Origin of the sequence: Streptomyces lycii, from assembly GCF_009735685.1 — a bacterium.
GTDB lineage: Bacteria > Actinomycetota > Actinomycetes > Streptomycetales > Streptomycetaceae > Streptomyces > Streptomyces lycii.
In genome coordinates, this window is sequence record NZ_WHPN01000352.1 from 1 (window position 1) to 44980 (window position 44980).

37 protein-coding genes, 1 other RNA gene and 2 pseudogenes are annotated in these 44980 nt (G+C 74.6%); 22 read left to right on the top strand and 18 right to left on the bottom strand.

Translation table 11 applies throughout. The annotated features are described in order from the left end of the window. Window positions 1-27: 27 nt before the first annotated feature. A complete protein-coding gene (locus GCU69_RS23200; RefSeq protein ID WP_306474038.1) occupies window positions 28-648 on the bottom strand; it encodes a response regulator transcription factor in 621 nt (206 codons plus the stop codon). A gap of 125 nt (window positions 649-773) precedes the next feature. After that, complete coding sequence (locus GCU69_RS23205; protein ID WP_156207073.1) at window positions 774-1457, bottom strand: TetR family transcriptional regulator; 684 nt, start codon at window positions 1455-1457, stop codon at window positions 774-776. A gap of 171 nt (window positions 1458-1628) precedes the next feature. On the opposite strand from GCU69_RS23205, the gene GCU69_RS23210 reads away from it, so the two are divergent. The 3 genes from GCU69_RS23210 (at window position 1629) to GCU69_RS23220 (ending at window position 4946) form a co-directional block, all read left to right on the top strand. Continuing rightward, window positions 1629-2981 (top strand): glycosyltransferase family 4 protein, encoded by a 1353-nt coding sequence (locus GCU69_RS23210; RefSeq protein ID WP_156207074.1) that lies wholly within the window; start codon window positions 1629-1631, stop codon window positions 2979-2981. 97 nt (window positions 2982-3078) lie between these two features. Continuing rightward, entirely contained in the window at window positions 3079-3882 is an 804-nt protein-coding gene (locus GCU69_RS23215) for a class I SAM-dependent methyltransferase (protein ID WP_156207075.1), read from the top strand. After that, window positions 3879-4946 carry a prenyltransferase/squalene oxidase repeat-containing protein gene (locus GCU69_RS23220; RefSeq protein ID WP_156207076.1) on the top strand — a complete coding sequence of 356 codons (1068 nt, stop codon included), beginning with the start codon at window positions 3879-3881 and terminating at the stop codon, window positions 4944-4946. Before GCU69_RS23215 ends, GCU69_RS23220 begins: the two co-directional genes overlap by 4 nt. 152 nt (window positions 4947-5098) lie before the next feature. Here the strand turns inward: GCU69_RS23220 and GCU69_RS23225 are convergent, their stop codons facing one another. Further along, entirely contained in the window at window positions 5099-5386 is a 288-nt protein-coding gene (locus GCU69_RS23225) for a hypothetical protein (RefSeq protein WP_098751681.1), read from the bottom strand. A 231-nt stretch (window positions 5387-5617) separates the two neighbouring features. Here GCU69_RS23225 and GCU69_RS23230 point away from each other — a divergent pair, with 231 nt between their 5' ends. Then, window positions 5618-6121, top strand: a complete 504-nt coding sequence (locus tag GCU69_RS23230; RefSeq protein WP_156207091.1) for a hypothetical protein — start codon at window positions 5618-5620, stop codon at window positions 6119-6121. A gap of 39 nt (window positions 6122-6160) precedes the next feature. Further along, complete coding sequence (locus tag GCU69_RS23235) at window positions 6161-6955, top strand: maleylpyruvate isomerase family mycothiol-dependent enzyme (RefSeq protein ID WP_156207077.1); 795 nt, start codon at window positions 6161-6163, stop codon at window positions 6953-6955. Between the two features lie 435 nt (window positions 6956-7390). Here GCU69_RS23235 and GCU69_RS23240 read toward each other — a convergent pair whose 3' ends face one another. The 3 genes and pseudogenes from GCU69_RS23240 to GCU69_RS23250 form a co-directional block, all read right to left on the bottom strand. Continuing rightward, window positions 7391-8266 (bottom strand): hypothetical protein, encoded by an 876-nt coding sequence (locus tag GCU69_RS23240; RefSeq protein WP_098751677.1) that lies wholly within the window; start codon window positions 8264-8266, stop codon window positions 7391-7393. Window positions 8267-8532: 266 nt separating this feature from the next. Beyond that, window positions 8533-9480, bottom strand: a complete 948-nt coding sequence (locus GCU69_RS23245) for an N-acetylmuramoyl-L-alanine amidase (RefSeq protein WP_098751676.1) — start codon at window positions 9478-9480, stop codon at window positions 8533-8535. Between the two features lie 205 nt (window positions 9481-9685). Continuing rightward, a pseudogene (locus GCU69_RS23250) lies at window positions 9686-10339 on the bottom strand (class I SAM-dependent methyltransferase); the annotation flags it as partial. Between the two features lie 171 nt (window positions 10340-10510). On the opposite strand from GCU69_RS23250, the gene GCU69_RS23255 reads away from it, so the two are divergent. Beyond that, entirely contained in the window at window positions 10511-12010 is a 1500-nt protein-coding gene (locus GCU69_RS23255) for an MFS transporter (protein ID WP_408055840.1), read from the top strand. A 446-nt stretch (window positions 12011-12456) separates the two neighbouring features. Further along, window positions 12457-13299, top strand: coding sequence for an SDR family NAD(P)-dependent oxidoreductase (locus GCU69_RS23260; RefSeq protein WP_156207078.1), 843 nt, complete (start codon window positions 12457-12459; stop codon window positions 13297-13299). A 638-nt stretch (window positions 13300-13937) separates the two neighbouring features. Here the strand turns inward: GCU69_RS23260 and GCU69_RS34615 are convergent. Then, window positions 13938-15698, bottom strand: coding sequence for a hypothetical protein (locus GCU69_RS34615; protein WP_156207079.1), 1761 nt, complete (start codon window positions 15696-15698; stop codon window positions 13938-13940). A gap of 198 nt (window positions 15699-15896) precedes the next feature. Here GCU69_RS34615 and GCU69_RS23270 point away from each other — a divergent pair, with 198 nt between their 5' ends. Genes GCU69_RS23270 through GCU69_RS23280 form a run of 3 tightly spaced genes read left to right on the top strand, consistent with a single transcriptional unit; the run spans window position 15897 to window position 18785 of the window. Beyond that, window positions 15897-16811 carry a Nif3-like dinuclear metal center hexameric protein gene (locus GCU69_RS23270; protein WP_156207080.1) on the top strand — a complete coding sequence of 305 codons (915 nt, stop codon included), beginning with the start codon at window positions 15897-15899 and terminating at the stop codon, window positions 16809-16811. Continuing rightward, entirely contained in the window at window positions 16808-17551 is a 744-nt protein-coding gene (locus GCU69_RS23275) for a zinc ribbon domain-containing protein (protein WP_180268737.1), read from the top strand. The genes GCU69_RS23270 and GCU69_RS23275 overlap by 4 nt, the downstream gene beginning before the upstream one ends. Window positions 17552-17555: 4 nt before the next feature. Continuing rightward, window positions 17556-18785 carry a bifunctional RNase H/acid phosphatase gene (locus tag GCU69_RS23280; protein ID WP_098751671.1) on the top strand — a complete coding sequence of 410 codons (1230 nt, stop codon included), beginning with the start codon at window positions 17556-17558 and terminating at the stop codon, window positions 18783-18785. A 135-nt stretch (window positions 18786-18920) separates the two neighbouring features. On the opposite strand, the gene eda is transcribed toward GCU69_RS23280, so the two are convergent. The 5 genes from eda to GCU69_RS34830 form a co-directional block, all read right to left on the bottom strand. Then, window positions 18921-19538, bottom strand: coding sequence for a bifunctional 4-hydroxy-2-oxoglutarate aldolase/2-dehydro-3-deoxy-phosphogluconate aldolase (eda, locus tag GCU69_RS23285; protein WP_098751670.1), 618 nt, complete (start codon window positions 19536-19538; stop codon window positions 18921-18923). A gap of 680 nt (window positions 19539-20218) precedes the next feature. Continuing rightward, window positions 20219-21019 (bottom strand): peroxide stress protein YaaA, encoded by an 801-nt coding sequence (gene yaaA, locus GCU69_RS23290; RefSeq protein ID WP_156207081.1) that lies wholly within the window; start codon window positions 21017-21019, stop codon window positions 20219-20221. 260 nt (window positions 21020-21279) lie between these two features. Beyond that, window positions 21280-21549 (bottom strand): hypothetical protein, encoded by a 270-nt coding sequence (locus tag GCU69_RS23295; protein WP_098751281.1) that lies wholly within the window; start codon window positions 21547-21549, stop codon window positions 21280-21282. Window positions 21550-21619: 70 nt separating this feature from the next. Further along, a complete protein-coding gene (locus GCU69_RS23300) occupies window positions 21620-22504 on the bottom strand; it encodes a hypothetical protein (protein ID WP_156207082.1) in 885 nt (294 codons plus the stop codon). A gap of 532 nt (window positions 22505-23036) precedes the next feature. After that, window positions 23037-24038 (bottom strand): MerR family transcriptional regulator, encoded by a 1002-nt coding sequence (locus GCU69_RS34830; RefSeq protein WP_156207083.1) that lies wholly within the window; start codon window positions 24036-24038, stop codon window positions 23037-23039. A 650-nt stretch (window positions 24039-24688) separates the two neighbouring features. Between GCU69_RS34830 and GCU69_RS34005 the strand changes: the two are divergent. Then, window positions 24689-25015: pseudogene (locus GCU69_RS34005) on the top strand (STAS domain-containing protein); the annotation flags it as partial. Between the two features lie 27 nt (window positions 25016-25042). Here GCU69_RS34005 and GCU69_RS23315 read toward each other — a convergent pair. After that, complete coding sequence (locus tag GCU69_RS23315; RefSeq protein ID WP_098750395.1) at window positions 25043-26113, bottom strand: sigma-70 family RNA polymerase sigma factor; 1071 nt, start codon at window positions 26111-26113, stop codon at window positions 25043-25045. A 423-nt stretch (window positions 26114-26536) separates the two neighbouring features. Here GCU69_RS23315 and rnpB point away from each other — a divergent pair. Next, window positions 26537-26935: RNase P RNA component class A (rnpB, locus tag GCU69_RS23320), an RNA gene on the top strand. A gap of 86 nt (window positions 26936-27021) precedes the next feature. Here the strand turns inward: rnpB and GCU69_RS23325 are convergent. Then, window positions 27022-27696 (bottom strand): TetR/AcrR family transcriptional regulator, encoded by a 675-nt coding sequence (locus tag GCU69_RS23325; protein ID WP_098750396.1) that lies wholly within the window; start codon window positions 27694-27696, stop codon window positions 27022-27024. 127 nt (window positions 27697-27823) lie between these two features. On the opposite strand from GCU69_RS23325, the gene GCU69_RS23330 reads away from it, so the two are divergent. Next, complete coding sequence (locus tag GCU69_RS23330) at window positions 27824-28387, top strand: NAD(P)H-dependent oxidoreductase (RefSeq protein ID WP_098750397.1); 564 nt, start codon at window positions 27824-27826, stop codon at window positions 28385-28387. Window positions 28388-29202: 815 nt separating this feature from the next. Next, window positions 29203-30828 carry an alkaline phosphatase D family protein gene (locus GCU69_RS23335; protein ID WP_156207085.1) on the top strand — a complete coding sequence of 542 codons (1626 nt, stop codon included), beginning with the start codon at window positions 29203-29205 and terminating at the stop codon, window positions 30826-30828. An 88-nt stretch (window positions 30829-30916) separates the two neighbouring features. Here GCU69_RS23335 and GCU69_RS23340 read toward each other — a convergent pair whose 3' ends face one another. Beyond that, entirely contained in the window at window positions 30917-31900 is a 984-nt protein-coding gene (locus GCU69_RS23340; protein ID WP_156207086.1) for a Gfo/Idh/MocA family protein, read from the bottom strand. Window positions 31901-31979: 79 nt separating this feature from the next. Here GCU69_RS23340 and GCU69_RS23345 point away from each other — a divergent pair, with 79 nt between their 5' ends. The 3 genes from GCU69_RS23345 (at window position 31980) to GCU69_RS23355 (ending at window position 36224) form a co-directional block, all read left to right on the top strand. Beyond that, window positions 31980-33383, top strand: a complete 1404-nt coding sequence (locus GCU69_RS23345) for a multidrug effflux MFS transporter (protein WP_176604631.1) — start codon at window positions 31980-31982, stop codon at window positions 33381-33383. After that, window positions 33380-34567: a serine hydrolase domain-containing protein gene (locus GCU69_RS23350; RefSeq protein ID WP_235978656.1), complete on the top strand. Its 1188-nt coding sequence runs from the start codon at window positions 33380-33382 to the stop codon at window positions 34565-34567. The genes GCU69_RS23345 and GCU69_RS23350 overlap by 4 nt, the downstream gene beginning before the upstream one ends. Window positions 34568-35060: 493 nt before the next feature. Then, window positions 35061-36224, top strand: a complete 1164-nt coding sequence (locus GCU69_RS23355) for a small ribosomal subunit Rsm22 family protein (RefSeq protein ID WP_156207088.1) — start codon at window positions 35061-35063, stop codon at window positions 36222-36224. Between the two features lie 244 nt (window positions 36225-36468). On the opposite strand, the gene ddaH is transcribed toward GCU69_RS23355, so the two are convergent. After that, the gene (ddaH, locus tag GCU69_RS23360; RefSeq protein ID WP_408055839.1) at window positions 36469-37338 is read right to left on the bottom strand and encodes a dimethylargininase; all 870 of its coding nucleotides are present in this window, start codon (window positions 37336-37338) and stop codon (window positions 36469-36471) included. Between the two features lie 367 nt (window positions 37339-37705). On the opposite strand from ddaH, the gene GCU69_RS23365 reads away from it, so the two are divergent. Both GCU69_RS23365 and GCU69_RS23370 read left to right on the top strand, forming a co-directional pair. Beyond that, window positions 37706-38317: a TetR/AcrR family transcriptional regulator gene (locus tag GCU69_RS23365; RefSeq protein WP_098751657.1), complete on the top strand. Its 612-nt coding sequence runs from the start codon at window positions 37706-37708 to the stop codon at window positions 38315-38317. Window positions 38318-38503: 186 nt separating this feature from the next. Next, window positions 38504-39241: a bifunctional DNA primase/polymerase gene (locus GCU69_RS23370; RefSeq protein ID WP_098751656.1), complete on the top strand. Its 738-nt coding sequence runs from the start codon at window positions 38504-38506 to the stop codon at window positions 39239-39241. A 223-nt stretch (window positions 39242-39464) separates the two neighbouring features. Here GCU69_RS23370 and GCU69_RS23375 read toward each other — a convergent pair whose 3' ends face one another. Beyond that, window positions 39465-40421, bottom strand: coding sequence for a hypothetical protein (locus GCU69_RS23375; protein WP_235978651.1), 957 nt, complete (start codon window positions 40419-40421; stop codon window positions 39465-39467). A gap of 406 nt (window positions 40422-40827) precedes the next feature. On the opposite strand from GCU69_RS23375, the gene GCU69_RS23380 reads away from it, so the two are divergent. Further along, the gene (locus GCU69_RS23380) at window positions 40828-41553 is read left to right on the top strand and encodes a CDP-alcohol phosphatidyltransferase family protein (RefSeq protein ID WP_235978652.1); all 726 of its coding nucleotides are present in this window, start codon (window positions 40828-40830) and stop codon (window positions 41551-41553) included. On the opposite strand, the gene GCU69_RS23385 is transcribed toward GCU69_RS23380, so the two are convergent. Continuing rightward, the gene (locus GCU69_RS23385; protein WP_098751655.1) at window positions 41507-41977 is read right to left on the bottom strand and encodes an adenylyltransferase/cytidyltransferase family protein; all 471 of its coding nucleotides are present in this window, start codon (window positions 41975-41977) and stop codon (window positions 41507-41509) included. The genes GCU69_RS23380 and GCU69_RS23385 overlap by 47 nt on opposite strands. 179 nt (window positions 41978-42156) lie before the next feature. Here GCU69_RS23385 and GCU69_RS23390 point away from each other — a divergent pair, with 179 nt between their 5' ends. After that, window positions 42157-43431: a glycosyltransferase family 4 protein gene (locus GCU69_RS23390; RefSeq protein WP_156207089.1), complete on the top strand. Its 1275-nt coding sequence runs from the start codon at window positions 42157-42159 to the stop codon at window positions 43429-43431. Further along, the coding region (locus GCU69_RS23395; protein WP_156207090.1) for a lipopolysaccharide biosynthesis protein at window positions 43428-44980 on the top strand (1553 nt) is incomplete at its 3' end. The genes GCU69_RS23390 and GCU69_RS23395, both read left to right, overlap by 4 nt.

Below are 44980 nucleotides of genomic sequence, written 5' to 3' on the forward strand. Positions count from 1 at the left end.
TGCCCCTCCCCGAAGTCCTCGTCCCCCCTACACCCAGCCGGCCCCCTGGGAGATCCGGATGGCGTCGACCCGGTTGCGCGCTCCCGTCTTGCGGATCACCGCTGCCATGTAGTTCCGCACCGTCCCCTTGCACAGGTGCAGATTCTCCGCGATCTCGGAGATCGGCGCGCCGCCGGCGGCGAGCGAGAGAACGCTCAGCTCACGCGGCGTCAACGGCATCTTCGCGGCCTCGAGAAAACCGAAGGCGAGCGATTCGTCCACGAACCGCTCGCCCCGGGAGACCTTGCGCACGCCCTCGACTAATCGCTGCGGGGTCGAGTTCTTGTTGACGAAGCCCAGCGCCCCCGCGTCGAAGGCGCGACGGAGCCCCGGGCAGCCGGGGCTGACCAGGGCGAGCAGCGACGCGCCGCACGCGGCGTTCCGGACGGCTCCCTTCAGAGTGCCGACGCGCTCTTCGGCCGGCGGCGCGCCGCCCGGCGACGGATCGTCCGCGTCGACCACGAAGACTTCCGGCCGCAGGGACCGGGCCCACAGTGCGATCGTTTCCCAGGTGGCGGAAGCCACGTCGAAATCCCCCTCTTTACCCAGCAGCGCGGCCAGCGCGGATCTCAGCAGGCCGGTGTCGTGGACGAGAAGTACCCGGATCACTTTCTCCAATTCCTCCAAACGGATCCACACCGCTTGTTCGCAGAACTGTCGGACCTTCACATGAACGGGTGCCCGTCACAGGAGTAAGGGAACTGGTTCCTCACCGTCTTCGAAGCGCAACTGCGCTACGCCCGGCGCTGTAGTCGGCGCCGAGCGCCGTCCTCCGCGCCCGGCGCGCTCCCGGCGCGGTTGTCGGCGCGGCTCCCGGCGGGAACCGTACGGGCGATGAGCCGTCCCGCCGTCTCCAGGTCCGTGCGCACCCGGTCCTCGGAGACGCGGCCGGACAGCCGGCCGACGACGGTGGCGTGCCAGGTGTACTCGACCACCCGCACCGCGGAGAGCTGCTCGGCCGTGGGCGGCCCGTCGAGCCCGACCGCGTCCAGGATGATGGCGGTCGTCAGCCGGGACACCGCGTCGACCTCGTCCGTCACCGACCGGTCGGCGAAGGTGAGGGCCCGCATCATGGCGTCCGCGAGCCGCGGCTCGCGGCGCATGGCACCGAAGGCCCGCAGCAGCGTCCCCGTCACCCGGGCCGCCGGGTCGGGATCCTCCGGCGGGCGTTCGCGCAGCGTCTCGTGCAGCCGGCCCAGCTCGCCCCGCAGGGTCGCGACCAGCAGATGGATCTTGGAGGGGAAGTAGCGGTAGAGGGTGCCGAGCGCGACCCCGGACCGCTCGGCGACCTCACGCATCTGCACCGCGTCGAAGCCGCCGTCGCTGGCCAGCCGGACGGCGGCCTCCAGGATGCGCCGCCGCCGCTCCTCCTGCCGCGCGGTCAGCGGCGGGCCGCCAGGCTTCGCTTCCTCGCTCATGGGCCCCCGTCCCGGTCCGTGGCGCGAATCACCCGATCCCGATCTGCGCCCCTGGCTACCTGCCGGTAGATTCGAAGCTCGTCGGACGGTGAACGATCAAGTCTGAAACTTGTTCTAGATTAGCGCGAGCGATTACGCTCCCGCAGAACGCAAGCGAGAAGGGGGCCGCAAGTGTCCGCTGAGGCCGCACCGGCAGCCACGCCGAGCCCCTCCACCGGCCCGGCCGCGGCCGACGGCGACCGCCCGCTCCGGATCGCCCTGCTGACCTACAAAGGGAATCCTTTCTGCGGCGGCCAGGGCGTCTACGTACGGCACCTCTCCCGGGAGCTGGCGGCCCTCGGCCACTCCGTCGAGGTCATCGGCGCCCAGCCGTACCCGGTCCTCGACGGCGGCGTCACCCTCACCGAGCTGCCCAGCCTCGACCTCTACCGGCAGCCCGACCCCTTCCGCACCCCGAAGCGGGGGGAGTACCGCGACTGGGTCGACGCCCTGGAGGTCGCCACGATGTGGACCGGCGGCTTCCCCGAACCGCTCACCTTCAGCCTGCGCGCCCGCCGCCACCTCGCCGCCCGCCGCGGCGACTTCGACGTCGTCCACGACAACCAGACCCTGGGCTACGGGCTCCTCGGCGGCCCCGGCCGGATCGGCGCCCCGCTCGTCACCACCGTCCACCACCCCGTCACCGTCGACCGGCAGCTGGACCTCGCCGCCGCGGACAGCAGGCGCCGCCGCATGTCGGTGCGCCGCTGGTACGGCTTCACCCGCATGCAGAAGCGGGTCGCCCGGCGGCTGCCGACCGTGCTCACCGTCTCCGGTTCCTCCCGGCAGGAGATCGTCGACCACCTCGGCGTGCGCGAGGACCGGATCCACGTCGTCCCGATCGGCGCCGACACCCGGCTCTTCTCCCCGGACCCGGCCGTCCCCGAGATCCCCGGCCGGATCGTGACCACCTCCAGCGCGGACGTGCCGCTCAAGGGCCTGGTGCACCTGGTCGAGGCGCTCGCCAAGCTCCGTACCGAACGGCCCGACGCGCATCTCGTCGTCGTCGGCAAGCGCGCCGAGGACGGCCCCGTCGCCGCCGCCATCGAGCGCCACGGCCTCGGGGACGCCGTCGAGTTCGTCAAGGGCATCAGCGACACCGAGCTGGTACGTCTCGTGCGCGGCGCCCAGGTCGCCTGTGTGCCCTCGCTCTACGAGGGCTTCTCGCTGCCGGCGGCCGAGGCCATGGCCACCGGCACCCCGCTCGTCGCCACCACCGGCGGCGCCATCCCGGAGGTCGCCGGCCCCGACGGCGAGACCTGCCTCGCGGTGCCGCCCGGGGACGCGGGCGCGCTGTCCGCCGCCCTCGGCCGGCTCCTCGACCCGGTCGGCGGACCGGAGCTGCGCCGCCGGCTCGGCCGGTCCGGACGGGAGCGGGTGCTGAGCCGCTTCACCTGGGCCCAGGCCGCCCGCGGCACCGCCGACCGGTACCGCGAGGCCATAGCGCGGCAGGGCGCCGCCGCGGGCGCCCGGTCCCGGGCCTGACCGTCCGCGCCGGCCCGCGCCGGCGCGGCGGTGACCACCCCCGACCGCACCTTCGATCACGGCCTCTCCCGAACCACAGAAAGCAGGCAGACCCCGAGTGCTGACCGTCGACTTCTCCCGGTTCCCGCTCGCCGCAGGCGACCGCGTGCTCGATCTCGGCTGCGGCGGCGGCCGGCACGCCTTCGAGTGCTACCGCCGCGGCGCGCACGTCGTCGCGCTCGACCGCAACGCCGAGGAGATCCGCGAGGTCGCCGGCTGGTTCGCCGCCATGAAGGAGGCGGGCGAGGTCCCGGCCGGTGCCACCGCCACCGCCATGGAGGGGGACGCGCTGGCCCTGCCCTTCCCCGACGACAGCTTCGACGTCGTCATCATCTCCGAGGTCATGGAGCACATCCCCGACGACAAGGGTGTGCTCGCCGAGATGGTGCGGGTGCTGCGGCCCGGCGGCCGGATCGCGGTCACCGTGCCCCGCTACGGGCCGGAGAAGGTCTGCTGGGCGCTCTCGGACGCCTATCACGAGGTCGAGGGCGGCCACATCCGCATCTACCGCGCCGCCGAACTGCTCCGCAAGATGCGCGAGGCCGGGCTCCGGCCGTACGGCACGCACCACGCACACGGCCTGCACTCGCCCTACTGGTGGCTCAAGTGCGCCTTCGGCGTCGACAACGACAAGGCCCTGCCGGTGCGCGCTTACCACAAGCTGCTGGTCTGGGACATCATGAAGAAGCCCCTCGCGACCCGGCTCGCCGAGCGCGCCCTCGACCCGCTGATCGGCAAGAGCTTCGTCGCGTACGCCACCAAGCCGCACACCCCGTCGCTCGGCGCCCCGTTCGCCGACCGTGCCTCCGAGGCCGACGGCGCTTCCGCGGCCGACGGTGCCTCCGCCGGGGCCGGCGCGTGACGAGCCCCGGCCGTACCGAGCGGCTCGTCCTGCCCGGTGTCCTCACCGCCGAGGAGGCCGCCGTCACCGTCGCCGGGATCGCCGCCCTCCAGCGCGCGGACGGCGCCATCCCGTGGTTCACCGGACACCACCTCGACCCCTGGGACCACGTCGAGGCCGCCATGGCCCTCGACGCGGCCGGCGAACACGAGCGCGCCGAGGCCGCGTACCGCTGGCTCGCCGACCACCAACTGCCCGACGGTTCCTGGTACGCCGCCTACGCCGACGGCGACCCCCTCGCCCCGACCGACCGCGGCCGGGAGAGCAACTTCTGCGCCTACGTCGCCGTCGGGGTCTGGCACCACTACCTCGCCACCGGCGACGACACCTTCCTCGACCGGATGTGGCCCGTCGTCTTCGCCGCCGTCGAGTTCGTCCTCGCCCTCCAGCAGCCCGGCGGGCAGATCGGCTGGAAACGGGAGGACGACGGCACTCCCGTGCCCGACGCGCTGCTCACCGGCTCGTCCTCGATCCACCAGGCGCTGCGCTGCGCCCTGGCCGTCGCCGAGCACCGCGAGGAGCCGCAGCCGGACTGGGAGCTGGCCGCCGGCTGGCTGGCCCACGCGATCCGCCGGCACCCCGAACGGTTCCTCGACAAGGGCCGCTACTCCATGGACTGGTACTACCCGGTGCTCGGCGGCGCGCTGACCGGACAGGCCGCCCGGGAGCGGATCGACGAGGGCTGGGACCGGTTCGTCGTTCCCGGCCTCGGCGTGCGCTGCGTGCTGCCCAACCCGTGGGTGACCGGCGGCGAGAGCGCCGAACTGGCCCTGGCCCTCTGGGCGACGGGGGAGTCCGACCGTGCGCTGGACATCCTGAAGTGGATCGGGCACCTGCGCGCCGACAACGGCATGTACTGGACGGGCTACGTCTTCGAGGACGACGCCGTCTGGCCGGAGGAACAGACTGCCTGGACGGCCGGCTCGGTGCTGCTGGCCGTGGCCGCCCTCGGCGGGGACGAGGCGACCACGGCCGTCTTCGGCGGCGAGCGGCTGCCCGCCGGACTCGAACCGGACTGCTGCTGACGGCGGCCCGGCTCGTTTCCACCGGTCCTGCCGGTCCTGCCGGTCCTGCCGGCGCTGCCGGTCCTGACTGTGCTCGTCAGGCCCTCCGGGGCTCGTGAGGCCCTCCGGGGCTCGTCCAGGCCGACCGGTGCCTGTCAGGCCGCCGGTGCTTGTCAGGCCCGGCGGATCCGCAGTGCCAGGGCGTGCCCGATGAAGAGGTACACCACGGCGGGCAGCCCGTAGTTCAGCAGCACCCGCAGCCAGTCGGTGTCCATCGTGAACAGGTCGTACGACCAGCCCGCCAGCCAGCGGGCCGCGTCCTGGACGAAGCTCACCAGGTCGTTGGCCCGGTTGGCGTCGAGCCAGTACATCAGGATCCACAGGGCCAGAATCGCCGCGGCGACATCGGCCACCAGAGCGATGGCGGTGGCCGCGGCATTGCTTCCCGATCGTCTGCTCATGCCCCGCGTCTTGCCGCTTCCGCGGGGCGGAAACCCGGATGGACCGCCCCCGCTCGCGGCGCCCCGCCGCCCGGGGGAGGCTGCGCTCAACTGCCGTCCCGCCGCGGGCCCCGGCCCCCGGCCCTCCGGAGGTCCGCCGTGCCGACTCCCGCCCCCTTCCGTCCCGGCCCGTACGGTGCGCTCTTCCGCGTCCCCGCCGACCGCCGCGGCGGACCTCCGGGGGGCCGGCGGCTGCCGGCGGCGCTGCTCGCCTGTGCCCTGCTGGCCGGCACGGCTGCCTGCGGCGGTGACGAGTCCGGCGGCGGGTCCGCCGGCACCGGTGACGGGGGCAAGAAGGGGGACAAGGCGAAGTTCGCCGCCAACGCGGGACTCGCGGCGGGCGCCGCGCACCAGTGGATCGTCAAGCCGTTCCGCGAGGGCAAGTTCAAGAAGGGCGCCGACGGCCGTACCGGGGCGATGCTCAAGGCCGGTCTCGCCGGGGGCTTCACCTACAACCGGCTCCAGGCCGCGCTGAAGAACGCCCGCAACGACCCGGATCTGAAGAAGGCCGTCGAGCCGATCGACCAGAGCGTCAAGGACCTCAAGGGGCTGCCGCAGAAGCTCAAGGACGGCGACGTGAACAAGAGCGAGGTCGACACGGTCCAGAAGGTCGTCGACAACGTCAAGGAGGCGGGCAGGAAGGCCGGCGCCGAGGTGAAGGACAACGTCCCCTCGCTCTCCGAACTGCGCGGATAATCGATACCGCCGCGGTCGCGCGCTGCCTAGGGTTCGGCCATGACATCCCTTGCGCACGACCGGTTCTGCACGGAGATCGAACGGCAGACGAGCCGGCTGCTGACTGCGTGCGACGGCGCCGCGCTCGACACCCGGGTCCCGGCCTGCCCCGAATGGTCCCTGCGCGACCTGCTGGTGCACGTCGGCGGGGCACACCGCTGGTCCGAGACCCTGGTCCGCACCCGGGCGAAGGAGGACGTCCCGGAGAAGGACGTACCGGACATCGAACCGACCGGTGACACGGCCGGAGCGCTCGGCGCCTGGCTGGCCGACGGCGCGGCCCGGCTCGCCACGACCCTCCGCGAGGCCGGGCCGGACGCCCCCGTGTGGTCCTGGGCCCCCTGGGCGCAGCACGCCGGATTCTGGGCCCGGCGGATGGCCCACGAGACCCTGGTCCACCGCGCGGACGCCGCGATCGCCACCGGACAGCCGTATCCGGTCGACCCGGACCTCGCGGCCGACACCGTCGACGAATGGCTGGAGATCGTCGGCTCCCCGGCCGCCGCCGGGCACGACCCGGAGATCGCCGAACTGCGCGACGGCCCCGCCCGCAGCATCCACCTGCACGCCACCGACACCCCGGCCGGTCTCGGCGCCGAGTGGCTGATCCGCTTCGGCGGGCAGGACCTCAGCTGGCAGCGGGTCCACGGCCGGGCCGACACCGCGCTGCGCGGGCCGCTCACGGATCTCCTGCTGGTCTTCCAGCGCCGGCTGAGCCCGGACAGCGACCGCGTGGAACTGCTCGGCGACCGCGAGACGCTGGACTTCTGGCTGGAGCGGGCGAAGTTCGCCTGATACGGGGAGGCCGGGCGGGGCCCGCCGGACAGGGGGCGGACAGCCGGGAGACAGCGGGCAGACAACGGGGAGATTCCGGGCGGACAGCGGGGCGTAGCCGGGCGGACAGCGAGGAGGGGCCGGCACCGGGCGAACGCCTGAGCGGCAGGTCGGCACCGGGGCGGCACCGGGGAGACACCGCGGGAGGAACCGGGCGCGGCCCGGTGGGCGGGCGGCGGCACGGGAAGACGCCGGGCGTGGCCCTGGAGGACCCGGCGGCGGCACCGGAGGGACGCCGGGCGGCGCGGGAAGACACCGGACGGTGCCCGGAGGGGCCGGGATGGCACTCGGCACGGCCGGCCGGCACGCCCGCCCCGGCGGCCGGGACACGACGAGGCCCCCGCCCGTGACGGGCGGGGGCCGGATACGCCTGGGGCGCCCGAGCGGACCGTGCGGTCAGCCGCGCTGGATGCCCGAGGTGTCCTGGAGGACACCCCGGCGGCCGTCCTGGGTCTGGGCGACCAGCGCCTGGCCGCGCTGCTCGACCGCCAGGTACCAGGTGCCGGGGGCCAGCTCCGCGACCGGGTTCGGCGAACCGTCCTCCGCGAACAGCGGCCGGGCCACCGGAACCGCGAACCAGAACGGGGCGAACTCGCCGCCCGGCGCACCGGGCTGACCGCCCTGCGGGCCCGGAGCCGCCGTGGCACCGGCGGCCTGCGGCTGGCCCGGCTGGGCGCCGTACGGCTGCTGGCCGCCCGGCGCGGGCTGACCCTGCTGCGGGCCGCCCGGGTAGCCGTAGCCGGGCTGCTGCGCACCGGGGTAGCCGTAGCCCTGGCCCGGGCCGGCACCGTACGGCGACGGGGCGGGCGGCTTCGGGGCGCCCAGCAGCGGGGCCTTGAGAGCCGGCAGGGTCTGGCCGAGGACGGCACCCGCGGCCAGCGCCAGCGTCGCGAGGAACGCCAGGATCGGGGCGAGCCCCAGGCTCACCTGCTCGGCGCTCCGCAGCGGTCCGTCGAACAGCACCCACAGGGCCGACCAGGCGGAGAACACGGCCAGCGCGGTGCCCCACTGGTCGAGGGACAGGCCGACGAGCTTCCGGCCCGCGGGCAGGAAGCGCGAGGCGACGACCAGCGCGGCCGCGATGATGCCGGCGAGGAAGACCGACGGCAGCACCGGGAAGAGTTCACTCTCCCACGCGCTGGGAATGTCGTCGGAGTTGCAGAACTCGCCTTCGCAGTCGACGGAATAGAAATCCAGGAACGAGGCGATGAACAGCAACACCGCTGCTCCGATCACCACGCCGTCGCCTCGAGTGAGGGAGCGGATGTTCACGTAAGGTCCTTCGTCTCAGTCTCGTGGGTGTCGTTGCTGCCGCCGTGACGCGGGTGGCACTGGCGCGGGGGTGGCCACCCATCGTACGGATGAATCTATCGCCCGGTGGCCCGGGGTGTTCGCCGGGTCACAGTGACACCGTTTTCCCCGCTTTGCCGATACGGGCTGATGCTTTCTCCCCCTTCCCCCGTCGTCCCCGTGGTCCTTGCCGGCCCCGTGCTGCCCGTGCTCCGGTTCCCCCGCTCCTCCCCGGTGCCGGGCCGTTCTCAGAAGTCCTTGCCGGCGGCCGCGCCCAGATGGAGCGCGATGCCGTCCGCGATGCCCCGGGCCGCGCTCTGCCGCCACTCGGCGCTGGTCAGCCGCTCGGCGTCCTGCGGGTCCCGCATGTTGCCGCACTCGACGAACACCTTGGGAACCTCGGACAGGTTGAGCCCGCCGAGGTCGGAGCGTACATCCAAGCCGGTGCCCCCGCCGATGTAATTGGAGGGCTCGCTGCCGGTCTCGCGCACGAACCGTCCCGCGATGCGCTCGCCCAGCTCGCGCGAGGGTCCGACGATCGCGCGGGTGTCCGCGCCGCCCTCCTTGACGGCTCCGGGGAGGATCACGTGGAAGCCGCGGTTCCCCGCTCCCGAACCGTCCGCGTGGACGGACACGGCGGCGTCCGCGTCCGCCTTGTTGCCGATCGCCGCCCGCTCGTCCACACAGGGCCCGTACGGCCGGTCGTCGTCGTGCGTCAGCCGCACCTCGGCGCCCTGCTTCTCCAGGATCGTCCGGATGCGGCGGGCGACGTCGAGGGTGAACTCCGCTTCCGCGTAACCGTCGTTCGTCGCCGTACCGGTGGTGTCACAGGCCTTGCTGTTCGTACCGATGTCCACGGACGCGTTGATCTCGCGCGGGTGGTCGCGGTTGCCCGGGTTGTGGCCCGGGTCGACGACGACCACCTTCCCGGCCAGCGGCTTCCCGGCGTCCGGCTCGCCGCTCGGCGGGGCGGAGCCCGGCGGCCGCCCGTCCGCCCCGTCCGCGGGACCGCCCGGCTCCGCGGTGCCGCGGCTCCCGGCCGACGACGGGCCGCCGTCACCGCCCCGGGCGCCGTCCCCGCCCAGGGACTGCCACACGAGCCCGCCCACGACGCAGGCCGGGACCAGCACGGTGCAGGTGACGGCGACGGCGCCGCGGAGGCGGCGGGGGGACGAGGGGCTGCTGCCGTTGGACACGCCCGCGATGCTATCCGTGCCGTCCCGCGCCGGCCGCCGCCCCCTGCGCGCCTGCTGCCGTCCTCTCGGTGCCTGCTGCCGTCCCCTCGGTGCCGGTCGCCGCCTCCTGCGCGCCTGTCGCTGTCCCCTCCGTGCCGGCCGCTGTCCCCTGCGCGCCTGCCGCCGCCCTCTCCGTGCCGGTCGCCGTCCTCTCCTCGGCGGTCGCCCGCCGCAGCACCCGCAGCGAGCGGGTGGCCGAGATCTCGGTGAACCCGCCCGAGTCCAGGGCCCGTCGGTAGATCCGGTACGGTGCCCGGCCGCCGTCCGCCGGATCGGGGAACACGTCGTGGATGACGAGGAGCCCGCCGGGCGCCAGATGCGGCGTCCAGCCCTCGTAGTCGGCGTTCGCGTGCTCGTCGGTGTGGCCGCCGTCGACGAACACCAGGCCCAGCGGCCGCCCCCACAGCGCCGCCACCCGCGGCGAGCGGCCGACGACCGCGACGACGTGCTCCTCCAGCCCGGCCGCGAACAGGGTGCGGCGGAAGGCGGGCAGCGTGTCCATCCGACCGGTCTCCGGGTCGACGGTCTCCGGGTCGTGGTACTCCCACCCGGGCTGCTGCTCCTCCGACCCGCGGTGGTGGTCGACGGTGACGGCGACGGTTCCCGCGTCCCGGGCCGCGGCGGCCAGCAGCACGGTCGACCGGCCGCAGTAGGTGCCGACCTCCAGCAGCGGCAGCCCGAGCGCGGCGGCCCCGACCGCGGCGGCGTACAGGGCGAGCCCCTCGTCGGCGGGCATGAAGCCCTTGGCCGCCTCGAACGCGGCCAGGACGTCCTCGTCCGGCCGGGCCTGGAGATGCGACTGCGTACCCTGCGTACCCATCGGTTTCCTCTGTTCGTGCCGCGCTGTGCCCGCCCATGCTGCCGGACCGGCTCGGCGGCGGGGCGCCCGGGGCGGTGGCCGAGGGGCCGGTCCGGTACTCCCGGACGAGGACCACCGGACCAATCGGGCTCATTCGTAATGGGGATGCAGCGTGACGGTCATGACGAGAGCATGGCGGGCATGGAGAAGCCCACCCCCGTGCCAGGACAGGCCGCCGAGACCGGCCGGCGGGAACCCGCCGTGTGGGCCGCCCTGGTGGCCGCCTGCGCCGGTCAGTTCCTGGTCGTCCTCGACGTCTCCGTCGTCAACGTCGCGCTGCCGTCCGTCCGCAGAAGCCTCGGGCTCGACGAGAGCGGACTCCAGTGGGTGGCCAACGCCTACACCATCACCTTCGCCGGGTTCATGCTGCTCGGCGGGCGGGCCGCGGATCTCTTCGGGCGCAAGCAGGTCTTCCTCACCGGGCTCGGGCTGTTCACCGCCGCCAGCCTCGCGGGCGGCCTCGCCCAGGAGCCGTGGCAGCTGATCGCGGCCCGGGTGGTGCAGGGCGTCGGAGCGGCCGTGCTCGCCCCGTCGACGCTCACCATCCTCACCACCTCCTTCCCCGAGGGCCCGGCCCGGGTGCGGGCCATCGGGCTGTGGACGGCCGTCGGAACCGGCGGCGGCGCGGCGGGCGGCCTCGTCGGCGGGCTGCTCACCGACGCGCTCGGCTGGCGCTGGGTGCTGCTCATCAACGTTCCGGTGGGCGCGCTGGTCCTGGCCGGCACCGCGCTCTGGCTCACCGAGCGCCGGGAACGGGCCGTCCCGCGGCGGCTGGACCTGCCGGGCGCCGTGCTGGTGACGGCGAGCGTCGGCGCCGTGGCGTACGGGATCGCGCAGACCGAGGCGCACGGCTGGACGGACTCGGCCTCGCTGCTGCCGCTGCTGGGCGGACTGGCCGGAATCGCCGCGTTCACCGCCGTCGAGGCGCGGTCGGCGGAACCGCTGATGCCGCTCCGGCTCTTCCGGGTCCGCTCGGTGTGGACGGCGAACACGGTCTTCTTCGTCTGCGGCACCGGCTTCTTCGCGATGTGGTACTTCATGTCGCTCTATCTGCAGAACGTCCTCGGGTTCAGCCCCGTCGAGGCCGGCTGCGCCTTCCTGCCGCACACCCTCTCCATCATCATCGGCTCCCAGCTGGCGCCCCGGCTGATGAACCGGATCGAGCCGCGCACGCTCATCGCCGTCGGCGGGCTGCTGGCGGTGGCGGGCTTCGGCTGGCAGAGCACCATGGGGGCCGACGGCACCTTCCTCCGCACGGTGCTGGGGCCCGCCGTGCTGATGTCCTTCGGCGCGGGCCTGCTGATGACCCCGCTCGCCTCCGTGGCCACCTCGGGGGTCGCCGCCGGGGAGATGGGCGCGGTGTCGGGCCTGGTGAACACCGCGCGGACGGTCGGCGGCGCGCTCGGACTGTCGATCCTGGCGACCGCCGCGGCCGACCGGATCGCCTCCGCCGCCGCGTCCGGCGCAGCGGGCCCCGAGGCACTGGCCGACGGTTACGCCTACGCCTTCCGGGTCGCCGCCTGCTTCCTGCTGGCCGGCACGCTGCTGGTCGCGCTGCTGCCGAGGGCCGGGACGGCGTCGCGGCCGGGCGGGAAACCGGCGGAAGCGGCACGCCGGGTCGTGTCGACGTGAGCGTCCGCTCGTAGAGTTGGGCCCCGTGGAGGCACCCGGCCGCCCGGACCGGCGAGACGAACGGACCGGCGAGACGACGGACCGGCGAGACGAACGGACCGCGCCGGACCGCAGGACAAGAACGCGCGACCGGACCGCGCGACCGGACCGCCCGTGACCGCCCCGGTCCGGACGGCCCGCACCGGACGGCCCGCACCGGACGGCCCGGACCGGACGAGCCCGCCTCGAGCAGCCCGCCCCGGGCGGCCGGACCGAACAGCCCGGACCGAACAGCCCGGACCGAACAGCCCGGACCGAACAGCCGGACCCGGACAGCCGGACCCGGACAACCCGTACCGGACACCGGGAGCACCGGGCCGCGGGCCGGTCACACCAGGGACCGGGCGCACCGGGGACCGGGTTCACCCACGACCGGGTGACCAGGAACAGAGGACAAGGAACACCGCATGCCCACCGACCCGTCCCGCCACTCGGCCGGCCCGTCCGGCACCGCCGCCCCGGTCCCCGAACCGGCCGCCGTGCCACCGTTTCCGGCCCGCGGCCGCCGGGTCCTGGTCAGCGGCGCCTCGCGCGGGCTCGGCCGGGCCGTGGCGCTGGCCTTCGCCGCGAACGGGGACCGGGTCGCCGTGCACTACGGGACGCGGCGCGCGGAAGCCGAGAAGACGCTCGCCGGGCTGGACGGTGACGGGCACGTCCTGCTCGGCGCGGACCTGGCCGACCCGGAGGGCGCGGCCGGACTGGCGGACGCGGCGGGGGAGGCGCTCGGCGGCATCGACGTCCTGGTGAACAACGCCGCCGTCAATCTGCCGCATCCGCCCGAGAGCACCGCGTTCCCGGACTGGGTGGACGCCTGGCGGCGTCATGTGGACGTCAATCTGCTGGCGACCGCGCATCTGAGCCACCGTGCCGCGCACCGCATGATCGAGCAGGGCACGGGCGGCCGGATCGTCAACGTCGGCTCCCGGGGCGCGTTCCGCGGCGAGCCCGGGCATCCGGCGTACGGGGCGACGAAGGCCGCGGTGCACGCGCTCGGCCAGTCCCTCGCCGTCGCCCTCGCGCCGTACGACATCGCGGTCGCCTCGGTGGCGCCCGGGTTCATCGAGACCGACCGGGTCGCGCACCGGCTGACCGGCCCGGAGGGTGAGGCGATCCGCGCGCAGAGCCCGTTCGGCCGGGTCGCGGAACCGGCCGAGATCGCGGCGGCCGTGCGCTGGCTCGCGTCGCCGGAGGCCCGGTGGAGTTCCGGCACGGTGATGGACCTCAACGGGGCCTCGTACCTGCGCACTTGACGGCCGGCCGGGCGATACGGCGCCGGGTCCCCGCGGGCGTGCGGGCGTGCAGGCGTGCGAGTAAAGCCATCACGGCCGACGTCGAGGAGTGGCTGAACCTGCGGGCGTACGGACCTGCGGGCGTTTCGGACCTGCGGGCGTACGGGCCTGCGGGCCTGCGGGCCTGCGGGGAGAGAGTCTGCCGGGAGAGGCCCTTGGGACGGGGGCGTACGCCCGGGCGGAGATCGCACGGCGGATCTGGCGCGGACACGGCTGTGGCCGCCCGGACCGGAGTCCGGACGGCCACAGCCGTGTCGTTTCTTCAGTTCTTCCGGCCGGCCGGGAACTACGCCGGTCGCCGGTGCTTGCCCCGCGTCGCCTTCCGCTGCGCGTCCTCGGACGCGGCCGGACCCCGGTGCTTGCCCCGGCCTGCGGCGGACTGCGCGGAATCCTCCCGCGGGCGCGCCTCGGTCGTGTCGGTTCGGGCTTCGGACATGTGGGAACTCCACCCCGTTGAATCGCCGTGTGCTGTGCGCCGGGGCCCGCGTCCACGACAGCGGCGGAAAGGCCACACCCGTCCCCGTGTCACCGACGGTGCACCGGTCGTGCGGCACGCGCCGGCCCCCGGGAGGAGTCTAACGGGAACGATCATCGGAATGTCACCCGGCTCGGCCGGTGGTGGCCAATGGTTTCTGCTGGAGCGGGACCGGGCGCAGCGGCAGCGTTCGTTCCGATTCCAGCAGCCCCCGGCCGGTACCGTCCGGCCCGCTTCCGGTGTCCGCGACGACCCCCGGGCCGGCCGGGTCCGTCTCCGCGCCGGTCCAGGGTCCCGCGGCCTCCGCACCGAATCGGAGATCCTCGGCCTCCGCACCGATTCGGGGACCCTCGGCCTCCGCACCGGCCCCTGCGCCCGTGGACTCCGCGCCGGTTCCCGCTCCTGTGCTGTACGCACCCGTCACCGCGCCGGTCCCCGCGCCCGTCGTCTCCGCACCCGTCACCGGGCCGATTCCCGGGTCCGCGGCCTCCACACCGTTCTCCGGGCCGGCCGTCCCGGTGCCCGTCTCCGCACCCGTCTCCGTAACGGTCTCCGGGCCCGCCGTCCCGGTAAGCGTCTCCGTGCCCGTCCCGTCCCCGGCGGTCTCCGTCCCGCCGTCGTGCGGAGCCCGCTCCGGCGCCGGGTCCCGTGCCGGGCCGCGCCACGTCTGCCCTGCCGCCTGCCTTTCCGGCGCTCCGCTCCTCGCGGTCTCCCGTTCCGGCGGCCGTGCCGGTACGACGCTCCGGGCCAGCCCGCACCGCTCGTCCGCGGTGGCGTACGGCAGCCGCAGTTCGCCCTCCGCCGTCCACACCCCCGTCCCCGCGAGCCAGCCCTCCGGGACGGCCAGCTGCCGCAACCGGCCCTCGGACGGCCGCCACACCGCCACCCCGGTCCCGTCCGGCCCGTCCGTCCGCAGCGCGACCCCGCAGCTCTCCGGGAGCAGTGTCTGGCCGGGCTGGGCCGCGAACGGCGTATAGGCGACGCCGCCCGGCGGTCCGTCCAGCAGCGAGTCGGGGAAGCGCACCGGGCGGGTGCTCCCGAGCACGCCCCACCCCAGCCGGTCCCGGCCGGGGGCGTCGGAGCGCAGGAGCAGCAGCCCGCTGTCCGGGTCGGCCAGCAGCAGCCGGTCGTCGCTGTCCTCGGCGAGTTGGAGCAGCGGACTGGTCTCGCCGGCCCGTCCCAGGTCGACGGCGATGGTCTTCGTCCGGCCGGAGGAGTCCGTACGGTCCAGGGCCAGCAGCCGGCCGGCCCGGTCCAGCCAGGCGCCGCCCGAGCAGGGGCCGGGGATGTCGGTGATGCGCTCCGGCCCGAAGGAGCCGCCGTGCACCCGCCACAGGGCGGTGGACTCCCCGGCCGGTGCGAGCGCGTAGACCGCGGAGCCGTCGGGGGACGGCGGCAGCAGACGCAGCCGCTCGCACTCGACGCCGCCGACGGGGAGTTCCCCGGTGGCGGGCCCGGTCGGGTAGAGCAGGGCGAACACGTGCCGTTCCCCGGAGCGGCGGTGGATCAGCACCCGTCCGTCGGCGAGCGGCAGCACCTCGCTGTCCGGCTCCTCCGGGCGCACGCCGGGCAGCAGCACCGCGTACGGCTCCGGGCCTCCCAGGGTCCAGCGCTCGGTGAGCAGTCCGCCGCCGGGGTCCGGCAGCAGCCGGGCTGCGTACGAACCGTCGGCCGCGATCGTCAGCGCGGGGCCCGGCACGCGGCCCGCGCCGGGCGCCCCGCCGGCCGGGGGCGCGGCGCCGGCGCCGTCGGGGCTCTCGAGTTCGTCGGGGCCGTCGGGGCCGTCGGGGCTGTCGGCGCTGCCGGGCCCGGCGGAACCGGGCGGGGGAGCGCCGGCGGTCGCCGTGCTGTCGCAGGCGGCGGTCTCCGGGGCACAGGCCGTCATAATGCGGTCACCTCCGGCAGACGAACCTAGGTATCGCACTCCCGGCCGATCAATGAGAGCGGGGGCGCTTCACGCATACGGGTGGATGTCGTTCGAATCGTCGTGAACGGGCGGGGCGATTGTGCTCCGCGCGTAACGCACGCCGGGGCGCCGGACGGGGCGGGCCCCCCGCCCGGCGTGCGGGGTAGCCTTTCCCCCGTGCCCGCACAGTCTGAAGTCATCGCCGCGCTCGACGCCCTGTGGCCGCCCGGCCGGGCCGAGCAGTGGGACGCCGTCGGCACCGTCTGCGGAGACCCGGACGCCGAGGTGCGCCGCGTGCTGTTCGCCGTCGACCCGGTGCGGGAGGTCGTCGACGAGGCCGTGGAGCTGGGCGCCGACCTGCTCGTCACCCACCACCCGCTCTATCTGCGCGGGACGACCACGGTCGCGGCCTCCACCTTCAAGGGACGCGTCGTGCACACCCTGATCAAGCACGACATCGGGCTGCACGTCGCGCACACCAACGCCGACCGCGCCGACCCAGGGGTCTCCGACGCCCTCGCGGGCGCGCTGGACCTGCGGGTCACCGGCCCGCTGGTGCCCGACCCGGACGACCCCGCCGGACGCCGCGGCCTCGGCCGGATCTGCGAGCTGGACGAGCCCGAGACGCTCGCCGGCTTCACCGCCCGGGCCGCCGCCGCGCTGCCCGCCACCGCGCAGGGCATCCGGGTCGCGGGCGACCCCGGCCGGACGGTCCGTACCGTCGCCGTGTGCGGCGGGTCCGGCGACAGCCTCTTCGACGACGTACGCCGCGCGGGCGTCGACGTCTATCTCACCGCCGACCTGCGGCACCACCCCGCCTCCGAGGCCCGCGAGCAGGCCCGGGCGCGGGCCGCCGGGGCGGACGCGGCGGTGCCGGCGCTGGTCGACGCCGCGCACTGGGCCACCGAGTGGCCCTGGACCGAGCAGGCCGCCGCCCAGCTCGACGAGATCTCCGACCGGCACGGGTGGAATCTGCGCACCCACGTCTCCCGTGCCGTCACCGACCCGTGGACCGCCCACGCGGCCTCCGACACGAGGCCCGCCGACGCGCCCCCGACACCGATCACCGACATCCCAGGAGCCCCGAACTGAACGCCGAGCCAGCCGACCAGATCCGCCTCCTCGACGTCCAGGCCCTCGACGTCCGGCTCTCGCAGCTCGCGCACAAGCGCACGACGCTGCCGGAGCACGCCGAGATCCAGACCCTGGAGGCCGACCTCGCGCAGCTGCGCGACCTGCTCGTCGCAGCCCGGACCGAGGAGAGCGACACCGCCCGCGAGCAGACCAAGGCGGAGCAGGACGTCGACCAGGTGCGCCAGCGCGCCGCCCGGGACCAGAAACGACTCGACTCCGGAGCCGTCACCTCCCCGAAGGACCTGGAGAACCTCCAGCACGAGATCGCCTCGCTCGCCAAGCGCCAGGGCGACCTGGAGGACGTCGTCCTGGAGATCATGGAGCGCCGCGAGGCCGCCCAGGAGCGGGCCGGCGAGCTGGCCGGCCGGGTCGAGTCCGTGCAGGCCAAGGCCGCCGACGCCACCGCCCGCCGGGACGCGGCCGTGCGGGACCTCGACGCCGAGACCGAGTCCGCCACCAAGGAGCGCGAGGTCGTCGCCGCCTCCGTACCGGCGGACCTGCTGAAGCTGTACGAGAAGCTGCGCGTCCAGCAGGGCGGCGTCGGCGCGGCGCGGCTCCACCAGCGGCGCTGCGAGGGCTGCCGGCTGGAGCTCAACATCACCGAGGTCAACGAGGTCCGGGCCGCCGCGCCCGACGAGGTCCTGCGGTGCGAGAACTGCCGCCGCATCCTCGTCCGCACGGCCGACTCGGGGCTGTGAGCCGGTGAGCGGAGCGAAGCGGCGTTTCGTCGTCGAGGCCGACGGCGGCTCCCGGGGCAATCCGGGGCCCGCCGGTTACGGCGCGGTGGTCCTCGACGCGGTCAGCGGCGAGCCGCTCGCCGAGGCCGCCGAGTACATCGGCACGGCGACGAACAACGTCGCCGAGTACAAGGGGCTCATCGCGGGGCTGCGCGCCGCGTACGCCCTCGACCCGGACGCCGAGATCCAGGTCCGGATGGACTCCAAGCTCGTCGTCGAGCAGATGTCCGGCCGCTGGAAGATCAAGCACCCGGACATGCGCCCGCTGGCCGCCGAGGCGAAGACGGTCTTCCCGGCCGAGCAGGTGACGTACGGCTGGATCCCGCGGGAGAAGAACAAGCACGCGGACCGGCTCGCCAACGAGGCCATGGACGCGGGCAGGCGCGGCGAGCGCTGGCAGCCGGGCGCGTCCTCGGCGGCCCTGGCCGCCGGACCCCGGCCGGAGGCGGTCGCCGACTCGGCGGAGCCGGAGGAACTGGACCGGCTCGCCGACACCGGGCCGGCCCTGCGGGGAACCGCCGCCGGGCCGTCCGCCGGGGAGACCGCGGCCGCGGGCTGGGGCCCCGACCTCGGCCCGCCCGCCACCTTCGTACTGCTGCGGCACGGCGAGACCGCCCTCACCCCCGAGAAGCGCTTCTCCGGCAGCGGCGGCACCGACCCGGAGCTGTCGGCCGCCGGCCGCCGCCAGGCCGAGGCCACCGCGGCGGCGCTGGCCGCGCGCGGCACGATCCAGGCCGTCGTCAGCTCCCCGCTGCGCCGCTGCCGGGAGACGGCGGACACGGTCGCGCGCAGGCTCGGGCTCGACGTACGCGTCGACGAGGGCATCCGGGAGACGCACTTCGGGGCGTGGGAGGGCATGACCTTCGCCGAGGTGCGGGACAGCTACCCGGACGACCTCGACGCCTGGCTCGCCTCGCCGGAGGCCGCGCCGACCGGCGGCGGTGAGAGCTTCGCCGAGGTCACCCGCCGGGTCGCCCGCTCGCGGGACAAGCTCCTCGCCCGCTACTCCGGCCGCACCGTCCTGGTCGTCACGCACGTCACCCCGGTCAAGATCCTGGTCCGGCAGGCGCTGGGCGCGCCCCCGGAGTCGCTGTTCCGGATGGAGCTCTCCGCGGCGTCGCTGTCGGCGGTCGCGTACTACGCGGACGGCAACGCCTCGCTGCGGCTGTTCAACGAGACCAGCCACCTGCGCTGAGGCAGCCGGCGCGTGTGCGCCGGAGGGGCGGAACCCCGCGCGGCACGGGCCCGGCGGCGCCGTGCGGGGGGTTGCGGCGGTGTGCGTGCGCCGGCCGCGGCCGCGGGCCCGGGCGTCCGGCCGCCGAACCCCGCCTCAGCTCCCCAGCAGGGCGGCCTCCCGGGCCAGCCGCTCGATCCGGGCCCAGTCGCGGTCCCGTACCGCGTCCGCGGGCAGCATCCACGAACCGCCGACACAGGCGACGTTGGGCAGCGCCAGATAGGCCGGAGCGGTGTCCGGGCCGATGCCGCCCGTGGGGCAGAAGCGCGCCCGGGGCAGCGGGGAGGCCAGCGACTTCAGATACGCCGCTCCGCCCGCCGCCTCGGCCGGGAAGAACTTCATCTCCGTGACACCCCGCTCCAGCAGGGCCACGACCTCCGACGTCGTCGACACCCCGGGCAGGCACGGCACGCCCGATCCGCGCATCGCGTCGAGCAGCCGCTCGGTCCAGCCGGGGCTCACCAGGAAGCCCGCCCCGGCGTCCACCGCGGTCCGGACGTCCTCGGGGGTCAGCACGGTGCCCGCGCCGACCGCGGCCTCCGGGACCTCGGCGGCGATCGCCCGGATCGCGTCCGGTGCCGCCGCCGTCCGCAGCGTGACCTCGACGGCGGGCAGTCCGCCCGCGACCAGGGCACGGGCGAGCGGCACGGCGTCGGAGGCGTCCTCCAGAACGACGACGGGGAGGACGGGCGCGAGGTCGAGCACGGAGGTCATGCGAGCATCCTGCCGGTGACGACGTACTGTGCGCAACGTGTATTGCGCAGCATGCAACGCAACCGGTGCTGGGGTGCTTTCCGGGCCCGCCCGGCCCGGGACCCGGCCTGTCCGATCTGCCCTGTCCGTACGGCCTGTCCGTCCTGTCTTGGCCCGTCCGTCCGTCCTGTCTTGGCCCGCCCGTATCGGGCTGCGGTGCCGCGATCGGCCGGGCGGTCCCGCTTCGGGGCGGCGGTGCGGCTTTCCGGGGCCGGCCGGTCACGGGGTTCCGGGGGAGGCCTGCCGCCCCGCCGCCTTCGGGCGCCCCGGGGCCGGCCGGTCATGGAGTTTCCGGGAGGCATGCCGCCTGCGGGCGTCCCGGGGGACCGGCCGGTCCGGCGTTCGGGGGGTCGTCGCTCCGGGCGTCCCGGGGCGGCGGATCCGGTGTTCTGGGGGAGGGGCTGTCGCTCCGGCGACGCGGGGCGGCGGGTCCGGTGTTCTGGGGGAGGGGCTGTCGCTCCGGCGACGCGGGGCGGCGGGTCCGGTGTTCTGGGGGAGCCTGGCGCTCCGGGCGTCCCGGGGCAGCCGGTTCGGCCTTGACCCGGGGGCGGTCGGTTCGGCCTTGACCCGAGAGGGGGTCGGTTCGGCCTTGACCCGGGGCGGCTGTTCCGCTGGTTGCCGCCCCGCGTCGAGGCCGGGCCTCAGTGCAGCTCGGTGACCACCACGTCCAGGTTCCACGCCCGGCCCGGCCGGGTGGGCGCCTGGGCCTCCACGGTGTGGCCGAGCTGCCGGAGCGCGTCCACCAGTTCCGCCGGTCCCGCGGGCTCGGTGCCGGACGTCAGCAGGTCCCGTACGAGCCGGCCCTTCGTCGCCTTGTTGAAATGGCTCACCACGGACCGCTTCTCCACCCCGTCCACCATCCGCGCGTGCAGCACCCGCACGGTCGCGGTCCGCTCGGCGACCTCGCCCTTCGGCTTCCACGCGGCGGCGTAGGCGGACGACCGCAGGTCCAGCACCAGGCCCCCGGCGGCGGCCTCGGGCAGCGTCTCGGCCATGGACCGGCGCCAGTACGCGCCCAGCGGTCCGGCGCCCGGCAGCCGCACACCCATGGAACAGCGGTACGAGGGAATCCGGTCCCCGATCCGCACCGCGCCCCAGAGCCCGGAGAAGACCAGCAACTGCCGTTCCGCCCGGGCCCGGGCGGCCGGATCGAGCGAGGCCGGGCCGAGGGCGTCGTAGAGCACCCCGGTGTAGATCTCGGCCGCCGGCCGGGCGGGGGCGGTGCGGAGCCCGGCGTTCTTGCCGATCTCGCCGCGCAGGCCCTCGCTGAGGCCGAGCACCTCCCGGGCCTTCTCCTCCTCGCCCTGGCACAGGGTGACCAGCTCGTCCAGCACCTCGGCCCGCGCCGCCGTCAGCCCCGGCAGCGAGAGCGAACCGAGGTCCAGCGGGGCCCCGGAGCCGCCCGCGGCCTTTCCTTCGGACGGCGGCAACAGCACGAGCACGGTGATCTCCTCAAGCGGTACAGCGATACGTCGGTACAGCGATACGTCGGTACGCCGGCGCGCCGCGCCGGCGTCGCGGGCGGGGCACCACGGGGCGGGCTCCACGGGTCGCGCCGGCGATGGCACGGGCACCGCGGCAGGGCGGACGCAGCGGCGGCGCGGACGCAGCGGCGGTGCGCCACGGCGGTGCGGGCCGAAGCCTACGGCCCGGTGGTCCGCCGGGGCACCGCGGAGGCCCGGGGAACGGGCCGGCGGGCCGGTCAGCCCGACACCCGCTGCAACCGGAACGGCCCGGCCGATCCCGCGCCGAACATCACCGGCAGATGGTTGCCGAACGGCATGACCACGACCGGCCGGTCCCGGTACTCCCGGAGAAACTGCTCCAGCGGCTCCCAGATCAGCGTCCGGTAACCGGACTCGGTGTGCTGGGGCTGGAAGGAGAGGGACACCGACTCGCCGTCGGTCACGCTGACGGTGTCGACCGGCAGCCACTCTCCGCCTATCCAGGACTCGAGACGAATGTATTCCATGGCTCAAGGGTGCCCTGCGCCGCCGACCGGGCGCATCCCGCCCCCGGTGGCCGGCGGACGGAACGGGATGTTACGGAACGGCGGAGTCCCGCGGAACACTCGGTGCCGGAGGGATCTCCGGAGGCCGGGCGCCGCCGTCGGCGAGCCGTTCCCGGAGAGCCGCCACGGCCGTCCGCGGATCGTCGGCGTGGAAGCGGACGACCCGGACCGGCGGAGTCCGCCGGCCGAGCGGGCGCACCGCGGTGACGGGCTGGGACAGCTCCACCGTGACCGATGTCTGACTGTCCACGACCAGCGACAGCACGCCGTCCTCACCGGTCTCCAGCAGCCGGCCGGCGGCGAAGCGGCGCTCGTGCCGGACCGAGGTGATGCTCCCGGCCGGTATCCGCAGGTCGAACAGGGCCCCGTAGCGCACGCGCAGCGAGCCGTCGGCCCCGGCGACGTGCGGGCGCGTGACGCAGGTCGCGTGCAGCGCCAGCACGAACAGGACTCCGTACAGATCCAGGACCAGCACGATCGCGTCGACCAGCGGCCAGGGAATGACCAGCGCCAGCACGACCGTCTCGACGACCGACGCGAACAGCAGCAGGAAGATCATCGGTGCCTGTCCGCGTGCGTACCCCACCCCGTGGTCGCCCGGGCCGACACCGTGCGGGCGCCGGGCCACCCACCGGGCGACGCCCGCCATGGCGCGCAGCTCGTACACCAGCAGCCGCCGCACCGCGACCGGCAGAAGCTGCCCCGCCGCCCGGCGGAGCGCCGGTCCCCGGCCGTACCCCGCGCTCCGGGCGCTGCGGTAGTGGCGCGCCAGCAGGACCGCCTCGGCGGCCAGCAGGGCGAGCACGGCGGCCTCGGCGGCCACGACCGCCGCGGCCGGGACGCGAACCCCGGCGAGCAGGCAGACGACGACGGCGATCTCGGCCGGCAACACGACGGCGGCCGCCCACCTGCTCACCTTCCCGGCCGTCCCGGCCTTCCCGGCCGTCCCGGCCTTCCCGGCCGTCCCGGCCTTCCCGGCCGTCCCGGCCGTCCCGGCTATCGCGGGCTTCGCGGGCTTCCGGGGCTTCCCGGCGCCCGGTACCGCCGCGCCGCCGTCGGCAGCCGCAGCCGCTGACCCCGGCGCCCCGGTCCCGTCCGCCATGCCGGGAATCCCCCTTCCACCTGCTCCGCCCGGTCCGCCCCTGCCCGGCCCGTCTGCCCCGCCCGGCCGGTCTGCTCCGCCTGGTCCGTCTGCTCCGCCGGGCCCGTGTGCTCTGCCCGGTCCATGGCCTGGTCCACCGGCCCCGCCTCGTCCATGGGCCCCGCCTCGTCCATGGGCCCCGCCTGGTCCACCGGCTCCACCGGTCCTGTCTGGTCCATCGACTCCGCGTGGTCCGTCCGCCCCGTCCGCCCCGTCCGCCGTGGTCCGCGAGTGCTTCCGCTCGTGCGCGCGCCCCGTCTCTTCCGGCTGCTCGTGGAGCCCTTCGCCGTGTGTCGTCGTCATGCCGTCATCGCTCCTCTGCTGCCCGCTCGGTCAGTACGGTCATCGCCCGGCGTACGACTTCGGCCTGGGCCGGGGCCAGATCGGCGAGCAGCGCCTCCCCGAAAGCCGCCCCCGCACCGCCACCCCAGCCACCACCGGTCCCGGCCGCGGGGCCCGGCCCGGTTCCGGCCCCGGATCCCGGCCCGGTCCCGATCGCTGCCCCGGATCCCGCCCCGGCGTCGGTCCCGGCCCCCGACCCCGCCCCAACCTCGGCTTCGGCCCCGGATCCCGGCCCGGCCCCGGACCGGTCCTCCGTGCCGTGGGCTTCCGCGTGGGCCGGTGCCGTCGTGCCCCCGGCCCGCAGTGGTCGCAGCACCCCGTCCGGGACGCTGTCCACGATCGCCAGCACCGCCTGCTCGACCCGTGGATCGTCCGGCCGGGCCGTCGCGAGTTCGTCCATCAGCGCGTAGATCTCGTAGGCCCGGGCGGCCGCTTCCGGATCACCAGCGATGTGCCGCACCAGCGCCAGGGCCCAGTCCCGCTGCTCCGGCGCGGCGGAGGCGTCGAGCATGGCGAACAGCTCGCGCTCCTTCACGGCCATCGCGGGTTCGGGGCCGGGCCGGGCGGCGGAGGCCCGGGCCATCTCGGCGAACACGGCGGCGAACTCGGGCGACACCGGCCCCTCGGCGGGCAGCTCACCGTCCCGTGCCTGCCGCAGCAGTCCGGCAAGCCGTTCCCTGCGCTCCCCGATGGCGCGTTCCTGCCGGGCGAGGTCGGCGTCCAACTCGGCCAGCACCTCGTACAGTTCGCGTCCCGCGTCGTCCGCGACGACGTCCCGCACCTCGTCCAGGCCGAGCCCCAGCTCGGTCAGCCGGCGCACCCGGGCCAGCTCGACGGCGTCCCGCAGCCCGTACTCCCGGTAGCCGTTGGCACGCCGCCGTGGTTCGGGCAGCAGCCCGAGGTGGTGGTAGTGGCGCACGGTACGGGTGGACACCCCGACCAGCGCGGCAAGCTCTCCGATCCGCATGCCGTCAGTAGAAACCTTGACGTCGCGACAAGGTCAAGCGCCGCCCCGGCCCCATGGCGAACCGGACCACCGGCAACGCGGCGGCCGACTGTGCCCCGACCAGGGGGGAAGAACTCTCCTGTGCGGCTGTTCCGTGGAGCTGAGCCGTGGATGCCGTGCGAGGTGGGGCCATGGTGGTTGAGGTGACGCCGACAGGCCCGGGCCGGACCGCCACGCGAAGCGCACCCGCTACGCCCGGGGACAGATCCCCGTCCAGCTGATGGTTGACCGCCACAAGGGCTGCGTCACCCCGTTCAGAGACCCGGAAGGCGACGACCACCGGCAGGTGACCGCCGTCCCCTGCGGCAAGTCCGTCACCCTTCCCGCCCCCTGTCTCCTTCGAGCCGGAGACGGACGACTTCGGCTGACCGGCCGCCGCCCCGTTCGTCCCGTGGTGTTGCTGGGCCCGTGGTGCCCGTGCCGGCGCGGACCGGGCACCATGCCTGTGCCCCGGTCCGGGATGCCCGTGTCCCGAGCGACGGGCATGGCGGGTGCGGCACGCGCGACGCCCACGCCCGCACGCGACATCCGCCACGCGCACCGGCGCCCGGCGATGACTTTCGTACGGCCCGGCGGTCTGTCCCGGTGAGGACCGTGACAGGAGGCCGACCATGCCCGCTGCCGACGCACCGCCGCCGCGCACGTCCCAGGACGGCTGCCGACCGGCCCGCGAGGCCCCGGACCCGCCCGGGGCACCGCTGCTGCTGACGCTCGCGCCGCAGCACGCCCGGGGCGACATACCCGGGCTCTGCGAGCGCGTGCGCGGCGCGCTGCACGACGGACCGCCGGACAGGCTCGTCCTGTGCGACGTGGCCGCCGTCGCCGAACCCGATCTGGTGACGGTCGAGACGCTCGCCCGGCTCCAGCTCACCGCCCGCCGCCACGGGCACCGGCTGGGGCTGCGGAACGCCGGGCCCCGGCTGCGGGCCCTGCTGGAGCTGACGGGACTGACGGAAGTCCTGCCGCTAGGAGCCGGCTCCCTCCTCGGCGACCGGGGTGCCGTCGGGGCCGATCCCCGGGGGCAGGCCGAACAGCGGGAAGAGATGCGGGGTGTCGAGGAAGGAGTTGAGCCCGGTGATGCGGCCGTCCGTTATCTCGATGACCTGTAGCGCCCACGGCTTCCAGCCGGCGCCCTCACCGGCGGAGCGGTACTGGCCGAAGGCGGGCATGCCGTTCGCCACGACCGGCAGCAGCCGGGAGTCGCGGCACTCCAGGCCGGGGCCCGTCAGCCAGCCGCGTATGTCCGCGTGGCCCCGGAGCCACAGCGGGTACGGCGGCATGGTCATCGTCGCGTCCTCGTGCAGCAGCGAGGTGAGGGCGTCGAGGTCGTAGCGCTGGAAGGCGTCGACATAGCGGGCCAGCAGCTCGCGCTGCTCCTCGTCCATCGGCTTGACGGTCTCGGCGGAGTCCTCGCCGGAACTCGCGGCGAGCGTCGCCCGGGCCCGCTGCAGGGCGCTGTTGACCGAGGGGACCGAGGTGCCCAGCAGCTCCGCGACCTCGCTCGCCTTCCAGGCCAGCACCTCGCGCAGGATCAGCACGGCCCGCTGCCGCGGCGGCAGGTGCTGGAGCGCGGCGACGAAGGCCAGCCGGACGCTGTCCCGAGCCACCGCCACGTCCGCCGGGTCGCCGCCGGACTCCAGGACCCGGCCGTCCGGCGCGGGCTCGACCCAGGTCGACTCCGGAAGCGGCTCGGGCAGCGGGGAGGACGCCGAAACCGGTGAGGAGAGGTCCATGGGGCGGGCGCGGCGGCCGCTGCTCTTGAGGGTGTCCAGGCAGACGTTGGTCGCGATGCGGTAGAGCCAGGTCCGCATGGAGGCGCGGCCCTCGAAGCGGTCGTAGCTCTTCCAGGCGCGCACCATGGTCTCCTGCACGGCGTCCTCCGCGTCGAAGGAGGAGCCGAGCATGCGATAGCAGTAACCGGTCAGCTCCACGCGATACCGCTCCAGCCGGTGCTCCAGATCCGGCTCGCCGGTCCCGGCCTCCGCCCGGGCCGCGGCCGCGCCGCCCGCCGCCGCGCTCGCTACGAGTTCACTCATCGAGGCTCACCTCTTCGTCAACCTGGGCACCGGGACCGACTTGTCCGGCTACGGAACCCACACTAGGACGGGGGTGTGACAACGGCGCCCCGTACGAAGGAACGCGCAGGCAGAAGTGGTTCCGCGGCCGTTCCGCGGCCGGTGGCGCGGTCGCTCCCCGCGGCCGGTGCCGGGGCACGCCGGTGCCGGGGCACGCCGGGCGCGGCGGACGGGCCGGACGGGCGGACGGGCCGGCTTGGCGGGGCGGCGGACCCGGTGGGCCGGCCCGGGAGGACCGGGAGGCCAGTGCGGTGCTGCCCGGTCGGCCGTGCACCATCGGCGTGGTCGTCAGCAGCGCCGGTACGGGGACGTCGTCTGCCCGGTCTGCAAGGTCCTGCACGGAGCCCGGCCGGAAGCGTCGACTATCATGGCCGGCACGGCAGGCGAGCCGAGCGGACGGCCGCGTCAGGACAGCAAGTCCTGCCGAGGAACGTCCGGACTCCACAGGGCAGGGTGGTGGCTAACGGCCACCCGGGGCGACCCGCGGGAAAGTGCCACAGAAAGCAGACCGCCGGGGACCTCGGTCCCCGGTAAGGGTGAAACGGTGGTGTAAGAGACCACCAGTGCCCAGGGTGACCTGGGCAGCTCGGTAAACCCCACCCGGAGCAAGGTCAAAAGGGAGCACCCCGGTGCTCCTGCGCGGACGTTCGAGGGCAGCCCGCCCGAGTCCGCGGGTGGACCGCACGAGGCCGGCGGCAACGCCGGTCCCAGATGGATGGCCGTCTCCCCGGCCGCCGCGAGGCGACCGGGTGACAGAATCCGGCGTACAGCTCGACTCGCCTGCCTTTGTCTCCCCGGCCGGGCCCCCGGGTCTTCGGGCCCCGGGTCCTCGGGCCCCCGGGTCCTCGGGCCCCCGGCGGCCCCCGCCGTTACGGGCAGCAGCCGGACGGGCCCCGGCGCACCGTCCGGTCGACCAGGTCCCGCCAGCCCGCCTCCAGCCGTTCCACCGGCATCCCGCGCACCGTCCGCAGATGGTTCACCAGCGGAGGCTCGAAGCAGCCCAGCAGATTCTCGGTGAGCAGCGCGAGGTCGCCGGTGACCCCGGCCTCGCGCAGCAGGACCGCGATGTGGGTGCCCCGCACGAGCCGGGCCGGGTGGCTGTAACGGCGGTTCGCGTCCTGGTCCGTCTCCAGGAGCACGTCCATGTAGGCCAGGGTGTGCCGGATGGCGGCGACGCCGAAGGCCTCCAGCCGCTCGACGGGCGGCGCACCCGGCCCGAGCGGCGGCGGGCCGGACAGGAACGCCTGCTGGAAGGCGCGCTCGGAGTGGTCCAGCAGGGCGTACATCAGGCCCACGCGGTCGCCGAAGCGGCGGAAGACGGTGCCCTTGCCCACCGAGGCGGCGCAGGCGACGGCCTCCATCGTGACGTGTTCCGCGCCGTGCTCCGCGACGAGCCGGGCGGCGGCCTCCAGCAGCCGCATCCGGTTGCGGGCCGCGTCCGCGCGCTCGGTGGCGACTCCGCCGTCCGCCATGGGCAGCCCCTGGGCCCGCTCCGGCACCGGGGCCGGCGGCGGGAGCTGAGCGGAGCGGAATGGAGGAGTCATGTGGCGAGCCTAACGCTTCTCGGGTTAAGTGGACCAGGGTCCGGTTCCTGTGTTAGATATTAACGGACCGCGGTCCGTTTATTGGGCCGAATCTTTGTTGTCTCTGTCCCCGCAGGAGTTGTCTCCCATGTCCGTACGCATCCTGGCCCTCGTCGGCAGCCTTCGTTCCGGTTCGCACAACCGTCAGCTCGCGGAGGCGGCCGTCGCGCTCGCCCCCGAGGGCGTCGAGGTCGAGATCTACGAGGGCCTCGCCGACGTTCCCTTCTACAACGAGGACATCGACGTCGAGGGCAGTGTCCCCGCCGCCGCCCTCGACTTCCGTGCCGCCGCCGAGCGGTCGGACGCCTTCCTGCTCTTCTCGCCCGAGTACAACGGCACCATGCCCGCCGTGCTGAAGAACGCCATCGACTGGTACTCCCGCCCGATGGGCTCCGGCGCGTTCGTCGGCAAGCCCGTCGCCGCGATCGGCACCGCCTACGGCCAGTACGGCGGCGTGTGGGCGCAGGACGCGACCCGCAAGGCCGTCGGCATCGCGGGCGGCACCGTCCTGGAGGACGTCAAGCTGTCGATCCCCGGCTCCGTGGTCCGCTTCGGTGAGGTTCACCCGAAGGACGACCCCGAGGTCGCCGAGAAGCTTCCCGTCGTGCTGCGGCAGATCGCCGACGCCACCGCTCAGCCTGCGCAGGCCTGACCCGGCCGTACGGCCCGGGCCCGAATCCGGCTGCCCGGTCCGAACTGCCCGGGCTCCGGTTGTCCGGTCCACCCGATCCCGGGCCCGGGCCCCGCTGTCCGCTCCGCCTGGGCCTTGCCCGACCCGGCCGTACCACCCGGGTTCGAGCCCGGCTGCCCGGCTGCCCGGTCCGAACTGCCCGGTCCGAACTGCCCGGGCCGCGGTTGTCCGGTCCGCCCGGGCCCCCCGGACCGGACAACCGCGCCCCGGGCGGGCGCGAATCCCTTTCCCGGTCCACGCGGGCCCGGTCGTCGGCGCTCGGCCCGCGCGAGTCCGTGCCCGGCCGGGCCCTCGGGCCGGCCCCGTGCATGTCCCCGGGCTCCGGGGCGGTGCCGCCGCTGCCCCGGAGCCCGTCCGGCGTGTTGCGCCGTGTGGGTGAAGCGGTCACACGGGGTGTGAAGGACACACGTGCACGTACCCGTGCACACACCCTGTGCCGCGGTCTCCCCGCGCGGTTCACTCGTCTCCAAGGGCCGCCGCTCCCCGCCCCGCGGCCCGCCCGCCCCGTCGCTTCTCCTCCCTCCGCACGACGGGGCGGGCCCCACCCCTCCCGGCGGCCTGTGTGCCCCGCTCCCTCCCGCCCGGCCTGCGGACCCGGGCGTTCCGGTATGCCGTCGGAGTGCCCCGGATGGCAGTGGATTGCCCCCGAACGTCCCAGTCGGACGTGAAGCTCATCCAGCGGACACGTATGTGTTGTGCACGCGACAACGCCTCGCCGTCCCCTGCCGGTGCACTTGCCACCTGACACCACCCAGTCAGGGGAGGGCCAGGTCAAGATGACTTCCACGTTCCACGGGCAGGAGCTGCGTGCCGCCGCCGCGCACCTCGGCCGCCGCCGTTTCCTCACCGTCACCGGAGCCGCCGCCGCGCTCGCCTTCGCGACCAACCTTCCGGGCAGCGCCCAGGCCGCCATGGCGGACGCCCGCCGGGCCGTCGGCGCGGACCCGTTCACCCTCGGTGTCGCCTCCGGCGACCCGCTGCCCGGCTCGGCCGTGCTGTGGACCCGGCTCGCGCCGGAGCCGTACGCCGCCGACGGCGGAATGCCGCAGGCCCGTGTCGAGGTGAGCTGGCAGGTCGCGCACGACGAGCGGTTCAGCCGCGTCGTGCGCAGCGGCCGGGCCACCGCCCACCCCGAGTTCAACCACTCCGTGCACATCGAGGCCACCGGTCTCGCGCCGGACCGCGTCTACTACTACCGCTTCCGGACCGGCGACTGGGTCAGCCCGGCCGGCCGTACCCGCACCGCGCCCGCCGCGGGCGCCGACATCGCCCGCCTGAAGCTGGGCGCGGTCTCCTGCCAGGCGTACCACCAGGGCTACTTCACCGCTTTCCGGCACCTGGCGGAGGAGGACCTCGACATCGTCTTCCACCTGGGCGACTACCTCTACGAATACGCCGTCAACTCCTCCGGCGGCGCCCGCGGCTACGACTCCGGCACCCTCCCCGCGCACTTCAACCGGGAGACGGTCACCCTCGACGACTACCGGATGCGCTACGGCCTCTACAAGTCCGACCCGGACCTGATCGCCGCGCACGCCGCGCACCCCTTCGCCGTCACCTGGGACGACCACGAGACGGAGAACAACTACGCGGACGACACCCCGGAGAACTCGGTGGCGCCCGAGGAGTTCCTGATCCGCCGGGCCGCCGCCTACCGGGCGTACTGGGAGAACCAGCCGCTGCGCAAGCCGCAGCAGCCCGACGGCGCCGACATGAAGCTCTACCGCCGGCTGGAGTTCGGCAGGCTCGCCCGGTTCGACATCCTCGACACCCGCCAGTACCGCTCCAACCAGGCGTACGGGGACGGCTGGAAGGTCCCGGGCCCGGAGTCCGAGGACCCCTCGCGCACCATCACCGGAGCCACCCAGGAGCGCTGGCTGATCGACGGCTGGCGCGCCTCCCGCGCCCGCTGGAACGTTCTTCCCCAGCAGGTCACCTTCTCCCGCCGGGCCAGTGACCAGACCGACGGCCACACCGTGAGCATGGACGCCTGGGACGGCTACCCGGCCTCCCGGGAGCGGCTGCTCGCCGGGGCGGAGAGCGCCGGGGTGGAGAACCTCGTCGTCCTCACCGGCGACGTGCACGTCGGCTACGCCTTCGACATCAAGCGGGACTTCGACGACCCGGACTCCCGCACCGTCGGTACGGAGTTCGTCGCCACGTCCGTCTCCAGCGGCGGTGACGGCGCCGACAAGCCGGCCAACTGGGACCGGTTCACGACGGCCAACCCGCACATGAAGTTCTACAACGGCCGGCGCGGCTATGTGACCGTCGAACTGGACCGGGAGCAGGCCCGCGCAGACTTCCGCACGCTCCCGGCCGTCACCACCCCGGGCGCGGAGATCGGCACGGCCGCGTCCTTCGTCACCCGCTCGGGCGAGCCCGGCCTCGAGGCGGTCTGAGCCGCCCGCGCGCGCCGCGGGTTCCCGCGCCCCGTTCCGCCGGAGCTCCCCCGGCGGAACGGGGCCCGGCGGAACGGGGCACGGCGGGTCAGGCCTCGCCCGGGTAGCGCACGCCGATGCGCTCGCGGATCCTGTCGAGCGTGCGCATCACCGCGAGGGTGCCCTCCAGCGGCACCATCGGTGACTCCTTCTCACCCGACCGCAGACAGCGCATCACCTCGGCCGCCTCGTGCTGCATGCCGTTCCGCTCGCCCTCGACGGTGATCTCCTCCGGGTCGCGGCCGTACCGGTGCAGCACGAACTTCTCCGGGTGGAAGAAGCCGCGGGGCAGTTCGATCCGGCCCTTCGTCCCGGTGACCGCGGCCGTCATCGGGGTGTCGGCGGTGATCGAACAGCTCAGCATGCCCAGCGCCCCGGAGTCCCAGCCGAGCAGGACGCCGGTGTTGGCGTCCACGCCCTCCGGGGTGAGCAGCGCCCGGGCCTGGACGTCGTCCGGTTCGCCCAGCAGCAGTTGCGCGAACGCGACCGGGTAGATACCGAGGTCGAGCAGCCCGCCGCCGCCCTGTGCCGGGTCGCGCAGCCGGTGGCCCGCCTCGAACGGCCCCGAGGTGCCGAAGTCGGCGTGCACGGTCCGGATGTCGCCGACCACCCCGTCCCGTATCAGCGCGAGCATGTGCCGCACCACGGGATTGCAGTACGTCCACATCGCCTCCATCAGGAACAGGTCCCGGGCCCGGGCCAGCTCCACCAGCTCAGTGGCTTCCGTCACATTGAGCGTGAACGGCTTCTCGCAGAGCACCGCCCGGCCCGCCTCCAGGCAGAGACCGGCCGCGGCGCGGTGCGCGGAGTGCGGTGTCGCGACGTACACGACGTCGATGTCGTCGTCCCCGGCCAGCTCGGCCCAGCTGCCGTACGCACGGGGTATGCCGAACCGGTCGGCGAATCTCTTGGCCGACTCGGTGCTGCGCGAGCCGACGGCGACGATTTCGGCGTCCGGCATCTCACGCACCTGTTCGGTGAAGGTGGAAGCGATCCCACCCGTGGCCAGAATGCCCCATTTGACCTTGTTCATCGCAGTGTCCGCCCTGGTCTTGGCCTGGAATTGTTGCTGAGAGGATAGGGAACGATTCCACTTCTACATGGAGAGGCGTATGCCGGAGCCCGGTCCGATCAGTCCGCAGCGAATGCCCGTCCAGCAGTCCGAGCCCGTCCGGCAGCGCCCCGGCCCGAATCCCGGGCCGCACCCGGGGTCCGCCGGCGACCGGGCCGGACAGGGGCGTACGAGCCTGCTGGTCACGCTGATCCTCGGCGGGCTCACCGCGGTGCCGCCGCTCTCCATGGACATGTACCTCCCGGCGCTCCCCGCCGTCGCCGAGTCGATGGGCAGCGCGGCCGCGACCGCCCAACTCACCCTCACCGCCTGCCTCGCCGGGATGGCGCTCGGCCAGCTCGTCGTCGGCCCGATGAGCGACCGGTGGGGCCGCCGCCGGCCGCTGCTCGTCGGCATGGTGATCTACGTCGTCGCCACCGCCCTCTGCGCCTTCGCCCCGAACGCCGGCGTCCTGATCGCCCTCCGGCTGCTCCAGGGCCTGGCCGGGGCCGCGGGCATCGTGATCTCCCGGGCCGTCGTCCGCGACCTCTACGACGGCAACGCGATGGCACGTTTCTTCTCCACCCTGATGCTGATCTCCGGAGTGGCGCCCGTCATCGCCCCGGTGATCGGCGGTCAGGTGCTGCGGATCACCGACTGGCGCGGTGTCTTCGGCGTGCTGACGCTCATCGGCATCCTGCTCACGCTCGTCGTGTGGCGCCGGCTCGACGAGACCCTGGCGCCCGAGCACCGGCACGGCGGCGGCCTGCCCGACACCCTCCGCACCATGCGCGGACTCCTCGCCGACCGGGTCTTCACCGGCTACATGCTCGCGGGCAGCTTCGCCTTCGCCGCCCTCTTCGCCTACGTCTCCGCGTCCTCGTTCGTCATCCAGGAGATCTACGGGGCCTCACCGCAGACGTTCAGCCTGCTCTTCGGCATCAACTCGATCGGCCTCATCGCCTGCGGCCAGATCAACGGCAAGATCCTCGTCGGCCGGGTCAGCCTCGACAAGGTGCTGCTGGGCGGGCTGCTGACGGTCATCGCCGCGGCGACCGCACTGCTGCTCATGGCCACCGGGGTGTTCGGGCACGCCGGGCTGGTCCCGGTGTCGGCCGCGCTGTTCGTCCTGATGTCCGCCATGGGCTTCGCGATGCCCAACACCAACGCCCAGGCCCTGATGCGCACCCGGCACGCCGCCGGCTCGGCGTCCGCGCTGCTCGGCACCAGCACCTTCCTCGCCGGTGCGATCGCCTCCCCGCTGGTCGGCGTCGCGGGCGAGGACACGGCCGTGCCGATGGCCGTCGTCCAGCTCGTGTCCGCCCTGGTCGCCCTGGGCTGCTTCCTCGGGCTGTGCCGGCCGTGGCGGCGCCGGAGGGGCCGGGGCACTCCGGCCGGAGCCGCGTCGGCGGCGGTCGCGCAGTCGGCCCCGCTCGCGGCGAGACCGGAGGGAGCGGAGAACTGAGCAGCGCCAGACTCCGCCCGGGCACGCCCGAACAGGCCGGGCTGGACGGGGACGAACTGCGCGGCCTCGAGGACGAGGTGCGCCGGCTGTCCGGCGGTGACCGGCCGTGGTGCTCCGGGGCCGTCGTGGTCGCCGGGCGCGGGCCGTTCGCCGCCGTGGAGCACGCCTCGGGGTGGGCCGTCCGGTACGCCTCGTACGACGAGGAGACCGGGCGCGGCGTCGAACTCCCGTACGCGCGCCGCGTCCCGATGCGTCTCGACACCCGGTTCGACCTCGCCTCGCTGACCAAGCTCTTCACCGCCGTCGCGGCCGTCCAGCAGGCCGAACGGGGCGCGCTCGGCCTCGACCGGCCCGTGGCCGCGTACGTCCCCCGGTTCGCGGCGGCGGGCAAGGGGACCGTGACCGTACGCCAACTGCTCACGCACACGTCCGGCTTACGGGCCGAACTCCCTCTGTACGAGGCACCAGGGCGCGCCGACCGGCTCGCCATGATCTGGCGGGAGCCGCTGCTGAGCGAGCCCGGCGCCTTCCGCCGCTACTCCGACCTGAACATGATCGTCCTTCAGGCGGTGCTGGAGCAGGTCACCGGGGAGACCCTGGACACCTGTGTGCGGCAGGGGATAACCCGGCCGCTCGGGATGGCCTCGACGGGCTTCGGTCCCGTGCCGTACGTCTCCGCCGCCGCCACCGAGGACCAGCGGCGGCCGTGGGGGAAGCTGGACCGGGGCATGCTGCGGGGCATCGTGCACGACGAGAACGCGTACGCGCTCGGCGGGATCGCCGGCCACGCCGGACTGTTCTCCACGGCCGGCGACCTGGCCGTGCTGTGCCGGGCGCTCCTCGGCGGCGGCAGATACGGAACGGCGCGCATCCTCGCGCCCGCCTCCGTGAACGCCCTGCTCGCGCCGCCCGGCCTCGGCTTCCTGACCGACCAGCCGTCCTTCATGGGGGAGCTGGCGGGGCACGGGGCGGCGGGCCACACCGGGTTCACCGGCACCAGCCTCGTCCTGGACCGGGCCACCGACACGTTCCTGGTGCTGCTCGCCAACACCGTGCACCCCCGGCGGCAGGCCGCGTCGAACGCCCCGCGCGCGGCGGCGGCCACCCGTCTCGCGCGCGCCGTACGGACCGCCGGGGCGGGGCGGCGGACACCGGGCGGCCGGGGCCGGGGCCGGGGGCGGTGAGGCGGGCTTCGGGGCGGGCTTCGGTGAGGCGGGCTTCGGGGCGGGCTTCGGTGAGGCGGGCTTCGGGGTGGACTGGTTCGGGGTGGACCGGGCCCTGGTGTGGTGGCGGGTCGGGTGCCGTGGCGGCCGGGTGAGGTGGCTGCCCGGGTGTGGCGGGTCGGGTGTCGTGACGTCCCGGGCGCGGTGGCGGTCCGGGTGCGGTGGCGGCCGCGGGGGGTGTGGAGCTGCGGTGTCGTGGCGGTGCGGTGTCGTGGGTGTGCGGCGCTGCGGCGCTGCGGCTCCGCGGCGTCGTGGGCCCGGGGCGCTGTGGTTCGGGCGCCCCGGGGCGTTGTGGTTTGCGCGGGGGCTGGGTTCCGCGGCGACGGGTTCCGTGGGACCCGGGGGCGCCGTGTGGGCCTGCTCTGCCGGGTTCGCGTCACGGGTGCCGTGGGCCGGGTGCCGTGGGCCGGCGCGCGGGACGGCGGTCCGCGGGACAGCCCCTAGAATCGGTCGGATGCACGCCCACCCCGTCCCCACCCCCGCCGCCGTCGGTGACGGTCTGCGAGCCGGGCTCGCGGAACTGCTCGACGGCCTGCCGTCGCGGCAGGCCGCGCAGGCCGTCGAGCGGCTGATCGCCAGCTACCGGGGCCGCACCCCGACCGACGCGCCGGTGCTCCGGGACCGGTCGGACGTGACCGCGTACGCCGCCTACCGGATGCCCGCGACCTTCGAGGCGGTGAGCGCCGCGCTCGGGGAGTTCCGGGACACGATGCCGCACTGGGCGCCGGACAGCCATGTGGACATCGGCGGCGGTACCGGGGCGGCCACCTGGGCCGTCGCGGCGGGCTGGCCCGGCGGCCGGTACCGGACGACGGTGCTGGACTGGGCCGAGCCCGCCCTCGCCCTGGGCGCCGAGCTGGCGGGGAAGTCCGGGACGACGGCCGCGCTCCGCGAGGCGGAATGGCGGCGCGCGGTGATCGGCGACGGACTGCGGCTGCCCGGCACCGACCTGGTCACCGTGTCGTACGTGCTGGGCGAACTGACCGGGGCCGACCGCGCGGCGGTGGTCGAGGAGGCGGCCCGCGCCGGGCAGGTCGTGGTGCTCGTCGAGCCGGGCACCCCGGAGGGCTACCTCCGGATCCGGCAGGCGCGGGACCGGCTCACGGAGGCCGGGCTGCGCACCGCCGCGCCCTGCCCGCACAGCGGCCGCTGCCCGATCGAGCCGGGCCGGGACTGGTGCCACTTCGCGGCCCGGGTGGGCCGGTCCTCGCTGCACCGGCAGGTCAAGGGCGGCTCGCTGCCGTACGAGGACGAGAAGTTCAGCTATGTGGTGGCCACCCGGCTCCCGGCGGCGGAGCCCGGCGGGGCTGCCGAGCCCGGCCGGGCCACGGGGGACGGCCGGGGCCCCGAGTCCGGCGGTGTCACGGCGAGCGGCGCGGCGGGCGCGGACCCGGCGGACACCGGGACGGCCGGAGGCCCGGGCGCGCAGGGGGCCGGGGGCGCGCGCGTGGTGCGCCGGCCGCAGCTGCGGAAGGGCCAGGTGCTGCTGGACCTGTGCACGCCCGAGGGGGCGCTGCGCCGGGAGACGGTGACGAAGCGGCACGGCGCGCGCTACCGGCAGGCCCGGGACACCGACTGGGGCGCGGTCTGGCCGCCGCCCGGGCGGGAAGAGCCGTAGGCGCGGAAGCGCGGTCACGGCAGCCGGGCTGGGGACGGCAGCCGGGCGAGGGACGGCAGCCGGGCGAGGGACGGCAGTCGGGCGAGGACGGCAGTCGGGCGAGGACGGAGTCTCGGCGAGGCACGGAAGCGTCGGTGGAGGCCCCGGGCGCGTGCGGGGCCGGGTGCGTGCGGTGCCGGGTGTAAGGGGCGGCCATCCCGGCGTGCGCCCCTTACACCCGGGGCCCTCGCGGGGCCCGTGCGTGTCAGTCCGGGCGGATTTCCAGCGTGCAGCACTTGACGCTGCCGCCGCCCTTGAGCAGTTCCGAGAGATCGAGGCCGACCGGTTCGTAACCGCGTTCGCGCAGCGGGCCGAAGAGGCCCACCGCGGCCTGCGGCAGCAGTACGTGGTGCCCGTCGGACACGGCGTTCAGGCCGAGCGCCAGCGCGTCCTCCTCCCCGGCGACCAGGGCGTCCGGGAACAGCCGGGCCAGCACGGCGCGGCTGCCGGGGGAGAAGGCCCCGGGGTAGTACATGACCTGGTCGCCGCCCAGCACGGCCAGGGCCGTGTCCAGGTGGTAGTAGCGCGGGTCGACGAGGTCGAGCCCGATGACCGGGCGGCCGAAGAACTCCTGTGCCTCCGGGTGGGACAGCGGGCTGCTGCGGAACCCGCGCCCGGCCAGCAGCCAGGAGTCGGTGACGGCGAAGTCGCCCTCGCCCTCGTTGACGTGTTCCGGTTCGCGGACGTCGGTGAAGCCGTGTGCCCGGAACCACTCGCGGTGCGCGGAGGCCTCGGGGGCGCGCTCGGCGTGGGCGAACCGGGCGCCGAGGACCCGGCCGCCGACGACGGTCGCGCCGTTCGCCGCGTAGACCATGTCGGGCAGGTCCGGCCGGGGTTCGAGGACCTCGACCGTGTGGCCGAGGGACAGATAGCGGTCGCGCAGGTCCTCCCACTGCGCGAGGGCCAGCGGCAAGTCGACCGGTTTCGAGGGGTCCATCCACGGGTTGATGGAGTAGGTCACCCGGAAGTGCGCCGGGGGGCACATCAAATACCGGCGAGGTGTGCCGGCGGTGACGGCGGAGCGGGCAGAGCGCAAGGGAGGCTCCTCACGGTGGTGGGATTCCGAGGCGCGCATACGCGTGATGCCTGCGCCTTCAGATCGTCCTCCCCGGGCACCTTTTCCGCATGAACCGTACGGGTGGTTCGCGTCTGGTCCGAACATCCTGTGGTGTACGACCCGAAGTGCCGAAGACAGCTCCGGACGGCACCCGGCACCCGGCTTCCGGCTTCCGTAGCCAACACCCGGCACCCGACGCCCGGCACCTGGCTTCCGGCACCAACACCCGGCAGGCTCCCGAACCCGGCATCCGGCACCCGGCATCCGGCACCCGGCATCCGGCATCCGGCACCCACTCCCGGCACCCGGTTCTCGGCCCCGGCTCCCCGCACCTCCCGTCGTCGAGACGAAACGTCTCGCCTCGCTCTGGTGGTAGGTTCGGGCCATGTCCGAGCAGCCACGCACACCCGATTCCGCCCGCCGCAGTGAGCGCTCCCGCCGCGCCATCCTGGACGCCGCCCTCGAACTCGTCGGGGAGGTGGGTTTCGGGAAGCTCACGATCGAGGCCATCGCCGCCCGCGCGGGTGTCGGCAAGCAGACCATCTACCGCTGGTGGCCCTCCAAGGCGTCGGTGCTCTTCGACTCCTTCCTCGCGCTGAGCGAGGACTCCGGAGGCCCGGTCCTGCCCGACACGGGCGATCTGGAGGCCGACCTCAAGCTCGTCCTGCGGGCCACCGCGGACGAGCTGGCCGACCCGAAGTACGACCTTCCCCTGCGGGCCCTCACAGCCGAGAGCCAGCACGACCCCGCGCTCGCCCGGGAGCTGAACGAAAAGGTCCTCGAACCGCAGCTCGCCGCCTTCGAGGCACGGTTGCGCAGTGCCCGGGACGCGGGCCGGATCTCGCCGCGGGCGGACCTGCGGGTGGCGCTCGAAATGCTCGTCGGCCCCCTCTACCACCGCTGGATGCTGCGCACCCTGCCGCTGACGCACGCGTACGCGGACTCCGTCGTCGAGACGGTGCTCAGGGGCCTCGCGCCCGGGCCGGAATCCGTGTGAGCGGACGCACACCGGCGTCCGCCATGTCCGGGATCAGGCGTCTTCTCCGCTACGAGAGGGCTGACGCGGAGTACCCCGGATGTGAACACCGGCCCCCGCCGGGGCCAGGATGGTGGCAGCATTGCAGCAGTGATCGGGCACCCGGGCCGACCGGGCAGCGGGGCAACGGCCGAAGTGAGGGGATGGATGGAACGCGAGAGCAGATTCTCCCAGTGGCTGCGCCGCCGCCCGAAAGGCGGCCCCCGAGGCGCGACAGGCCCCGGCGCGACCGCCGCCGAGCGTGAGGACCTGCTCCTGGCCGCCGCCGGCGCCGGCTTCCCGCTGGCCCAGGCCGCCCATCCGGAGGGGTACGGCTGTTCCTGCGACCGGATCGGCTGTCCCACTCCCGGACGCCATCCCGTCTCCTTCGCCTGGCAGACCCAGGCCTCCACCGACGCCGAGAAGATCGGCCGGCTGCTGCGGGCCAATCCGCTCGCCAACTTCGTCACCGCCACCGGCATCGACCACGACGTACTCGACGTGCCGGCCGAGGCCGGGCGCAGCGCCCTGGAGCGGCTGGACGAGTCCGGGATCGAGGTCGGCCCGGTCGCCGAGAGCGGTGGCGGCGGCTCCCTCGGTCGGCTGCTGTTCTTCACGGCCACCCGCGGCACCCCGGAGGACGAGGACGAGTGGTGGCCGTGCGAGCTGGACTGCCACCCCGAGACCATGGACGAGCACCCGGGGCTGCGCTGGCACTGCCGGGGCAGCTATGTGCTCGTACCGCCCGCCGTGCTGCCCGCCGAGGGGGCCGTGCGCTGGCTGCGCGGACCGGAGCTGCCGCTGCCGGACCCGCTGACCCTGCTGGAGACGCTCACCGATGCCTGCGCCCGGTTCGCGGGCGACGACGTGGACCTGGAGACGGCGGCCTGGCCGCTGGGCCGCTGACGCAGCCGGCCGGCNGCGGCCGGGCGAGCCGGGAGCCCGGTGGCCGGAGCGGCGGCCGGCGAAAAGGTGCCGCCGGTGACGGAAGGTGCCGGTGACGGAAGGGCCCGGCCGGGCAGGCCCTCGGAGCCCGCCGCCCGGGTCGTCCCCGCCGCCCCGCGGCATCGGCCGCCTCCCGGGCCTGGGCCGTTCCCGCGGGCCCGGGGCAGCCTCCGCCCCCGTCCCCTCAGTCGCCCTTGGCCGCGGTCAGCCCTTCGAGCCGGTTGAGGAAGGTGACCTGGCCGCCGTCGGCCTTGGTGGGGATCTTCACCGACGACTGGGAGATCCGTACCAGCGTGAGATTCTTCTTCGCCTCGCCCTCGAGCAGCGCGTTGGCCCGGGCGTCGTTGATCTTGTTGATGGTGAAGCCCTCGGCCATCGTCTGCCGCTGGGTGTGGTGCGCGGCGAAGAAGGCCATCGCGCCGCCGTCCTTCGTGCGCAGCGCCACCGGGACGTACTGCGGCGGCTTCGCCGGCTGGTCCGCGAACTGCGTCCAGTACTTCGGGGTCCTGCTCTCCTTCTCGCGGTACTCCAGCTGCCCGGACGTCGCGTAGCCGTCGGCGAACAGCTCGCCCTCGCCGGACTCGCCCGACTTCAGATAGCCGGTGTACGTGGTGGGGAGTTTCGCCGGGTCGGTCAGCAGGCCCGTCCCGTCCGTGACCGGCTCCGCCCAGCCGTCCTTGTCGAGCGCGAACTCCGGCACCTCGTCCTCGCTCAGGATCGACAGGTACGAGGCCTTCCAGGGCTCGGCGGCGCCGTTCCGGGTGAAGACGAACAGCCAGCGGTTCTCGTCCCGGTTGCTGTCGGTGTCGGCGACGAAGAACTTGGGCCAGCCCGCCTGCGCGGGTATCGCGAAGCGGGCGTCGGTCAGCTTCAGCTCCGGGTAGTCGGGCAGCCCGTCCGGGTTGTTCACGCGGCGGGCCTTGAGGTCGGCGCCGTTCATGGTGTTCAGCGCGCCCGTCTCGACCTTGGCGATGACGGCCGGGTCCAGCTTGCGATTGGCCTCGTTGTAGCCGTCGGTGAACGTCTCCAGGGCCTTCGCGGCCTCCGCCTTCGACACGGCGGGAATGACCTCCCGCTCGCCGTGCACCGTCACGCACCCGGTCAGCGTCACCATGACGGTGGCCGACAGGAACGCCGTCACCCGGGGCAGCCTGCGCTTCGCCGGGCCCGGGGCCGTCCCGCGCGCCGTCGCGGCACCGCGGCGCGGGGCACGCGCGTCCGCGGCGCCGTCACCGGCCGCCGGCGCCTCCCCGGAACCGGCGTTCCCGGGTCCGCTCGGAACGGCGGGACCCCCGACGCGCCGACTGCTTCCCCCGCCTTGCACCGGGGCACCTCCCAACGGTGGTCGGAGGAGCGCGCACCCGACGCCGCTCCTTCTTCCGCGGAGATCCACAAGACACCCCCTGAGGCCCTTCGGGCTGCTCGATTCGGCGCAACCCTACCGGGGGCGGACCGCGGCCCGGTGTCGGAGGGTCGTGCAATCATGCTCGGGCTCCGGTACCGCCGCACCGGCGGGCCGATCGTCTGGGGGGATGATGGCGGGTTCGATGACATACGGCGCGGCTCTGCGGGAGCTGCGGGGGGCGCAGAAGACGGCGAAGGGCGTCTCGCTGTACTCGCGCCACATCAACAGGCCGGCCGGGCGCGTGCTCGCCGCCGGGGCGTACCGACTGGGCCTCACGCCCCATCAGGTCACGCTGGTCAGCGCCTTTTTCAGCTTCGCGGCGGTGGCCGCTCTCGCGCTCGGCAGACCGTCCTGGGGGCTCGCCGCGGCCGTGTATCTCGGGCTCGCGGTCGGCTTCGCGTTCGACTCCGCCGACGGACAGCTGGCGAGGCTGCGCCGGGAGAGCAGCCCGGCGGGGGAGTGGCTGGACCACATCGTCGACGCCGCGAAGATCACCGCGCTGCACGCCGCCGTGCTCGTCTCGTTCCACCGCTTCTTCGACCTCCCGGGGCCGGGCTGGCTGCTGCTGCCCCTCGGCTTCCAGCTGGCCGCGGTGCTGATCTTCACGGGCGGGCTGCTGGCGGACAAGCTCAAGCCGAAGGCCGCGCCGGCGGCGGCCGGCACGGCCCCGGCCGCCGCGCCCTCGCGGCTCCGGTCGGTGGCGCTGCTGCCCGTCGACTACGGCGTCTTCTGCCTGGTCTTCCTGCTCCTGGGCAGCGAACGGGCGTTCCTGGCCGGCTACACCGCGCTGTTCGCGGTGCACGTGCTGTTCCTGGCCGCCTTCACGGCGAAGTGGTTCCGGGAACTGACTGCGATACGCCCGGCGTGACCGGCGGCGCCAGCGTGTCCAGCGCGCGGCGCAGCTGGGTGCTGGAGGTGTGCACGGTGTACGGGAAGTAGACCACCTCGACGCCCACCGTCCTGAAGTCCTCCTCCAGCCGGTGCCCCTTGGCGGTGCCGCGCCAGTCGTCGCCCTTGAAGATCACGTCGAAGCGGACCTGCTGCCAGGTCTCCAGCTTGTCCGGCACCGTCTCGACGAAGGCCGCGTCCACGAAGCGTACGGAGCGGACGATCTCCAGGCGTTCGACCAGCGGCACCACCGGCGCCCGCCCCTTCGCCAGCTCGGCCATCTCGTCCGAGACCACCCCGGCGACGAGGTAGTCGCACTGGCTGCGGGCGTGTCTCAGGATGTTCAGATGGCCGACGTGGAACAGGTCGTAAACGCCCGGTGCATAGCCCACGGTGTGCGGCATGTGGTGTTCCCCCCACTCGCGTCACGCGCTCCCCAGCGCGTTCAAGGCACCGACGATAGCGGGGCACGGCGTGCCTGAGCGGGCAGATGGCGAAACCGTAATGGCCAAAGAAAGACGGCATGTTGCACCGGTGAAAGGTTAGGGTGCATCCGATCGACTCTGGGGGGAGGAGAGCCGCCATGCCGGACATCGGCACGGCCGAGGGGGCGCGGGCCCGCAGGGTCCTGCTCGTATCGACCAACTACGCTCCTGAACAGGCCGGAATAGGCCCGTACGCCGCGCAGACCGCAGAGCACTGGGCCGCCGACGGGCGGACCGAGACGCATGTGCTCGCCGGCATCCCGCACTATCCGGCCTGGCGGGCCGACCCCGCCTACCGCGGCGTACGGCGGGTCACCGAGGAGCGCGCCGGGGTGCGGGTGCACCGCCGCCGGCACACCGTGCCCTCCCGGCAGACGGCGCTGCGCCGCGCCCTGTACGAGGCGTCGATCCTCGCCGGAGGACTCCTCGCGCCGCCGCGCACCGGCCCCCTGGACGCGGTCGTCGCCCAGCTTCCCAGCCTCGCGGGCGGTGTCCTCGGCGCCCGCATCGCGAGGCGGCACGGGGCGCCGTACGTCCCGGTCGTGCAGGACCTGATGGGTGCGGCCGCCGCGCAGAGCGGGATCAGCGGCGGCGGCCGGGCCGCGGGCGCTGCGGCGGCCGTCGAGCGGCATGTGCTGGGGCGGGCCACCCTGGTGGGCGTCATCCACGAGACCTTCGCCGACAAGGTCGCCGCCCTCGGCGTCGACCCGGACCGCATCCGGCTCGTGCCCAACTGGTCGCACGTGGCCCGGCCGTCCCGGACCCGCGCCGAGACCCGCGCCCGGCTGGGCTGGAGCGAGGACCGCACGGTCGTCCTGCACTCCGGCAACATGGGCCTCAAGCAGGGCCTGGAGGTGCTCGTCGAGGCCGCCCGCGCCGAACCGGGCGTGGACCTCGTCCTGATGGGCGACGGCAACCAGCGCGAACGGCTCCGCGAACTCGGCGCCGGACTGCCCAACCTCGTCTTCCTCCCGCCCGCCGACGACGAGGACTTCACGGACGTTCTCGCCGCCGCCGACGTCCTCGCCGTGACACAGCGCGCCTCGGTGCTCGACATGAGCATCCCGTCCAAGCTCACCTCGTACTTCGCCGCCGGCCGGCCCGTGGTCGCCTCCGTGGCGGAGGAGGGCGGCACGGCGGGGGAGGTGCGCCGCTCCGGCGCGGGCGTGCTCGTACCTCCGGAGGATCCCGGCGCGCTGCTGGCCGCGGTCCGTAAGCTGGCGGAAGACCCGGCCGCCGCACAGGCGCTGGGGGCGCGCGGGCCGGCGTACGTCGACGCGCACCTCAGCCGCGAGGCCGGACTGAAGCGGATCACCGCGCTCCTCGACGAGGCGCTGGAGACCCACGCACGGCAGAGGGGGACCCGCACATGACGGAACAGCCGGGCGCGCGGACGCACGAGGAACCGGACCTGCTGCGCGACCAGTTCCGGCAACTGCTGCGCTACCGGGGCCTGATCGCCGCGGGCGTGGCCGCCGGACTGCTCGGCGGGGCCTGGGTCGGCCTGGCCGGCGGTGAGGAGTACGTCGCCACCAGCGAGGTCACCGTGCGGTCCGCCTCCGTCGACCCCTTCGCCCCGGGCGGCTCCCCGGAGAAGGAGCTCAGCATGGGGTCCGAGGTGCAGACGGCGCTCAGCAGCGCGGTCGTCACCCGGGCCGCCGAGCAGCTGGACCTCCCCGGGGACACCGAGCGGATGCAGCAGGGACTCCAGGTCACCAACCCGCCCAACACCCTGGTGCTCCGCTTCTCCTACACCGACGCGTCGCCCGCGAACGCGGCGGAGGTCGCCAACGCCATCACCGACGCCTACCTCGACAACCGCGAGCGGCAGACCGAGTCCGTCATCGACAACATGGTCGAGGGATACGAGAACCAGCTCGAACCGCTGCGCGAACAGCGTGACGAGCTGGCCGAGCAGATCTCCGGGCTCGGCGAGGGACGCGCCCTCGACACCACCCTGTCGGTGCAGTCCTCCGTCATCGGCCGGATCTCCGAGCTGAACAACAGCATCACCAAGCTGAAGGCGCTCGACACCACCCCGGGCTTCGTCGTCCGCAAGGCCACCCCGCCGCACGCGCCCAGCGGTCCCGGGCTGTCCCTGCTCCTCGGGCTCGGCGGCGCCGTCGGCATCGGCATCGGGCTGCTCGCCGCCTGGGTGCGGCTGGTGTTCGACCCCACGGCCCGCTCCGAGAGCGATGTCGTCCGGGCCCTGCGCGCGCCGGTGCTCGGCACCCTCCCGCGCCGTCGCCGGGACGCCCCGGCCCGGCTGCTCGCCGAGGGCAGGCTCGCCGAGGAGTACCGCTCGGTGGCCTTCCGGCTCGCCTACGACCAGACGTTCGCCGACCGGCGCCGGCTGCTGGTCGTCGCCCCGCGCGGCTCGATCGACACCGCCGCCGCGGTCTCCGTGAACCTCGCCGCGTCCTTCGTCGAGATGGGCCGTGAGGTGCTGCTCGTCGAGGCCGACCTGCGTACCCCGATCCTCGCCGCCCGGCTGCGCTCGGCCGACGGCATCCGGCCCGGCTGGGCCCGTACGCCCGCGCGCGGCGACAACGGCTGGCCGACCGGTCTGCAGATCCCCATCGACGCCGGGGAGTCCGGCGCCTTCGACCTGATACCGGGCAGCAGGGTGCGCAATGTCGCCCGGGCGCTCACCTCCGGCCCGGCCAGCCGCCTCGTCTCCACCGCCGACGCCGCCGACTCGGTCGTGGTGGTCCTCGCGCCCGCGGTGCTCTCCTACGCCGACGCGATAGCCCTCGCCGACCGGGTCGACGGCGTGCTGGTCGTCTGCGACCCCCGGGAGGTGCGCCGCGACGACCTCGACCGGGTCCGGGAGCTGGTCGGCGGTGCGGGCGGCACCGTGCTCGGAGCGCTGTTGCACTCCGAGGGCGCCGGGGACCGCCCCGGCTTCCTCGGCCGCCGGAA

Coding starts and splice junctions, on each gene's coding strand:
- GCU69_RS23380 (WP_235978652.1), top strand. CDS start 40,828: ATGACATACGGCGCGGCTCTGCGGGAGCTGCGGGGGGCGCAGAAGACG.
- GCU69_RS23225 (WP_098751681.1), bottom strand. CDS start 5,386: ATGAGCAGACGATCGGGAAGCAATGCCGCGGCCACCGCCATCGCTCTG.
- GCU69_RS23325 (WP_098750396.1), bottom strand. CDS start 27,696: ATGACTCCTCCATTCCGCTCCGCTCAGCTCCCGCCGCCGGCCCCGGTG.
- GCU69_RS23340 (WP_156207086.1), bottom strand. CDS start 31,900: ATGAACAAGGTCAAATGGGGCATTCTGGCCACGGGTGGGATCGCTTCC.
- GCU69_RS23205 (WP_156207073.1), bottom strand. CDS start 1,457: ATGAGCGAGGAAGCGAAGCCTGGCGGCCCGCCGCTGACCGCGCGGCAG.
- GCU69_RS23355 (WP_156207088.1), top strand. CDS start 35,061: ATGCACGCCCACCCCGTCCCCACCCCCGCCGCCGTCGGTGACGGTCTG.
- ddaH (WP_408055839.1), bottom strand. CDS start 37,338: ATGCGCGCCTCGGAATCCCACCACCGTGAGGAGCCTCCCTTGCGCTCT.
- GCU69_RS23295 (WP_098751281.1), bottom strand. CDS start 21,549: ATGGAATACATTCGTCTCGAGTCCTGGATAGGCGGAGAGTGGCTGCCG.
- GCU69_RS34615 (WP_156207079.1), bottom strand. CDS start 15,698: ATGACGGCCTGTGCCCCGGAGACCGCCGCCTGCGACAGCACGGCGACC.
- GCU69_RS23365 (WP_098751657.1), top strand. CDS start 37,706: ATGTCCGAGCAGCCACGCACACCCGATTCCGCCCGCCGCAGTGAGCGC.
- GCU69_RS23390 (WP_156207089.1), top strand. CDS start 42,157: ATGCCGGACATCGGCACGGCCGAGGGGGCGCGGGCCCGCAGGGTCCTG.
- GCU69_RS23315 (WP_098750395.1), bottom strand. CDS start 26,113: ATGAGTGAACTCGTAGCGAGCGCGGCGGCGGGCGGCGCGGCCGCGGCC.
- GCU69_RS34830 (WP_156207083.1), bottom strand. CDS start 24,038: ATGCGGATCGGAGAGCTTGCCGCGCTGGTCGGGGTGTCCACCCGTACC.
- eda (WP_098751670.1), bottom strand. CDS start 19,538: ATGACCTCCGTGCTCGACCTCGCGCCCGTCCTCCCCGTCGTCGTTCTG.
- GCU69_RS23235 (WP_156207077.1), top strand. CDS start 6,161: ATGACATCCCTTGCGCACGACCGGTTCTGCACGGAGATCGAACGGCAG.
- GCU69_RS23385 (WP_098751655.1), bottom strand. CDS start 41,977: ATGCCGCACACCGTGGGCTATGCACCGGGCGTTTACGACCTGTTCCAC.
- GCU69_RS23255 (WP_408055840.1), top strand. CDS start 10,511: ATGGCGGGCATGGAGAAGCCCACCCCCGTGCCAGGACAGGCCGCCGAG.
- GCU69_RS23335 (WP_156207085.1), top strand. CDS start 29,203: ATGACTTCCACGTTCCACGGGCAGGAGCTGCGTGCCGCCGCCGCGCAC.
- GCU69_RS23345 (WP_176604631.1), top strand. CDS start 31,980: ATGCCGGAGCCCGGTCCGATCAGTCCGCAGCGAATGCCCGTCCAGCAG.
- GCU69_RS23260 (WP_156207078.1), top strand. CDS start 12,457: ATGCCCACCGACCCGTCCCGCCACTCGGCCGGCCCGTCCGGCACCGCC.
- GCU69_RS23330 (WP_098750397.1), top strand. CDS start 27,824: ATGTCCGTACGCATCCTGGCCCTCGTCGGCAGCCTTCGTTCCGGTTCG.
- GCU69_RS23370 (WP_098751656.1), top strand. CDS start 38,504: ATGGAACGCGAGAGCAGATTCTCCCAGTGGCTGCGCCGCCGCCCGAAA.